Consider the following 57,671-nt stretch of genomic DNA (forward strand, 5'->3'; position numbering starts at 1 on the left):
GGGAGGTAATCGTGGCGGATCGCCGGAACAGTTCGATGACGTTTTTGTATCTGCCAAAGATTTGTATAAACAGGGGTACGTTGTTGATGCGAGCAAAACGATTTCGGGAATGATAACGCCAACACAGACAGAAGTTATCAAAGAGACGAAAACCTACGCATGCGCTGTTTCGGCAATGCTTGCAGTTGGCAGTCACTATGTGACTTTGAACCGCCTTAAATTGCCTGATTTATACTCGGAGCTTTGGAAGCTGTCGGGGACATCGGATAAAGGAACGAAATACGATCAAGCGACTGGTCTGTACTTTACTCAAGGCGGGACTTTGCCTGACAGACCCGCTCCGGCTATAAAGGAGTTTTGTGCAAGACGAGGCAAGGAGCTTGAGACGTCATTCGTTTGGTATCCGTCATGGGATTCCTTTAGGATGAATACCGACTCGGGGAATCTGAGTATTTTCTCTGGAAGGCTCCGGTCAAATGGCAGCGGGCACGCAATGGCAGTTGTGGGCTATGTGGCAATGCATAACACATACTCAAATGCCAAGAAGTACCTGCTTGTGGTTTGGAACGGATGGACAAACCAACTGCAGTTTCTTCCATATGACGTATCAATTTACAATGCTCACGACGGAACATATTGCAAGGGGTGATTATGCTCGTGAACGGTGACAAGTTCATTCGAAGGGCAATACTCCTATTGGTTCTTTCCCTTGCCTTGGTCACTGCGGTGAGTTTGCCCCTGTTGGGGGCGATTAATGGGGGAGAAAACGACACGGTTGTTGCGATCGAAGTTCGCACTCTATCGGATGTTCATAACGGGCAATTTGAGGCGTTGATGCCAAGTGGTTGCCGCAAAAAGATCGATATGCGTCGCAAGTCAAGTTCCGGATATGTTGCAGGGTTGAAGGCAGGTGAAAAATGGATGCTAGTTTTTGTGGAAGATAAGGAACTTGATGGGACTGTTCTGTATCCCCATTCAGCCGAGAAAGCCAAATCAAGTAGACAAGGGGAATGAAGAATGATTGATAGGAAGCAGTTCTTAGGTCTGATAGCAGGAGCCCCCATTTTGATGCGAGCTGGGATGGCGGAAGCCGTGGAGCTGCCGGACGCTCGGAAGCGATTGACGCTCGTGGTTGACACGGTGGTCAGAGATGAAAATGGCAATGAAAAAACGCGAACAAGAAGCAGAGAGAGTATTTTCACGCCAGAGAGCGAAGCCGTGTCTGCTGGCGCTATGGCCGGTAATGTGATAACAATCCAGAGGGAATCAGATGAAACGTTACCGCTGCTGGCTAAGATTGAGCTTACGGTCGCTTTTTATAGCGATAAAACAGAAATTGAGATTCGTTCAGGAAAGTACTCGATAGTTCAAACCGATCCGCTCGTAATGTATGCAAACGCTTGGTATGCGCTCATGCAGAAAGATAAATATGTGATGAACTACTTCACAGAAAGCGAAGCATCATATGAAACGGGGTGGGGGCCAACGCCATATGACGCGGAGAAGGATAAGTGGACGTGCGGATCAGGCATGGGCGCGACGATTACGGACTTCATTAACGATTCAACATATAGCTTTGCTATCGACTGTTATATCGAATAGACATAACGGCATAAAACGAATTGGCCTAGAAGCATGCCATTACTTAAGCAAAGCTGAAATCTTGGCATCTAGTGCTCGGGACCGCCCAGCTTGGGGTACAACTCAACATGAACAATGATGGCCCGCCACATGTTTGGCGGGCCTTTGGTTATTTGACGAAAGGATCGCAGCTATGAGCGAGAACGATTCCCAGCGTCCCCAGGATGTTGGCAATGCCGGCGAGACTCAGCAGCAGCCGCGCGTGCAGGTGGAGTCGACGCCTGCCGACAGCAACATTCCCTATGTGCAGGCCTACGACACGCAGACCGGCCAGCCGCTGGACGGTCAGCAGGTTGTAAACAAGCACACGGTGGTCAAGACCAAGACCAAAAAGCTGCCGATCTTTATTACGGCGCTTGCCGGTTGTGCCTGCGGTGCCCTGCTGGTCATCGCGCTCATTATGAGCGGCACGCTCAACATTGGCGGCGGCAGGAACGCCGTGACGGCGGGTGCTTCGGGTTCGTCGACGCAAAAGATTTCGATCGACTCCGAGGACACCACGCTGGCCGAGGCCGTTTCTGCCAAGGCGCTGCCCTCCGTCGTTTCCATCACCGCCACTTCGAGCGGCAACCAGAATGGCTCGCTTTCTCAGTCTGCTGATGAGTCGAATAGCTCGGGCAGCGTCGGTTCGGGCGTGGTGCTCGATACCGCAGGCCACATCCTCACCAACAACCACGTGGTCGATGGTTACGATCAGTACGTGGTGACCATGGACGACGGCACCACCTACGAGGCCGAGTTCGTGGGCAACGATGCTTCGAGCGACCTAGCCGTCATCAAGCTCAAGGATGCAGACGCCTCCAAGCTCACGCCGATCGAGATCGGTGATTCCTCCAAGCTCAACGTGGGCGAGTGGGTTATGGCCATTGGTTCGCCGTTCGGCAACGAGCAGTCTGTCTCCACGGGTATTGTGTCAGCGCTCTATCGCTCCACGGCCATGAGCTCTACCAGCGGCAATACCATCTATGCCAACATGATCCAGACCGATGCCGCCATCAACCCGGGCAACTCCGGTGGTGCGCTCGTTAACGACAATGGTGAGCTGGTGGGCATCAACTCGCTCATCGAGAGCTATTCGGGCTCCAGCTCGGGCGTGGGCTTTGCTATTCCCGTTAACTACGCCAAGAACATTGCCGACCAGATCATCGACGGCAAGACGCCGGTGCATCCGTACCTGGGCGCCACGCTTTCGAGCGTCAACGCGCTCAACGCCCGCACCAACAAGCTGAGCACCGATAGTGGCGCGTATGTGGCGAGCGTCGTCGAGGATGGCCCCGCCGCCAAGGCCGGTATCCAGGAGGGCGACGTCATCACCAAGCTGGGCGATGACGAGATTACGAGCGCCGATGGCCTGATCATCGCGCTGCGCAGCCACGAGGTGGGTGAGAAGGTCGAGATCACGCTTGTGCGCGGCAAGGAAGAGAAAAAGGTCACCGTCGAGCTGGGTTCCGATGAGAAGCTGCAGAACCAGCAGCAGGACGACAGCGCGACCGACACCGGCAACGGCGGCATCACCGATGAGCAGCTGCGCCAGTACCTGGAGGAACTGCTGGGCAAGCAGGGGCAGGGCCAGAATCAAGGCTACGGCCAGGGTTACTAACGAGCCACTCCACACATATCGAAGCCAGAGGGGGCTGTCCCGCCAATGCGGGACAGCCCCCTCTTTTCTTATTGATCCGTTGGGAACGGAGGAAAACGGATCACATGGAGCTGACAAGAGGCCTGGTTCGGAATGGTCTGGACAGTTAGTTCAGATACGTATAAACCCGAGGCGGTTCAGCATGCGTTTTGAGCTGTTTGGGATGGGGGAGGGGTTCGGATGGGAGTTTAGAAAGGGGACGAGCCGGTCGTGCAGCCCCCGGGGCGGCCAAATTGGCTGGAATGGCGACGTCTGAACACGACCAGGCTCGCAGAATTATACGTATCTGAACTAACTGTCCAGTCCGGTCCGGCGGCTGCCGATTCGGTGCGGTTTGAGACCGCTATTCGGCCCCGTTGCGACCGGTGGTACTCTTGTATCCGTTTGAAATCGAGCGAAGGAGTGCCGCTATGGAGCAATCGAGCCTGTTTGGTGACGGCGTGGACATCGATACCGAAACGCCCGCGAGCGCGGATGCCGCCGCACCGGCCGATGCCCGTGCCCAGGCGGCAGCACGCGCGGCCGAGCTGCGCCACGAGCTCGATTACCACGCGTACCGTTACTACATGCTCGATGCGCCCGAGATCACGGACGCCGCCTTCGACAAAATGCTCGTTGAGCTGCAGGAAATCGAGGCGGCCTATCCCGACCTGGTGACGCCCGACAGCTATACCCAGCGTGTGGGCGGCTACGTGAGCGAGCAGTTTACGCCGGTAACGCACATGGCACGCATGTATTCCATGGACGATGCCATGGACCTGGACGAACTCGACGCGTGGCTCCAGCGCACAGAGGATGCCCTCGGTGCCGGTAGCGTTGCCTATACCTGCGAGCTTAAGATCGATGGTCTGGGCGTGGCGCTTACCTACCAAAACGGCACCTTCGTACGTGCGGCCACGCGCGGCGACGGCACCACGGGCGAGGATGTGTCGCTCAACGTGCGCACCATCAAGGATGTGCCCATGCATCTGTCCGAGGCAGCACTCGCCCACATGGGCGCCGACCGCGAGCGTACCATCGAAGTGCGCGGCGAGGTCTATATGCCCAAGGGCAGCTTTGTGCGCCTCAACGACGAGGCCGATGCCGAGGGCCGCGACCCCTTCGCCAACCCGCGCAACGCTGCCGCCGGTAGCCTGCGTCAGAAGGATCCCAAGGTCACGGCGCGGCGCGACCTGGCCACCTTTATCTACGCCATCGCCGATACCGATCCGCTGCACGTCCACAGCCAGCGCGAATTTCTCGACTGGCTGCGCAACGCCGGCTTTAGCGTCAACCCCAACGTGGCACGCTGCGCCACGCCGGCCGAGGTCCACGAGTTCTGTGCCCAGGCGCTCGAGCACCGCGGCGACCTGGACTACGACATCGACGGCGTGGTCGTAAAGGTTGACAGCTTCCAGCAGCAGCTCGACCTAGGTTTTACCGCCCGCGCACCGCGCTGGGCCATTGCCTTTAAGTTCCCGCCCGAGGAAAAGCAGACCATCCTGCGCGAGATTCGCATCCAGGTGGGCCGCACCGGTGTGCTCACGCCGGTCGCCGAGTTCGACCCGGTGACGGTCGCCGGTTCCACCATCGCGCGCGCCACGCTGCACAACATCGACGAGATCCGTCGCAAAAACGTGCGCGAAGGCGATACCATCATCGTGCACAAGGCGGGCGACGTGATCCCCGAGGTCGTGGGTCCGGTGCTCGATAAGCGTCCGGCAGACAGCGTTGACTGGCGCATGCCCGAGGTCTGCCCTGTGTGCGGCAGCCCCGTGGTCCACGAGGACGGTGAGGTGGCCTATCGCTGCGTGTCCATCGACTGCCCCGCGCAGCTCAAGGAGCGCTTGCTCCACTGGGTGAGCCGCGGCTGCATGGACGTCGACGGCCTGGGCGACGAGATCGTCGACAAGATGATCGCCGCCGGTCTGATTCACGATGTCGCGGACTTCTACCAGCTCACGGTCGACGACATCGCAGGCCTGGACACAGGCCGCATCTATGCCAGCTCCAACAGCAAAAAGGGCGTCAAGAAGGGCGACCCCATTCCGGTTGGCCTTAAGACGGCCGAGAAAATCATCGCCGAGCTCAACAAGTCCAAGAGCCAGCCGCTCGGTCGCGTGCTGTTTGCCCTGGGCATCCGCCACGTGGGCAAGAGCGTGGGCGAGGTCATCGCCGAGCGATTCCTGTCGATTGATAAGCTCATCTTGGCGAGCGAAGAGGACATCGCCGAGTGCGAGGGCATCGGTCCCAAGATTGCGGCGAGCGTTAAGCAGTTCCTGGCCGTGCCCGAAAACCTTGCCGTGCTGGAGCGCCTGCGTCAGGCGGGTCTGTCGCTCGAGGTCGACTTGGGCGCCGCGCACGCGCAAGCCGCAGCCGACGCCGGCGTAGCGGGCGAGCTCGCCGACGCGCAGCCGCTTGCAGGTCTGACCTTCGTGCTCACCGGCACGCTCGTCAACCGCACCCGCGACGAGGCAGGCGCGGCGCTCAAGGTGCTCGGCGCCAAGGTTTCGGGCAGCGTGTCAAAGAAGACGAGCTACCTGGTTGCCGGTCCCAAAGCGGGTTCCAAGCTTACCAAGGCCGAGCAGCTGGGCGTACCCGTGCTGGATGAGGACGCGCTTGAGCAGATTCTTGCGACCGGTGAGGTGCCCCAGGCTTAGTGCATCGATAAGCAGATTGAAAAACCGCCCGGAAGCACGATGCCTTCCGGGCGGTTCTTACTTTGCTGGGGAAACCGGCACCGTGATCTGCGTCACGTAGGTCGCGGGGCCGTCGCTGATGATGTCGTCAATGAGGGCTATCCTGCGGACTGGTGCCGTCCCGGAGCGATGAGAGATTCATGCAGAGTGGGGGACCTCACAATGGTGGTTGTCTCCATTGTGGCGGTCTTTATATATTAACATTAACATTAACGTGTATACTCAACAGTAAAGATATATGTTGAGAGGAGCCGCTATGGTTACCGTCGCGTTTTCGGAGCTGCGCCAGAACCTTACGCAGGTGGCCGAAAAGGTTGCCAATGAGGGCGAGGAGGTTGTGGTCTTCAAGCGGAGCAAGCCGTTGTTCAAGATTGTGCCACTCGACTATCAAGGCCCAGTTGCGGTGGAATATGACGCTGCTCAGGAGTGTGGGGGCGCAAAGCCGGCGTGCGGCACGGACAAGCCCAAGCGCGACGTGGGTACGATGTGGCATCCCAAGATCACCTGGAAGGAGATTCGTGAGATGCTCGCGGAGGATGAGGACTATCAGGAGTATCTCGAACTCGTAGCCAAAATGCCCAAGGGAACGCCGCTCGATACGATGACGGTTGAAGATGAAAAGCGCATCGCGAGGGAGCGCTACCTATGAGGGCATTTCTCGATACTAATTTTCTGCTCGATTGCGTGCTTCCGGGTCGGCCGGAGCATGGTGCGGCGCAAACCATCAAGGGGCTTGTTGACGTGGGGCTTATCGAGGGCGTTGTTTCGGCCTGCTCTCTCAAGGACGCGTACTACATTCTCACCAAACAGGCCGGCGAGGCGCGCGCCCGCGAGGTAGTGCGCGACTGCCTTAAGAGCTACTCGGCAGAGCCTCTCGACCAAGAAGCTTGTTTTACCTCCGCCTATTCCGATGAGCCGGACTTCGAGGACGGCTGTATCCGCGCGATGGCCGAGCGTGCCGGCGTGGACTTTATCATCACGCGCGATCGCGCCGCTTTTGTGCGCTCGACCATCAAGACCTTCTCGCCCGCAGAGTTCATCCGTGCGTTTCCGATCCCGGAGGAGTAAAACCGCCACACCGGGGACTGTCTGCGGCGCGGTAGTCCTCCTGTAGCTGACGCTCGTTAGTTGAGCCGCACTTCATAGCTTTCCGGGAGGTTCTTAATCGAGCACAGTAACCGGCACCGTGATCTGCGTCACGTAGGTTGCGGGGTCGTTGCTGATGATGCCATCGATCAGGGCGATTTCGCGCGAGGGCCCGGCAGGCGGCAGGTTGTGCTCGCGCATATAGCCGAGCAGCTGCTCGTAGCGTGGGGCTGCTTGCCCGTGCGTGCCGCGGAAGCTTATGGTCAGACAATGCGCGGCAGGCCGTGTTTCGACGTCGCCCTGGTAGTCATCGGTATCGTCGAGCAGCAGGAAGACCTTGTCGTAGCCATCAAAGTCGCCAGCGGCGAGGCGCTCGGCGCTAACCCCAATGCCCAGATTGCCCAGGAAGACAAAGGTCTCGTGCTGGCCCTTCTGCAGTTGACGAATTTGCCACTCCAACGCATAGGCGTCGGTAGGGTTGACGCGTTCGTGCAACACGGCGCAGCGAAGCTCGGGGGCAAGAGCGTGATGGTGTTGCCGATGGCCGCCTCGGCGCGGTCGAAGCGGCGCGAGCCCACAGCGTGGCCGACGATGACCGTCGTTCCCATGGCCAGGTCCACGAGCGTCACGGTAATGATATAGAGCGTCTGTGCGCCGTTGCCCACGGCGGTGATGCCGGCGGCACCGCTAAACTGTCCCATCATGTACAGGTCGGCCATGCCGTAGAGCATCTGCAAAAAGTACGAGAGCATATAGGGCAGGGCAAAGACCGGGATGGTCTTAAGGATATTGCCGCGTGCGAGGTCGTGTTCCATGGGTGGGGCTTTCTGGCTTGGTTCGCTTAGCTACCAGTGTAGTGAAGACCCTACAACGATTGTTGAGTCAAGGTTTGTGTTGGCGGCGGGGCGAAAAAGTCACGCACGCGTCATTTCCAATTGAATACAGGGGCGCGCCCTGCGAGCATGAAGCCTACGCTAACCTTGCAGAAATCGATTTTGTAACACTTGACACCGCCGCACGGCGCGCCATAATACGTGGGTTTGCGAACAACGTTTGATGGGGGATGAACCTGCGTGCACAATCTCAAGATTCTGTTTTCCTATCTGGGGGCATACCGCCGCGATGCCATGCTCGGCATGCTCTTTGTGACGGCCGAGACGGCGCTCGAGCTGTTTATTCCGGTCATCATGGCAAATATCATCGACGTGGGCGTGCCTGCGGGCGACATCACCTACATGCTTTTGCAGGGTGCGTATATGCTGGTGTGCGCCGCATGTTCGCTGGCACTTGGCTTGGGCTATGCGCGCACGTCCGCCCGCGTTGCCTCGGGGCTGGGCGCCAACCTGCGCGCCGCGGAGTATCGCAAGATCCAGACCCTCGCCTTCGGCAATCTCGATGAATACGAGACGAGCTCGCTCGTCACTCGCATGACCACCGACATCACCGTGATTCAAAACGCCGTGGGCAACGGCTTCCGCCCCATGGTGCGCGGGCCGGTAAATCTGGTCATGGGCCTCGTCTACGCTTTCGCGCTCTCGCGCGAGCTCGCGGCGGTCTTTGCCGTAATTCTGCCGATGCTCGCCCTCTTGCTCGGTATCATTACCGTGCGCGTGAGCCCGCTCTACCGCCAACTCCAGACCTCGATGGACCACCTCAACGGCGTGGTGCAAGAGGACCTTACCGCCGTGCGCGCCGTGAAGGCTTACGTGCGCGCCGAGCACGAGTGCGACAAGTTCGACACCGTCAATACCGAGCTCGCCGGCACGGCGACCAAGACCTTCGGCACCGCCGTGCTCAACCTGCCGGTGTTCCAACTCTCGATGTATGTTGCCGCGATCTCGATCCTGTGGATTGGCGGCCGCATGATCATCGAAGGCCGCTTGGGCGTGGGCGCGCTCGCGGGCTTTATGAGCTACGTGCTGCTGATCATGAACTCGCTCATGATGATTTCCAGCGTGTTTTTGCTGCTCACACGCGCTCTCACGAGTGTGGGCCGTATCGCAGAGGTGCTCGATGAGGTGCCCTTTATCGCCAACCCTGCGGGAGATCTCGCGGCTGCGGCGCCAGCGGACGGCAGTATCGAGTTTCGCGACGTTTCCTTTAAATACCGCGCGGATGCAGCCGAGGATGTGCTCGAGCATATCGACCTTCGCATCGAGAGCGGCTCGACGGTGGGCATCCTCGGCGGCACGGGCTCGGGCAAGAGCTCGCTTGTGCAGCTGATTGCGCGCCTGTACGACGCCACCGAGGGCGCCGTGCTTGTGGGCGGACACGACGTGCGCGACTACGACCTCGCGACCCTACGTGACGCCGTGGGCATTGTGCTGCAAAAGAATGTGCTGTTCACGGGCACCGTGCGCGAGAACCTGCAGTGGGGCAATCCGCAGGCGTCGGACGATGAACTTCTCGCTGCTTGCCGCGCGGTGTGCGTGGACGAGTTCCTTGATCGCATCGGCGGGCTGGACGGCGAGCTGGGCCAAGGCGGCGCCGGTGTTTCGGGTGGCCAGAAGCAACGTCTGTGCATCGCGCGCACGTTGCTCAAGCATCCGCGCGTGCTCATTTTTGATGACTCCACCAGCGCGGTCGATATGGCGACCGACGCTAAGATTCGCGAGCACATCGCTCGGATTCCCGATACGACCGTGCTCATCATCGCCCAGCGCATCGCGAGCGTCATGGATGCCGATCGCATTGTGGTGTTGGACGACGGCCGTGTCCACGGCGTGGGCACGCACGAGGAACTGCTGGCGGGCGACAACATATACCAGGAGATTTACGTCTCGCAGATGGAGTTTGCGGGGAACGCGGACGCCGGCGACGGCGGCGACGATGGCTGCGCTAATGATCCGTTTTCCTCCGTCCCCAGCGGATCGACCTTGGAAGGGGGTGAGCGCCATGCCTAAGATCGCAGCCCAAGCACGCCCGGCCGACCTCAAGCGCACTGTGCGCCGCCTGCTCTCCTACATGGGGCATGCCAAGTTCTCATTGCTCGCGGTTGGCGTGCTCGCCTCCGTCGCCGCCATCGCGAGCCTCGCCGGCACCTACATGGTGCGCCCCATCGTTAACGGTTTGGCCATGGGCGGGGAGGAACTGCTCGCCAAGCAGGTCATCCTGACGGCGATCATCTACGCCGCGGGCGTGCTTTCGGCCCTGGGCTACTCACAGATCATGGTGCGCGCGGCCCAACGCGTGGTATCCGATATTCGCCGCGACCTGTTCGCGCACATCCAGACGCTGCCGCTCAGTTATTTTGACAGCACGCGCTCGGGCGACATCATGAGCTTTTTCACCAACGATGTCGACACCGTCTCCGAGGCGCTCAACAACAGCTTTGCCAACGTGATTCAGGCCGCTATTCAGGTTGTGGGCACCACGGCCATGCTCATCATCCTTAACTGGCAGCTCACGATTATCACGCTCGTGTGCGATGCGGCCATTGTGCTGTATGCGCGCTACTCGGGTGCGCGCTCTAAGCGCTTCTTTGCCGCCCAGCAGGCATCGCTTGGCGACCTGGACGGATATATCGAAGAGATGGTCTCGGGCCAAAAGGTCATCAAGGTCTTTAACCGCGAGGCAGCGAATGTCGCCGGCTTCACCTGCCGCAACGACGAGCTTCGCCGCACCGGCACCGCCGCCGTGAGCTATGCCAACTCCATGGTGCCCATGACCGTCGTGATTGGCTACGTCAATTATGCCATCGTCGCCGTGGCGGGCGGCATGCTCTGCATCAAGGGACTCGCCGACGTAGGTGCGCTCGCGAGCTACCTGGTCTTTGTGCGCCAGGCCGCCATGCCCATCAACCAGTTTACGCAGCTGGGCAACTTCTTGCTCAATGCGTTGGCCGGTGCCGAGCGCTTGTTTGCCGCCATGGATCTTGAGTCCGAGGTGGACGAGGGCCGCGTGGAGCTGGTGCAGACGGGCGACGCTGCGTGGGCGTGGAAGATTCCCGAGGGCCAAGGCGTGGGCGCGTACGGGCACTTGCATGATGTGGCTGCTGTTAATGAGTCGGGCCGTGCTGTGGCTGCCGATGGTACCGAGCTCACGTGCGGCCTGGTCCCGCTTGCCGGCGATGTGCGCTTCCATGCCGTGGACTTTTCCTACGTGCCGGGCACCCGCGTGCTCGCGGACCTCAACCTGTTTGCCAAGCCGGGGCAAAAGATTGCGTTTGTGGGCTCCACAGGCGCCGGTAAGACGACCATCACCAACCTCATCAACCGCTTCTACGAGGTCGATGAGGGCGAGATCACGTACGACGGCATCGACGTCAAGCATATCGCCAAGGCCAGCCTGCGCGGGTCGCTTGGCATTGTGCTGCAGGACACGCACCTGTTTAGCGGCACCATTGCGCAGAACATCCGCTTTGGCAAGCTCGACGCGACCGACGAGGAGGTGCGCGCCGCTGCCGAGGCAGCCTGCGCGGATTCGTTTATCCGCCGCCTGCCTAGAGGGTACGATACACCGGTCACGGCCGACGGCGCCAACCTGTCGCAGGGTCAGCGCCAGCTGCTCGCCATCGCGCGCGTGGCCGTTGCCGATCCGCCGGTGCTCATCCTGGACGAGGCCACTTCGAGCATCGACACGCGCACCGAAAAGCTCATCGAGCGCGGTATGGACCGCATCATGCGCGGACGCACCACCTTTATGATCGCGCACCGCCTGTCCACCGTCCGCGACGCCGATGCCATCATGGTCCTCGAACACGGCCGCATCATCGAGCGCGGCACGCACGAAGAGCTGCTCGCTCAGCACGGCGAGTACTGGCAGCTGGCGCATGGCTTAAAAGAGTTGGATTAACCCGTTCGAGCACGATGCTTTGACCCCTCCGTGTCCCTCACCTCGCCTCAAACCATCACAACATTCGACGTTTTTTGCCAAAATCGGGAAAAGCATCGAATGTTGTGATGGTTTTTCTGCCGCGCGACCGGGCGGAAACGCTTTCTTGCGCACGAAAGTGTGCGGACCCGTGAGCAGGGGAATAAGGTTGGTTATCTGACTCCATTGGAGGGCTCATGGACCTGCCGATTGTCCTGTCCCATAAGACTGCCTGGCTGTACCACAACGTGGTGCGCCCGTCCGAGCCTCTCTCGCGAGCAAGCAGCTTATACGATGAGGACTCGCTTGCTAACGAGGCGGAGCCGACCGCGAGCCTGCCCAAATTGGGACTCGATGCCAAGGGACTGAGGGCTTCAACGGCAGTCGGGATCGTTACCGACTATCTGGTTTCGCTTGGTATTCCACGAGAAGAGCTCGATTATATCGACACACTCGTCAACTTCGATTTTGAGCGCTCGACGCCGGCGGGATTTAGGTGCCACGTGTTTGGGGCGCCGGTACCTCCAGGCCATCTTATCGAGGTGGCAGAGGACCTTCTAGTGGTTGATGAGGTCATGTGCTTTGTCCAAGCGGGTTCGTGGATGAGTGAGCCCGAACAGCTGGAATATGGCTACGAAATCTGTGCCCGATACCATTTGAATCATCTGTCGCCAGGCGATTATATCGAGATGGGGCAGAGGTATACCGTTGCCGACTTGATTGCTTATTGCAATGAGAACCGATCTCGTCAGGGGGCTGTACGCGCGGCCGCCGTGCTCAAGCGCGTGCACGATGGCGCGCGGTCGCCCATGGAGACGGCCACCGCAATCATGGTCGTAGCAAAACGTTCCCAGGGAGGGCTGGGATACGCCAAGATCGCGCTCAACCATAGGGTCGATGTTCCCAACGAGTTCAAGTATCTCGCAAAGGCCGGGTATTTCGAGATCGACGTATATGCGCCTGCGAGCGGTACGGGGATTGAATACAATGGCTCGGACCATCTTGATAAACAGCGCAGCGCGTCGGATGCGGAGCGTATGACTGTGCTGAGCACGCTGGACTTTAGGATGATTGTCCTCACCGGGACTCAGTTTGCCCACCAGCTGCAATTGTACCGGGCGATGAACGCCATCGCGCTCGCTATGGGCCTCAAGTGCGACCGAAGCGAAGCGTTCCAAAAGCGGCAGAACGACCTGCGAGAATTCGTGATTCGGCACTGGGACGGCGGCCTTTAGGGACGTTCCGGTCCTTCTACGGGGTGCTGCGGGCAGGCAAACCATCACAACATTCGACGGTTTTTGCCGAAAACGGGAAAAGCATCGAATGTTGTGATGGTTTGTATGCTGAGGATGGGCTTGGAAAGTCCGTTTTGCTCGAAGCGACCTGTCCTGTCGTACGGGTGTCGGCATGATTCTCGCGTGGGGTATTATGTTTTCCGAAGAATAAAACGCCGCGTGAGGGGAGGGCTGCGTGGACGGGCACGTGCAACATGACGGCTTTGGCCGCGATATCAACTACCTGCGCATTGCCGTTACCGACAAGTGCAATTTCCGCTGCATTTACTGCATGCCGGCCGATGGCGTGGCACCCCGCGCGCACGACGAGCTGCTCAGCGCCGAGGAAATCGCCCGCTTTGTGCGCTTGGTAGCGGGGGAGGGCATTCGCCGCGTGCGTCTGACGGGTGGCGAGCCGCTGGTCAGCCGCCGCATCATTCCGCTCATTCGCGACATCCGCGCGATTCCGCAGATCGAGGACATCTCGCTCACCACCAATGGCGCCCTGCTGCCCAAGCTGGCGCCGCAGCTCAAAGACGCGGGGCTTAACCGCGTTAACATTTCGCTCGACACGCTCGATTCTGCGCTCTTTGGAAAGATCACGCGCCTGGGTCGGCTCGAACAGACCATGGCTGGCATCGACGCAGCGCTGGCTTGGGGCTTTGAGCCCGTTAAGGTCAACTGCGTTGTTGTGCGCCGACTCAACCAAGACGTGGCGGCCCTCGCACGACTGACCGTCGACCGCCCCATCCACCTGCGCTTTATCGAATACATGCCCATCGGCGACGAGCGCACGAGCTCGCATTGCGCTGTGGACCCGCATGCACCCGCGCTCAATCCCGAGCTGTGGGACGCGAGCGATACCGTGCCGAGCGACGAGCTACGGGCGCGCATCAATGCCGGGGCCGCCGCGGTGGGTCTGGGCGAGCTCGAGCCACTCGACATCAACGACGCTCCTGCCGGCGCGGGTCCTGCGCGCTATTGGCGCTTTCCGGGCGCGGCGGGAACGGTCGGCTTTATCAGCGCCATGTCCAATCATTTTTGTGCGAATTGCAACCGTCTGCGCCTGACGGCCGATGGCAACGTGCGTCCGTGCCTGTTCAGCGATGCCGAGTATTCGGTGCGCGACGCCCTGCGCCGTGGTGATGATATGCAGGTACTTTCGATTTGGCGCGATGCCGTCGCCCACAAACCGCAGGAACACGCGATAATTGAGGGCACGCAACGATTTATGTCCCAAATCGGAGGATGATCATATGGCCAAGAGCAGGTACGCCGATGCCACCAAGGCCGCTCGCAGGGCCGCGATGTCTGCCCATAAAGCCCCGGCTGCGGCGAATGCTGGCAACACCGACGCGTCCGCGCAGCCAACTGTCAGCGCTGTCTCCGAGCCCGCCCGCGATGCCCGTCGCGACGAGCTGACGCACGTGGACGCCAAGGGCGAGGTGCGTATGGTCGACGTGTCCGACAAGGCCGAGACCCATCGCATTGCCATCGCCGAGGGCACCATCCTCATGCACCCCGAGACGCAGGCTATGGTGCTGCAGGACCGCGCCAAAAAGGGCGACGTGCTTGCCTGCGCGCGCGTGGCGGGCATCATGGCCATCAAACGCACGAGCGATATCATTCCCATGTGCCATCCGCTGCTCATTACCAAGAGCAAGTGCGACATCGCGCCCATCGCTGCGGCGCGGACGCCGGCCGAGGGCGTGCCCGAGGGCTGGGCGCCGGCGCGCGCGGACGGACAGGTTGGCTTTCACGTGCTGGTCACGGCTGGTGTGACGGGCAAAACCGGCATTGAGATGGAGGCATTGACCGGCGCGAGCGCCGCGTGCCTAACGATCTATGACATGTGCAAGGCCGTCGACCGCGGCATGGAGATCGTCGACGTGCGCCTGCTGCACAAGGAGGGCGGCCGCTCGGGCGTGTGGGATCGCGCAGAGCGTCAGGCCGCTGCTGTTGAGGCTGCGGGCGTCGACGGCAGCGCGCCCTCAAGCGCGCCTGCTTCGGTCGCACCCATAGCTCCCGCCCCGGCCGTCCCCGCGATCGCGTTTATCGGCTACCAAAACTCGGGCAAGACCACGCTCGTCGAGAAGGTTATCGCCGAGCTCACCCGTCGCGGCCTGCGCGTGGGTTCGCTCAAGCATCACGGGCACCACGGCTTTGATATCGACGTGCCCGCTAAGGACACCTGGCGCCATCACCAGGCCGGATCCAAACACGTGGGCCTCATCTGCGCCACGCGCTGGGCGGAGTACGCCGACACGCGCGAGGAGGACGAGATGCCCGCGCGCGAGCTGCTGTCGCGTTACAACGATGTCGACGTGGTGATCATCGAGGGCTACAAGACCGAGGGCTTCGACAACATCGTGGTCGCGCGCTCCGGTGTCGACCGTCTGCGCGGCAAGAGCTCGCTCGACCTGGTCGACGGCCGCACGCTAGCCCTTGCCTGCAACGAGGCCCTGGCACGCCAGGCATTCGATGCCGGCTTTGCGACCCGAGCCATCAACATCAACGACGCCCGAGCCATCTGCGACCTTATCCAAGATCATCTGGCCTAAAACCTGCCAAAAAGGGACAGGTTTATTTTGGCAGGTTTTATCTGGGCAAACGTCATTTCCGCCACAAAGGGGCCAGGCACCTTTGTGGCGGTTTTGGCCAAAGAGGCTTTGACTTAAACCTACCTCAAGGTGTAATAATCGCTGACAAACGATTGCGATTACGGAGGTCTCATGCCAAAACTGTACTTTATGCGTCACGGCCAAACGCTCTTTAACTTGCTTCGTCGCAAGCAGGGCTGGTGTGACTCGCCGCTCACTGAGCTGGGAATCGAGCAGGCTAAAACTGTCGGCGCGACCCTGCGAGAGCGTGGCCTTGCGTTCGACCATGCGTACAGTTCCACGTCCGAGCGTGCGTGCGACACGCTTGAGCTTGCGTTTCCTGATCAGCCTTACGAGCGCGTCAAGGGCCTTAAGGAGTGGAACTTTGGCAAGTTTGAGGGTGCGAGCGAGGATTTGAATCCGCGCCTGCCGTACGGCGATTTTTACAAGCAGTATGACGGCGAGGGCGAAGACGAGTTTCGCGAGCGCATCATGGCGACCATCACCGAGCTCGTGCAGCGCCCTGGACATGAGAGCGTGTTGTGCTTGAGTCATGGCGCCGCAGCGGCTCAGGTTATGCGCGGCGTGGGCGTGGAGCCGCTCAAGATGAAGAACCGCATTGGCAACTGCTGTGTGCTCGAACTCGACTTTAATCCCGCCACCAGCACATTCGCTTTCGCAGATCTGTACAACCCCTACGGCACCCCGCGCGAGTAGCATCAGGACATCAGCCAAAACCATCACAAAGGGGCCAGGCCCCTTTGTGATGGTTTTGCCGTTTACAGGCGATTTCCTACCGTTCGGAGGACTTTCGCGCCAATGGGGCTTACGCCGCATGCAAGTTTCATCCTACAATCGCCCACGTGTTCACAAGTTTGTTACTCCTCGGGAGGCATCACTTGCGCATAATAGAAGACGAGGAATATCGCCCCGTCGTCTAGCGCCGATGTCCGAGGAGTTTTTTCATGCTCATTTTAAAGAAGATCAACAATAACGTTGCTCTTGCCGCCAGCGATGACGGTCGAGAGGTTGTTGTCTTTGGCAAGGGCATCGGTTTTCACGAGATGCCGTACAAACTTGCCGATGAGTCCCTCATCCAGCGCAAATTCTATAACGTTCCCGAAAGCCTGCAGGATATGGTGGGCACCCTTCCCGACGACGTCCTGCTCGCCGCGAGCGACATTGCCTGCTTCGCGTCGCAGCAGCTTGGCTGTAAGCTTTCCGGTGGCCTGCCCTTTATTCTGGCAGATTACCTGCAGTTTGCCGTCCAGCGCGACGACGACCAGCTCAGCGCTCCCAACCCGCTCGAGCACGAGGTGGCCTTCATCTACCCGCGCGAACTCGAGATCGGCCAGGCCGCGCTCGCTATCGTGCAAAAGCACACCGGCGTCAAGCTGGGTCAGAACGAGGCCACGAGCATCGCGCTCCATATCGTTAACGCCGAGGTCGACGGCATGGGCCGCGCCAAGGACATGGACTTCATCATGAAGAGCACCCGCGTGCTCGACGAGGTGACTCATTCCGTGGAAAAGCAGCTTGGCTGCTCGCTCGACACGGCGTCGTATAGCTATATTCGCTTTCTTGCGCACCTGCGTTTTTTGGTTCGTCGCCTCTGCAAGGGCAAGTGCACGCAGACCGAGAACTCCTCGCTGTTTATGCAGGCCGCCCGCGATTTTCCCGAGGCCTACCAGTGCGCATACGCCATCAACCGCGTGTTCGAGAAAGAGTTCAGGCAGAGCTGCTCGGACGAGGAGCTTCTGTATCTGATGATGCATATCGACCGTCTGCGATCGGCTTCGCAGACCGAGTGAGTAAAGCCGCCAGTCTGGCGGCAATCGCAACAATTCTTTTTGGTTTCTAACTGCGGGCAAGGTACCGGCTCGCGGTAGGGGATATTTTTGTCGAAATTTGGAAAAGAGAGGACAGATCATGGCGGGTAAATACGACGATCTTGCTGCCCAGATCGTAGAGCTGGTTGGCGGTAAGTCCAACGTCAAATGCGTCGCACACTGCATTACCCGTGTCCGTTTTAAGCTCAAGGACGAGTCGAAGGCCAATGACGAGGCAATCTCCGAGCTGCCCAACGTCATCAAGGTCATGCACGCCAACGGCCAGTACCAGGTTGTTGTGGGCAACATCGTCGAGGACGTCTTCGACGCCGTTCTCAAGGCCGGCGGTTTTAGCGACGGCGGCGCCGTCAACGCCGATGACGACGATGCCGCTCCCAAGGGCGTAACCGATGTGATCATCGACCTTATCTCGGGCATCTTCGCCCCCATGCTCGGCACCTTCGCCGCTGCCGGTATCATGAAGGGCCTGCTGGCGCTCGCTACCTTCCTGGTCCCGAGCTTTGCCAACGACGGCGCCTACACGCTGCTCTATACCGTCGCTGACGGCATGTTCTACTTCCTGCCCGTGGTGCTTGGCTTTACTGCGGCCAAGAAGTTCAAGATGAGCGAGTTCAACGGCATGGCCATCGCCTTTGCCCTGGTCTATCCCACCATGGTTGCCCTGACCTCGGGCGAGGTTGTCGGTTCCGTGCAGCTCGGCTTTGCCGGCACCTTCTCTTGGTACACCACGTTCCTGGGCCTGCCGCTCATCATGCCTACCTCGGGTTACACCAGCTCCGTTATCCCCATCCTTCTCATGATCTGGTTCGGTTCTACCCTCGAGCACTGGGTTAAGAAGTGGATGCCCGCTTCTATGAAGATGTTCTTCACCCCGCTGATCGTCGTCACCGTCACCGTCACCCTTGGCTACCTGGTCATTGGCCCCATCGCCACGCTCATCACCAACCTGCTCGGTGAGTTCTTCGCACTGCTGTTTGGCCTGCCCGTGATCGGCTCCCTCCTGGGCTGCACCCTCGTCGGTGCCTTCTGGATGTGCCTGGTCATCTTTGGCTTCCACTGGTCGCTCGTGCCTATCGCGCTGGTCAACCTGTCCACTCTGGGCCACGACTACATCCTGGGCTCCGTTATCGCCCACTCCTTCTCGCTGGGCGCCGTGCTCTTTGCCATGTATCTCAAGAACAAGGACGAGAAGTTCCGCGGCATCGCGCTGCCGGCCATAATCTCCGCCTTCTTCTTTGGTGTCACTGAGCCCGCTATCTACGGTGTCGCCCTGCCCGATAAGAAGGCCTTCATCAACGCCAGCATCGGTTCTGCCGTGGGCGGCCTCATCATCGGTATCTCCGGCGCCGTGGTGTACATGTCCGGTGGTCTGGGCGTCTTCAACTGGCTGTCCTTCATCGACCCCTCCGGTGTTAACGGCATCAACCACATGATCTGGGCTATCGTTGCTTCGCTCGTGGGTGCCGTCGTGGGCTTCGCAATCGAGTTTGTCACCTACAAGCCCGAGGCTGCCAAGTAGCCCAAACGACAAAGACTCGGTACCAAGCCGGCGGGGGGGAGCGCCCCGCCGGCTTTTTCCAAATGGGCGAGACGGTCTGCGCATGCGCCCGTTTGGGCAACTGCCCAAATCAAGACTATGCCGGTTTACTACGATGAATCTACAGGGGCCGACCGCACTGTGATTTTTCGGAAATGGTCAAGCCTCCTACCTGCGGTTTTAGTTTTGCAATTTCCGGTGTGCTCGAAAGCTATCGATCCATCGTAGTAAACCGACATGGTTTTGATCGAACGGGCCTCGCGCGGGGCATTCAGTACATGCCTCGCCACGAAACCGGCCCATCTACTACGTTTATGCGGCAAGGGCCAACCACACGGTGGTTTTCCGAGAACCGTCAAGCCATCTACCTGCGGTTTTATTTTTGCCAATTGCGGCGTGGTCGGGGGTTCGCGGCAAAACGTAGTAGATAGGCAGGTTTCGTGGCGGCGGTCCTTGTGCGGACCCCAGGCGGGGCGCAAATTACCCCGCGGACGCCGCCCCAGCGTCCGTGGAACCCTCCCAACATGTACGAAAGGAGCCAACATGGCTTTTCCCGATGGATTTCTGTGGGGCGGCGCCACTGCCGCCAATCAGTGCGAAGGCGGATACAACGAGGACGGCAAGGGCCTCAGTGTTCCCGACATCATGACCGGCGGCACGGTCTCCGAGCCGCGCCACATTACCGACGGCATTCTGCCCCAGTACCACTATCCCAGCCACGAGGCCGTGGACATGTACCATCACTACCTCGACGATATCAAGCTTTTTGGCGAGATGGGCTTTAAGTGCTACCGCATGTCCATCAACTGGAGCCGCATCTTCCCCAACGGCGATGAGGCCGAGCCCAACCAGGCCGGCATCGAGTTCTACCGTCGCGTGTTCCAGGCCTGTCAGGAGCAGGGCATCGAGCCCATGGTCACCCTCAGCCACTACGAGCTGCCCTATGGCCTGTCCAAAAACTACGGCGGCTGGAAGAACCCCAAGCTCATCGATTTCTATCTCAACTACGCCCGCACTGTCATGATCGAGTACAAGGGCCTGGTGCTCTACTGGCTCACCTTTAACGAGATCAATTGCCTGCTCATGGGCGGCTTTGGCGGCGTGATGGGCGGCGGTATGGTGCCCGAGGCAACTGACACGCCCATGGCCTTTGGCAACTGCGACTGGGACGATCCGCAGGCGCGCTTCGACGCTCTGCACCATCAGTTCCTGGCAAGCGCCAAGTGCGTCACCATGGGTCATCAGATCGATCCCCAGAACAAGATCGGCTGCATGATCGCCGGCAACGCCTGCTACCCGCATACGTGCAATCCAGCTGACGTCCTGGCGGCGCAAAAGCAGCAGCGCGAGATGAACTTCTACTGCGGCGACGTGCAGGTGCGCGGTGCGTATCCCTCATGGGCGCCCAGCGTGTGGCGCCGCGAAGGCGTGCACGTGGAGGTTTCACCCGAGGATGCCGCCACGCTGGCCGGCGGCAAGGTCGACTTCTACAGCTTTAGCTACTACATGAGCGCCACCGCCACGGCCGACCCGGTGCTGCTGGAGCAGGGCAACATCTTTGGTGGCGCCGGCAACGAGTATCTCAAGAAGAGCGATTGGGGTTGGGCAATCGACCCCGAGGGCCTGCGTTACTACCTGGAGGAGGTCTACGACCGCTACCAGGTGCCGCTGATGATTGTCGAGAACGGCCTGGGCGCGGTGGACGAGGTCGAGGCGGACGGTTCGATTCACGACGGCTACCGTATCGATTACCTGCGCGAGCATATCAAGCAGATGGAGATTGCCATCGAGGACGGCGTGGACCTGATGGGCTACACCATGTGGGGCTGCATCGATTTGGTGAGTGCCTCGACCGGCGAGATGAAGAAGCGCTACGGCTTTATCTACGTCGACAAGGACAACGACGGTAACGGTACACTCGCCCGCAGCCGCAAGGACAGCTTCTTCTGGTACAAGAAGGTCATCGAGTCCAACGGCGCCGACCTGGTATAGCCAAGCCTCAACCAGCGTAAACGTCGCAACCACCACAGAGGGGCCAGGGACCTTTGTGGTGGTCTTTGCTTTGGTAGATTCTTGTGACATGCCTTACAATCTACCAAGTAGTTCATACTGAGCGAAAAACGGAGAGAAGGGTCCTGATGCGTCCTTAATTTTTCATGCGGATAGATTGATTTGACAGACGGTGGCGAATGCCCACCGCCCGTATTCGTATGAAACAAGGAGTCTCCATGCTCGCATCTCTTTTTTCAAAGCCTCAATCATCACTGTCCGTGCAGGCCAAGCGCCTGGTGGCGATGCGCTTTCTCATCTACACCGGTTTTCAGACCAGCTACTTTATCGGCGTCATCGGAACGCTCACCTATGCGGACGATGCCTCGGTCGGCGCGACATCGCTGGCCGTCCTGTTTATGAACGTCTTCGTGATCCTGGGGTCCTTTGCGGGTGGAGCGGCGCTTGACGCTTGGGGTCCGTGCCGGCATTTCCGGGCGAGTATCGTCGGCACGTTGGCAACCGGCGCGGCAATCCTCGCCTTTGGAAGCGCGACCGGAACAGTCCTTGCCGGCGCGGTGCTCCTGGGCTTTGTGATGGGGTTTGCCCAGCCCATCGCCACGTCCTATCCGGCGTATATCACCGACGATCCTGTCGAGCTCAAAGACATCAACTCTGCCATCGCCATGTTCTCAAACGTGAGTATCGTCGTTGGCCCCACGCTGGGCGGCTTTGTCGCGGCGGCTGCGTCGTCGCGTGCGGTGTTTTTGCTCATGATGCTCTTTACCGTACTGGCGCTCGCCGCCGGTTGGGGCTTTAGGCCGCGGACGGGTCTGGCCACCGCGCACGAAGGCAAACCCGCGATCGGTGACACCACATCGGACAATACCAGCCAATGTCCCGACCTCAACACATCCACCCGTGCAACCTTCTCGACCAGCATCAAGACGGTCTTTACCAACAGCGTCCTCGCCCTGCTGTTCTGCATTATTTTCCTTTCGAACTTTGGCTATGGCGCCTTCGATCCACTGGAGTCATTCTTCTACCGTGATGTTCTGCATGTCGGTGTCGAGTGGATGGGCTGGCTCTCGTCTGCCTGCGGCGTGGGCGCGGTGCTGGGCGCCGTGGTCGCGCTCCGCTTGCCGCCGCACCTGGTCAACCTTAAGACGCTGCTTGTGGCGCTTCTGTCCGTGGGCCTGGGAAGCTTGCTCTATGTGGGGACACCGTACGTGGGCGTAGCCCTTGTCGGCCAGATTGTACTGGGCGTAGCTTGGGGCGTCGTCAACCCGCTCCACAACACCATTGTGCAAACGACGGCACCGCTCGAACAGCTTGGTCGCGTGAACTCGGTCATGGGCTTCGGCAACATGTTCGCCGGCGTGGCCCCGCTGGCGATTGCCCCGTGGCTGGCGGCGACGTTTGGCGTGCAGCAGACGCTCGTAGGGGCGGGCGTGGTTGTGACAGCTGTTCCCGCGGCGTTACTGCTGTTTGGCCGCCGACATTTTGATCGTTCCTCACGGCAGTAAAAACCATCACAACATTCGATGAAAATCTCGATTTTGGCGAAAAACATCGAATGTTGTGATGGTCTTCGTTGTGGGCGGCGCGGTTTGCGTTGTGGACGGGACGGTTTTCGCTATGGACGGTGCGGTTTCGCTGTATAACCGTCAGCCCGTTGCCTGCCAGCCCGCCGCCCTCGTTACGTTTTCGCTGCATTTGGGTAAAGCGCCTGCTCCAAGCCGGCGTTGCCCTGTATACTAGAGCGGTTTAACTGTTATGCGGAAGGGAGCGCCTATGGCACTCAGCGAGAAAGACGTGCGCGGCATCGCCGAGTACGCAAAGATCGCACTGACCGATGACGAGCTCGCCCAGATGACGTCCTACATGAACGATGCCGTCCAGATGCTCGAGCCCGTCTTGCAATATGACTTGCCCGACGTGGAGCCCACGTTCCATCCCATCGGAAGCCTGTCCAACGTGATGGGCGATGACCTGCGCGAGCCCGAGCGCGATCTGCCGCTCGACGTCGCGCTTAAAAACGCTGGCAGCGCGCGCGACCGCTACTTCCGCGTGCCGTCCATTTTGGGAGAGGGGGAGAGCGAGTAATGGCGCTAAGCTTCGATTCCCTTACTGCCGCCCAGATCGCCGCGGGCGTTGCCGCCGGCGGCTTTTCCGCTACTGAGGTGGCCCAGGCCTCCCTTGCCGCCATCGAGGCGCGCGAGGGCGGGGTCCAGGCATTCCTGCAGGTGGCGCCCGAGCTCGCGCTCGAGGCCGCTGCGCGTGTGGATGCCGACCATGCCGCAGGTAAGCCGCTGCCCCCGCTCGCGGGCGTGCCGCTGGCCATCAAGGACAACATGAACCTCGTGGGCACGCGCACCACCTGCGCTTCCCGCATGCTCGAGAACTACCAGAGCGTCTACACCGCCACCTGCGTCCAGCGCATGCTCGACGCCGGCTGCCTGCCCATGGGCAAGGCCAACATGGACGAGTTTGCCTTTGGCAGCTCCACCGAGAGCTCGGCGTTCCACCGCACCAACAACCCCTGGGATACCGGGCGCGTGCCCGGCGGCTCCTCGGGCGGCTCCGCTGCCGCCGTCGCCGCGGGCGAGGTCGCGCTCTCGCTGGGCTCGGACACCGGCGGCTCCATTCGCCAGCCGGCGAGCCTCTGCGGCGTGGTGGGCTTTAAGCCCACGTATGGCGCCGTGAGCCGCTACGGCGTGGTGGCCTTTGGCTCGTCGCTCGACCAGGTGGGCCCCTTTGGCCGCACGGTCGAGGATGTCGCGCTGGCCATGAACGCGCTCACCGGTGCGGGCCACGATCCGTACGACTGCACCAGCCAGGATTGCGCCGTCGACTTTACCGAGCATCTCAACGACAGCATCGAGGGCAAACGCGTGGGCATCATCCCCGCGTTTATGGAGGCCGAGGGCCTGACGCCCGAGGTCAAGGCCGCTGTTCAGCGCGCCGCCCAGGAGCTGCAGAACCAGGGCGCCGAGCTGGTCGAGGTCGACCTGCCGCACCTGGATGCCGCCATCGCCGCCTACTACGTCATCGGTCCGTCCGAGGCATTCTCCAACTTGGCCCGTTTCGACGGCATTCGCTACGGCTATCAGGAGGAGGGCTGCGCCAACCTGTCCGACCAGAGCTCGCTGTCGCGCGCCCACGGCTTTGGCGCCGAGGCCAAGCGCCGTCAGATGCTCGGCGCCTACCTGCTGAGCTCGGGCGTGTACGACAAGTACTACTACGCCGCGCAAAAGGCCCGCACGCTCATCACGCAGGACTACGACGCCGCGTATGCCAAGGTGGACACCATCCTCATGCCCACCTCGCCTCGCACGGCCTTTAAGTTTGGCGAGATTAGCGACCCCACGCAGATGTACCTCTCCGACCTGTACACCATCTCGCTCAACATTTGCGGCAACGGCGGTATCTCGGTGCCGCTGGGCCTGGGCGAGGACAGCAAGCTGCCCGTTTCTGCCCAGCTGGTTGGTCCGGCCTTTAAGGACCGTCAGCTGCTCACGTTTGCCCGCGCCCTGGAGTGCGGCTTTGCCGATACCGCCACGGGTGCGCCTGCGCTTTCCGTCGCGCCCGATTTTGCCGGGAAGGGAGGCGAGCTGTAATGAAGGAGCTTTCCGAGGTCCTGCAGGATTGGGAGGCCGTGATCGGCCTGGAGATCCATACCGAGCTCACCGCACTCGATACCAAGATGTTCTGCAACTGCAAGCTCAGTCATGATGACGAGCCCAACGCCAACGTGTGCCCGGTGTGCCTGGGCCTGCCCGGCGCCCTACCGGTGCCCAACAAGCGCGCCATCGAGAGCATCGTCAAGGCCGGTCTCGCCACCAACTGCGAGATTCAGCGCCACTCGATGTTCTACCGCAAGCACTACTTCTATCCCGATATGGCCAAGAACTTCCAGACCACGCAGGGTCCGGTCGCCTTTGCCATGTACGGTCACCTGGACCTGGACGTGACCGGTCGCGGTGCCGCCGAGCGCCCCGATTGCGCGTTTGGCGAGGCCGAGGCCCAGAGCCTGGCAAGCGCCTCGGCCAACGCCGAGGGCCTGTCCACGTCCATGACGTCGACCATGCGCGAGGGCAATCAGCGTGCCGGCCATCTGGCCAGCTATGACGCGTCCAACCTGCAGATGCCCGAGCGTCGCAAGGACGGTTCCTACACGGTGCCCATCCGCATCCTGCGTATCCACATGGAGGAGGATGCCGCCAAGATGGTCCACGTGGGCGGCGCCGAGGGCCGCATTACCGCCGCGGCAGAGTCGCTTGTCGACTACAACCGCTGCGGCACGCCGCTCATCGAGCTCGTCACCGAGCCCGACCTGCGCACGCCCGAGGAGGCTCGCCTGTTTATGGAGAAGCTCCGTCGTATTTTTGTGACGCTGGGCATTTCGGACTGCTCCATGGAGAAGGGCTCCATGCGCTGCGACGGCAATGTGTCGCTGCGCCGCCGCGGCGAGACCAAGTTGGGCACCAAGACCGAGCTCAAGAACCTCAACTCGTTTAAGAGCCTGCATGACGGCCTTGCCTACGAGATCTGCCGCCAGGCCGAGGTGCTCGAGGAGGGCGGCATCATCTATCAGGAGACCCGCCACTGGGAGCCCAGCCGCAAGCGCACCGTGGTCATGCGTGTGAAGGAGACGGCCGACGACTATCGCCTGTTCCCCGATCCCGACCTGGCGCCGTTCGATCTGGACGACGAGTTCATCGACCGCTGCCGAGGCGAGATCCCCGAGCTGCCCGATGCCAAGCGCGCTCGTTTTGAGACTGACTTTGGCATTAAGGCGGCCGATGCCGAGCAGATTGCCGGCGACCCGGAGTTTGCCGAGTTCTTTGAGGCCGCCGCTGCCGGTATGGCCGGCAAGGAGGCCCAGACGGTTGCAAACCTGCTGGTGAACGAGATGATCGCCTACCTTAAGGGCGCGGGCGTCTCGCTGGCTGAGTCCGGCATCGCGCCGGCTCAGGTGGCGGCACTCGGCAAGCTGCTGGCGACCGATGCCATCAGCTCCAACCAGGCTCACGAGGTCTTTGAGGCCATGGCCCAGACCGGCGACGACCCCAACAAGATCGTCGACGAGCGCGGTATGCGTCAGGTGAGCGATGCCGGCGCGCTGCAGCCGATCGTGGACGAGGTACTGGCTAACTGTGCCGATCAGGCACAGCAGTATCGTGACGGCAACCAGAAGGTCATCGGCTTTTTGGTGGGCCAGTGCATGAAGGCGAGCCGCGGCAAGGGCAACCCGAAGCTCTTCAACGAGTTGCTGAGAACGTCGCTCTCGTAAACGGGAACCCGGGAGCCCCGGCAGGGCGGGTGCTTCCTCAAAATTTCAAACAGTCCTGCGCAAGACGAAGGCCACATTAAGTGGCCTTCTTTGCGTGCGGAACTCATTTTGAGCAAGCACCCGCCCTGCCGGGGCTCCCGGGTTCTGCGACGACTCGGCCGTTCGGGTCAGGTGGGCTGAATGGAATAGAGTGAATGGGCGTGCCGTCGGCACGCCCATTGTTTTGAAGGGAACTCATTGAGAAGCAAGGCCCTGCGCCCGGCCCCTCGGTTCCGTGACGACTCGGCCGTTCGGGTCAGGCGGGGCTGAATGGAATTTGGTGAATGAGGGCGCCGATGGCGCCCTCATTCTTTATATATGTTGGGAGCGCCAGGTGGTGGGGGTGGTGCCGGTGTGTTGCTTGAAGGCTTGGGCGAAGGCGGCCTGCTGAGGGTAGCCTAGACGCTCTGCCACCTGCGCTATCGTGTGCGAGCTATCGGCCAAAAGGTCCTGTGCTCGCTCCATACGGCGTCTGCGAATGTAGGCGCCCAGGGATTCGCCAGTTTGGGCCTTAAAGGTGGCGCATAGTTTGGAGCGGCTTGTGTAGAGCCTCTCGGCCACCTCGTTGATACCCACACGCCTGCCTTTGTCGAGCGCGCGCTCAATCATTGCCGTCGCTTCTTCGGCAATGGTTATGCTGACGCGTGTGTTCGCCGCCTGCCGTGCCTGCTTGTGGGCCGCGCGCGAACAGGCGAGCTCCGCGACCATGGTCTCCACGATGCCCTGCATATAGACGTGTCCGCCTACGGTGCGGGCGCGTTCCTCGTTAATCCGGCGCAGCGTGTGGCAGATGGCAGACGTCGCTTCCTCGTGCCATGACTCGGCAAACGCCTCAAAGATTCCCGCGAACTCGGTGGGATAGCGGTGCTCCAGTTCGTCAAAATATCCAGGCAAAAAGAGTACCGAGCGCGAGTGATAAAGCTCCCCCGCAAACAGCGGGCTTAATTCCTCGCCACAGCTATCTTGGATAAAGCTGCAAACGGCATTGTTTGGCCACGGTCCATGCAATGGTTTGAGGTTCGCGGGCGTTATGCCAGCCTCGGGCATGCATGTAAGTGTGGGCGCGCTGACTTCGCTCACGCAAGCGTATGGCTCGGGTGTGTATTCGGCCAGGTACATATCGTGCGTCGGGGTGATGAAATGCTCCATGACGATGCAGGCAGGGGAGAGAGGCATGATCCATGCGCGTCCGTGCGCTCGATCGTTTGCCACCTCGCCGGTAAAGACGGCGCCCTTGCCAGTAAGCTCCAGGCCAAACTGCTCAAACTGTGGTGCGTAGAGCTCGGTTATGTCGGTCGCGGCCCGATGCATTTTCAAAAGCGTCCCCTTCCTTTGCGGAAACGTCCATGCCTGGCTCGATTGTGAGCCTTGTCTAACATATCAATGATAAGTTGATTGCGGTTAACTCTCAAGCCGTCAGAAGGGAACCTCATGGCAAAGGGATCAAAAAGGGAAGGCGGCGGTATCGGCGAGCTGCTTGCATATGCCGGCGACCGTAAATTCCTAACGTATTTGGGCATGGCGCTCTCGGCGCTCTCGCAGCTGCTGAGCTTTGGCCCGTACGCGTGCATTTGGCTCGTCGCGCGCGATCTGATCGCCGTGGCACCTAACTGGAGCGAAGCCTGCGACATCGCGATGTATGGCTGGTGGGCCGTGGGTTTTGCCCTGGCAAGCATCGTAGCTTATTTCGTGGGGCTCATGTGCACGCATCTGTCCGCGTTTCGCTGCGCGTCCAATATCCGCAAGACTACGAGCGAGCACCTGCTTAAGCTGCCGCTTGGCTACTTTGACACGCACGCCACCGGTGAGCTGCGTCGTGTTGTAGACGGATGCGCCGCCTCCACCGAGACTTTGCTCGCACACATGCTGCCCGATATCGCAGGCGCCGCCGCCATGGTCGTGGGCTTGCTCGTGCTGCTTTTCGCCCTCGATTGGCGCTTGGGCGCGGCATGCCTCATCTCGGTGGCCATTTCGTTTGGCGCCATGGCCACCATGATGAGCGGCAAAGGCGCCGAGTTCATGAAGGCCTACATGGGCGCGCTGGTCAAGATGAACAAGACCGGTACCGAATACGTACGCGGCATTCCCGTGGTCAAGGTGTTTCAGCAGACGGTCTATTCCTTTAAGGCGTTCCACGACGCGATCGCCGAATACGCCGACATGGCACAAAGCTATGCGGGCACGTTTTGCCGAGGTCCGCAGGTGCTCAACCTTACCGCGCTCAATGGCCTTGTGGCATTCCTTTTGCCCGTGGCGTTGCTGCTGGCGCCGGGCGAGACGGACTTTGCGCACTTTATGGCCAACTTCACGTTTTACGCGATCTTTTCGGCCGTGGTGCCGACGGCTATGACCAAGCTTATGTTTGTGGGCGAAGCATCTCAGATGAGTGCCGATTCGCTGGCACGCATCCGAAGCGTTATGGATTCCAAGCGGCTCTCCGTGCCTACCCAGCCCAAGCACCCTGTTGGCAGCGATGTGCGCTTTGAGGACGTGAGCTTTACCTACGAGGGTGCCGAAGCGCCTGCCGTCGATTATGTGAGCTTTAGCGTTCCCGCAGGCAGCACCCTTGCGCTGGTGGGCCCCTCGGGCGGCGGTAAGTCAACCTGCGCAAGCCTGATCCCGCGTTTTTGGGATGTTTGTTCGGGTCGCGTGCTTGTGGGCGGCGTAGACGTTCGCGACATGGATCCGCACGAGCTCATGGACCAGGTCGCCTTTGTGTTTCAGACCAACCAGCTGTTCCGCCAAACACTTGCCGATAGCGTGCGCGCCTCCAAGCCTGGAGCCACTGACGACGAAGTGCGCGCGGCCCTCTCCGCGGCCCAGTGCGACGATATCGTGGCCAAGCTCCCGCAGGGCATCGACACCATGCTCGGCGCCGGCGGGGCGTACCTTTCGGGCGGCGAGGTCCAGCGCGTGGCGCTCGCCCGCGCAATTCTTAAGGACGCGCCCATCATGGTGCTCGACGAGGCCACAGCCTTTGCCGACCCCGAGAACGAGGCGCTCATCCAGCGCGCCTTTAGCAAATTGGCGGCGGGCCGCACGGTCATTATGATCGCGCACCGGCTTTCGACCGTGGTGGGGGCCGACAAGATCGTGGTGCTCAACCAGGGTAGTGTGCAGGAGGCCGGCGCCCATGCCGAGCTGCTGTCCCAAAACGGTCTATACGCCAAGATGTGGGCCGAATACGAACAGGCCGCGAGCTGGAAGATCACTGCTGCCGCGGATGCCGCCGTCACGAAGGGAGGCGAGGCCTAAATGTTCGCCTCATTCCAAAAGAAGTATTTCCTATCCGATAAAGGCATCGCCGGCGTAAAGCGCGGTATCTTCTGGACCACACTCACCAATCTCATCACCATGGCCGGCATGGGCCTTTTGTTCCTGGTCATGGCCGGCTTTGTCGAGCATCTTGCACATGGGGCCGACCTGCCGGATGCGCTGCCCATCGCGGGTGGTCTCGTTATCTTTTTTGTGCTGCTCTTTGCCTCTAACTGGCAGCAGTATTACTACACGTACTGCATCTTTTACGAGGAATGCGGCAAGCAGCGCATGGAGATCGCCGAGCGCTTGCGTAAACTGCCGTTGTCGTTTTTTGGCCGCCGCGATCTGGCCGATTTGACCGAGACCATCATGGGTGACGTTCAGACCATGGAGCATGCCTACAGCCATGTGCTGGGAGAACTCTGGGGTGCCATTATTGCAAGCGCCATCGTGTTCGTGTCATCGCTGTTCTTTTGCTGGCAGCTGGCGATTGCGGCGTTTTGGAGCGTTCCCGTGGCCTTTGCCATGCTGTGTCTGACGCGCGGCCCCATGACCCCGGTGTTCGACCGTGTGCGCGCCGAGAAGGTCAAAGTCACCGAGGCAATCCAAGAGACGCTCGACTGCGTGCGCGAGATCCGCGCCACCAACCAGGAGGCCCATTATCTTGAGGGACTCAACGCCGTGATCGATGCCGAGGAGCGCGAGACCACCAGAGGCGAGCTTGCCAATGGGCTTTTGGTCAACTCGGCCTTTGCCATCCTGCGCCTGGGGATTGCCACCACGTTGGTCACGGGCGCCGCGATGGTCGCCTCCGGCCAGGTCGACTTTTTGATGATGTTTGCCTTCCTGCTCATGGTGAGCCGCATCTATGCGCCCTTTGACCAGGCGTTGATGTTGATGTCCGAGCTGTTTGCCGCCGAGTCGTCGGCCAAGCGCATGCGCTCCATCATGGAGGAGCCCGTGGCGCGGGGGAGCGAAAAGTTTGAGCCCGTGGGCCATGACGTGGTGTTCGATCACGTTGCATTTGGCTATGGTGCAGGGGAGGACGGACGCGCAGGCGAGAAGATCTTGACCGATGTAAGCTTCATGGCCAAGGAGGGCGAGGTCACGGCCCTGGTAGGTCCTTCGGGCTCCGGTAAGTCCACGGTGAGCCGCCTGGCCGCGCGCTTTTGGGACGCCACCGAAGGCACGGTCACCGTGGGCGGCGTGGATGTTGCGAGCGTAGACCCCGAGGTGCTGCTGCGCGACTACGCCATCGTGTTCCAAGACGTGCTGCTCTTTGACGACACGGTGATGGGCAACATTCGTCTTGGTCGTCGCGATGCCACCGATGAGGAAGTGCTTGCTGCCGCGCATGCCGCCAACTGCGACGGGTTTGTGAGCCACATGCCACAGGGCTATGACACCATGATTGGCGAGAACGGCTCCAAGCTGTCCGGTGGCGAGCGCCAACGAATCTCCATCGCCCGTGCGCTGCTCAAAGACGCGCCGATCGTGTTGCTGGACGAGGCGACGGCGAGTTTAGATGTGGAGAACGAGACCGTGGTGCAGCAGGCGCTTTCCCGCCTGCTCGCAGGCAAGACGGTTATCGTGATCGCCCACCGTATGCGCACGGTAGAAAATGCCGATAAGATCGTTGTGCTCAAGGATGGTGTGGTAGCCGAGCAGGGTGCTCCGGCGCAACTCAAGGCGGCAGGTGGAGAATTCGCCCGCATGGTGGCGCTGCAAAAGGAAGCAGCTACCTGGCAGTTGTAAGAAGGGGCAAAGGGACAGTCCCTTTGTCACATTGACAATCGGTTACTCCGCATCGTTAATTTTCAAAAGGTTAGCCATGGCTGACCTAGATAGTTAGATAAAATTGAGATATTTCAAAAGCGTGCTCGAGCAAACTTGTTTACTCGGGTGCTGAAGCACCATGCCGCGTCCAATGCGGCAAAAGGGAGAAGCAACATGAAGAAGTCGACGTTCAATACCCTGCTTGTCGGTGGCGGTTTTCTGCTTGGCACGGCCGGCATCAAGCTGCTTACCAGCGCTCCGGTCAAGAATGCCTGCGTGCAGGGTATTGCGTGCGGCATGCGCATCAAGAACGGCTACCAGGACATGGTCGAGCAGGCCAAGGCTAATGTCGACGACATGGTTGCCGAGGCTGCTTACATCACCCAGAGCGAGGCCGCTGCTGACGAGGCAGCCGAGTAACGCTCCCAGGCACAAACTATGAGATTCTCGATTATTAGCGAGATCCCCGGCAGGACCCGTCTTCAATTGGCGGGTCCTGTGCCAGAGAGCGATCTCGATGCACTTCTTAAGCTTGGCGGCGACATCGACGGCGTGCACAAGGTGCGCGTCTACGGCCGCATCGGTCAGATGGCGCTCGAATATGACGAGCGGTGTCGTGCGGGCGTGCTCGACGCCTTGGGCGCGCTCGATGCCCAGGCCATTGCCGACGCAAAGACGGGTTACGTGATGCAGCTTGAGCCACGCAAGCACAAGCTCGTCATGGATCTTGCCACACTTATCGGCGCCCACTACGCGCGCCGCTGGTTCTTGCCGACGCCTCTGCGTGCGGTGTTTGTCGTGGTCGGTTACATGGCCTTTTTGCGTGCCGCCCTCCACGAGCTCGCGCAGCCGCGCCTGACCGTTCCCGTGCTCGACGCTTCGGCCATCGGCATTTCGTTCGTCAAACGTGATGTCGACACCGCGGGCCAGACGATGTTCCTGCTCAACGTGGGCGAGCTGCTCGAGGACTACACCCGCGCCATGAGCGAAAACGAGCTCATCAACTCGCTGCTCGATGTGCCCGACAAGGCGCAAAAGGTCGTCGGCGACACCGAGGTAAGCGTTGCCGCGACCGAGCTTGAGCCCGGCGATCTGGTCGCCGTGCGCACTGGCATGTCCATTTGCATCGACGGTGTTGTCGAGCAGGGGAGTGCCATGGTCAACCAGGCGACCCTGACCGGCGAGCCGCTGGCCGTCGAGCGCAGCGTGGGCGACGACGTGTTCGCCGGTACCGTCGTGGAAGACGGCAGCATCTTGGTGCGCGTGCGCGCCAACACGGCTCAGACCAAGCTTCGCTCGATCGTCTCGCTCGTGCAGACGGCCGACTCGCTCAAGTCCGAGGGCCAGTCGCACATGGAAGACCTCGCCAACAAGATTGTCCCGTGGAACTTCCTGCTCGCGGGCCTGGTCGCGCTTACCACCCGCAGCCTCATCAAGACCTCAGCGGCACTGATGGTCGACTATTCGTGCGCGCTCAAGCTCACGGGTTCCGTCGCCGTCATGACTGCCATGAGCGACGCTGCCAAGATGGGTGTTATGGTCAAGGGCGCTAAGTACTTTGAGTCGTTTGCCAAGGCCGATACCATTGTCTTTGACAAGACCGGTACGCTGACCGAGGCCCAGCCGCGCCTAGCTTGCGTGCTCACGACCGACGGCTGGAGCGAGGACGAGGTCCTTCGCCTTTCTGCCTGCCTGGAGGAGCATTTCCCGCATCCGGTGGCGCGTGCCGTGGTCAACGCCGCCCGCGAGCGCGGGCTCGAGCACCGCGAGCGTCACGCTGCGGTCGAGTATATTGTGGCGCACGGCATCGCTTCGTCCATCGAAGGGCGTCGCGCGATTATCGGCTCGGCACACTTTGTGTTTGAGGACGAGAGCGCGCAGCTCGATTCCGACATTAAGGAGCGCATTGAGTCCCAGATGCAGGGACTGTCGCCGCTGTATCTGGCGGTCGACGGCACCGTTGTGGGCGTGCTCGGTATCGAGGACCCGCTTAAGCCCGGGGTCCGCGAGGCCATCGCCGACCTGCACGCGTTGGGCGTCAAGCACGTGGTCATGCTCACGGGCGATTCCGAGCGCACGGCCGAGCGCATTGCGCGAGAGGCGGGGGTCGACGAGTTTAAGGCCGAGCTGCTGCCCGAGGACAAGTACGCGTATGTGGAGCGCATTAAGGGCGAGGGGCGCCATGTTGCCATGGTGGGCGACGGCGTCAACGATTCGCCGGCGCTCGGTTTGGCCGACGTGGGCCTGGCGATGGGTGGCGGAAGCGACATCGCCAAGGAGGTCGCCGACATCATCCTGACCGATACGGACCTCGCGGCGATTGTTCGCCTGCGCCGCATGAGCCAGGGCCTCATTGATCGTCTGACGAGTTCCTATTCTAAGGTGATGCTTACCAACTCAGCACTCTTGGCACTGGGCATTACCGGCACGATTACCCCGCAAGCGTCGTCGCTGCTGCACAACGGCTCGACGATTGCCTACAGCCTGAGCAACGCGAAGGCTTACCTGCGTTAGCAGACGTGTTCGCCCACGTTATCTGGCCTGCGCCCAGACGGCATTGGTGTCGTCTGGGCGCAGGCCTTTTGCGTTTGACCATGTGCTAGCTTCTCTATATAGTGTTGCTAGCAGGGCTAGCAATTGAAGGGAGCGGGATCGACGTGGGTGCTGTTAGCGGCATGGCGCAGGTGAACGTTCGCGTAGATCGCCAGGTCAAGAACCGTGCCGAGGAGGTGCTGCGGCTTTCGGGCGGGTCACTGCCCGAGCTCATCAAAAAGGTGGTGGCCAAGGTCGCGCAGGGTGGCGGGCAGTGCGAGGAAGTGCTTGCGGCCGTCGACGACCGGCAGCAGACCGTCGCGCCCGATACTCCGTTCGCCGCATCATGGGCGGCGGCAGATCAGCTTTACGCGGACCTGGGCATCGCTACGTCGCCCGTATCCGACGATCGCGGTTGGGAAACAATCTATTCCGAAGCCATGGACGAGCACTATCGCCAAAAGGGGATGATCCTGTGAGCGGGGCTCCCCTCAAAATAATGGTGGATGCCAACGTATGGGTTGATTCGTTTTGCGCCGACCATGCCGAGTCGCTTGCCGCGCGTGCGTTTATTGGGCGGGCGACGGAATCGGGCGCAACGTTGTTCTTTCCGGTGCATATCGCCAAGGACGTGCTGTACGTTGTCCAACACGAGCTGAAGCGTAGCGTTCTTGCCAGCGGGGGAGTGCTCGACGAGGCATCTGCCCGTGCAATTGGCGATGCGGCGTTGGCGTTTGTTCGGAACATGACCGAAAACGCCACGGCCGTGGGTGCAGATGCGTCGGACCTTTGGCTGGCCGACAAATACTTAGCGCTCCATCGCGATTACGAGGACAACTTGGTACTCGCCGCATGCAAACGCGCACAGGTTGATTACTTGGTAACTAACGATCGCAAACTGCTCGAACATGCCGATCTTGCAGCAAAGACCCCGCGCCAAATAATGCCGATTCTGGCTTTGGCCGAACGTGGTGGCGTGGCAATCGGTTAACGCGAACTGTTTGCGGGCCTCTTGGACGACGATGCGCCAAGGGGCCCGCGTCTGCTATTTACAAAAGCGCGGCCTAAATGGCGGGACTTTCTGCGAGCTGCTCGGCTGCCTTTTCGTCGGAGCTGTCGAGTGCTGCCAGACTGCGGTAGACCCACTCGTTGACCTGGGTGTTCTTGACGCCTGCGGTCTGCATAAGGGCGCCTACCTCGCGGATTGCTGCGAACAGATCGGCCTTGGGACCCGCGAGCTCGACCTCGATACCGTGGTAGGCGGCCACGCCGCGGTTCTCACTCACGTGGTCGATAAAGCCCTCGACGGTCTCAAGCTGCTGGGCGAGAGCTGCATCATCGTCAACGTCCAGCGCGACGAGTGCGTTCGATACCGTGAGGGCGGGATGTCCGCAGGGGACAAAGCCCTCGATGACATCCATAGCTTCGGTAATGGTTGAGCCCAGGCCTGCGAGGGCATCGACGAGTTGCTGCTTGGTATCCATAACGGTCCTTTCGACGGGTCAATTTTGCTTGGCGAAAATATACGTGACGCGATCGGTAACAAAAGTGCGAAGTGCGGCGCACATTGGGGTCTTCACAGCTCGTGCATAGAACAGCTGTCCGCTTTCAGAACGTGGTAAGATAACACTCCACAAGCGGGGCTCGCCCCGTATGTTCCTTGAAAAGTCGACGGTTATCGGGTGTTTGCAGGCCCGATACCATCCAGACTTTCCCGACATTCGGGGGCGACTGGTTTCGACACGATAGCTCTGAGAGAGGAAGCAAGCCGAGGTCTCCTCGCCTCGTTAAACAGGGGTACCGTCAAATTGAATTGACAACAACTCTTCTTTTGAGCCTATGGCTCTCGCTGCTTAATTTATGGCGGCGCGTCAACCCGGTGATTTCCCCGACACCGGCGCGACGTCATCTTAGGGGAATCCTCCTGCGCACGTAATCGGTATGGCGCGGGCTAAGACCGAACCGGTTAGGACGTCGCGAGCGTGTCGCTGCGCGCAAGGCGTCCGAGACTAAACCAGCGACTGAGCTTGGAGATGCCAATCAGGGGGCTTTCGTGGACCGGAGTTCGATTCTCCGCGCCTCCACCATAAGTAACAGGCAGGTAGATATTCGTATCTGCCTGTCTTTTTATTTCTAGTCCGTACCGCGGAGAATCGAACTCTGTGCAGGGCGCGGGCGTTAAGCAAACGCGAAGCGTTTGTAGCCCGCGGGCGAGGGCGGCGGCAGCCGGCCGAAGCCGGTGCAGCAAATACGCGGATTCTTCGCGCAAAGCTTCAGCCCAATATAGATGCGATGTTTATCGAATTTCAGCTGGCCTCGCCCAGCATCAACGGATCCCCCGTACCGCGGAGAATCGAACTCTATGCAGGGCGCGGGCGTAAAGAAAACGCCTCAGTGACGCAGAGTGGGACGCGTTTTCCCAATGACTGCCCAGGCGGAAACCGCATCCCGGAATCTAAGCTCGGAATGGGATACATTTTCCGGATGACGCCTCAAGTGGAAGCTGCGACCCGGAATCGAGCCGTAGAGTGGGACATGCTTTCCCCATGGCAACCCAGGCGGAAAGCGCATCCCGGAATCGCCCCTCAGAACGGGACGTGCTTTCCGCCAGCCGCCCCCTCAACTCCAAAACCCATGCGCCCTCCATTCCAAAACTGGGTAGAAGAAAGCCAAAACGCAATCGCAGGAGGTCAACATGACTGCAGAAGATAAAGCAAAGAACGCCGGCAGGGTCGCGCTCGTCCTGGAGGGCGGCAGTTTTCGCGGGCAGTTTACCGCGGGCGTGCTCGACGTTCTCATGGAGGCCGGCGTCGAGATTCCGGCGGTATATGGCGTATCGGCCGGCGCCCTCAACGGCGTGAACTACAAGTCGCACCAGATCGGCCGTGCCAACCGCATCAACCTGGCTTTCTGCAGCGACAGCCGCTTCATGGGTGCCGCATCGTTTGCGTCCACGGGTTCTATTGTGGGTTACGACTTTATCTTCAACGATGTTCAGGACCGTCTGGATCCCTTTGACAACGAGACGTTCGACGCGAGCCCCATCGAGATGTACGCCGTCGCGACGGATATGCTCTTTGGAACCGCCGCGTACCTGCCGGTCAAAAGCGCCGTACTTGACCTCGATGCCGCGCGCGCCTCGACGTCGCTGCCGCTGGTGACGCCGCCGGTCGAGATTGACGGGCACAAATACGTCGACGGCGGCGTAGCCGATTCGGTCCCCATCGAGCACGTGCTGGAGGAGGCGGGCTTCGATCGCGCGGTTGTCATTGTCACGCAGGACCGCTCGTACGAGAAAAAGCCCTACGAGTTTATGCCTGCCGCGCGCGCCCGCTATGTCGACTACCCCTATCTGCTCGAGGCTATCGAGACGCGCCACGACCGCTATAACCTCCAGCGCATGCACCTGTGGAAGTATGAGCGCGAGGGCCGCGCGCTGGTCATTGCTCCGCAAAAGCCGGTCGAGGTCGGCCATGTCGAGCACGATCCGGCAAAGCTTTTGGACCTGTATATCCAGGGCCGTCAGGAGGCAAAGCGCTTGCTGGGAGATATCGAGGCGTTTGTCGAGCGTCAACGCTGCGACATCACGGCTCGTGGATGACATGTGCAGAAACTCTGGTCGGAGCCAAAATACCTGTTGACTCGTACGGCGAGCGGGGTAATATGGACGGGTTACTTGCAGAGCCCCGTGAATCTCTGTAACAACACGTACTGTACATGGAGGAGTCTAAGTGATTTCGAAATCGACTCACTACGCCAAGCAGGGCGAGGTCCAGCGCAACTGGGTTCTCGTCGACGCCGATGGTGCTGTCCTGGGCCGTCTTGCCACCCAGATCGCAATGATCCTGCGCGGTAAGAACAAGCCCCAGTTCACGCCCAACAGCGACTGCGGCGACTTCGTTGTCGTCATCAACGCCGATAAGGTCCAGCTTACCGGTAACAAGGCCGACACGAAGACCTATTATCGCCACAGCGGCTACAACGGCGGCCTCAAGGCTGAGAGCTTCCGCCAGGCTATGGAGAAGCACCCGGAGAAGGTCATCGAGCGCGCCGTTCGCGGTATGCTGCCCAAGACCACCCTCGGCCGTGCCCAGATGACCAAGCTTAAGGTCTACGCTGGTGCCGAGCATCCGCACGCTGCCCAGAACCCCACGAAGATTGAGCTGGAGGCTTAAAGATGGCTGAGAACACCGTTGTCTACCAGGGTACCGGCCGTCGTAAGAACGCCGTCGCCCGCGTCCGTCTCGTCCCCGGCACCGGCAAGGTGACCATCAACAAGCGTGACGCCGAGCAGTATTTCGGCCGTCATCAGCTCGTTGAGAACGCCCTTGCTCCCTTCAAGGTGACCGACACCGCCGGTCAGTTCGACGTTATCGCTCTGTGCGATGGCGGCGGCATCTCCGGTCAGTCTGGCGCTCTGCGCCTGGGCATCGCTCGCGCTCTTCTGAACGCTGGCGACTACCGTGCTGACCTTAAGAAGGCCGGTTTCCTTACGCGCGATGCTCGCGTGGTCGAGCGCAAGAAGTACGGCCTCAAGAAGGCCCGCCGCGCTCCCCAGTTCTCCAAGCGCTAAGGTTTTATCTCCTTTCGAGATACAATGTACAAGCGGGGCCTGCCGATTCCTCGGCGGGTCCCGCTTTTCTTTTTCGACTAGGGTGGGCGGTGCATATCGCCTGCTAGGGAAGGAGCAATCCTATGCCCCAGAACATCTTCGGTACCGACGGCGTCCGTGGCGTCGCCAACGCCGACCTCTCGTGTGACCTCGCGTTTCGCCTTGGCCGTGCGGCGACCAAGTTCCTTGGTCCGGACATTTGCATCGGTCGCGACACGCGTCTTTCGGGCACTATGCTCGAGAGTGCTCTGACCGCCGGCATCATGGCCGAGGGCGGCCGCCCGCATTGCTGCGGCGTTATCCCTACGCCGGCCGTGGCGCTGCTCACTGTCCAAAATGAGCTCGACGGCGGCATCGTCATCTCTGCTTCGCACAATCCTCCGGAGTTCAACGGCATCAAGTTCTTTAGCCGCAAGGGCATGAAGCTTCCCGATGCGGTCGAGGAAGAGATCAGCGCCTGGGTCATGTCCGAGGAAGCTATGGCTGCCGACACGCTGCCGACCGGTGCCGGCGTGGGCCACATCATCAAGATGAAGGACGCTCGCAAGGCGTACGTCGACCACGCCATCGATACGCTTGATGGCCTGAGGCTCGACGGCCTGGTCGTTGCCGTCGACTGCGGCCATGGTGCTTCTTGCCAGACTACGCCCGCCGCGCTGCAGCGCCTGGGTGCCACGGTCCATGCCATCAACACCGATTACTGCGGCACCGACATTAACGTTGAGTGCGGCTCCACTCACCTTGAGCCCCTGCGCGAGCTCGTGCTGCGCACCCATGCTGACATCGGCCTGGCCCACGACGGCGACGCCGACCGCGTACTGTTCGTGGACAGCGAGGGCAATGAGATCGATGGTGACTACATCCTTGCTATCTGCGGTTCTGACCTTGCCGCTCGCGGCAAGCTCGCCAACTCCGAGATCGTCTCGACCGTCATGTGCAACCTGGGCTTCTCCATTGCCATGAAAGAGCAGGGCTTCGAGATGGTTCAGACCGCCGTGGGCGACCGCTACGTTCTGGAGCGCATGCTCGCGGACGGCGCCGTCATCGGCGGCGAGCAGTCCGGCCACATCATCTTCCTGGAGCACAACACCACCGGTGACGGCCTGGTGACGGCTCTGCAGCTGCTGGCCGTGCTCAAGCGCACCGGTCGTACCCTCACCGATCTTGCCGGCATCATGAAGAAGTACCCGCAGGTACTCGTCAACGTGCATTCCGACAACAAGGCCGGCCTGGACGATTGCCAGCCCATTTGGGACGCCGTCGCTGCCGCCGAGAAGGAGCTTGACGGCCGCGGCCGCATTCTGGTGCGCCCGAGCGGTACCGAGCCGCTGGTCCGTGTTATGGCCGAGGCGGAGACGCACGAGCTCACTCAGCGTGTTGTCGACGACATCGTCGAGGTTGTCAAGCGCGAACTTCCCTAATGGTCAAAAACGGGTGCCAAGTGGTAAACTGTTAAAGCTATTTTGATTGATTGGTATGTCCGAGGGGGAGCATGTTCACTAAAGTCCTAAGGTCTTTTGGTATGCGTGGACGAGTTCTTACGCTGGATGCTCCCATCTCGGGCGACGTCATTCCGTTGTCCGAGGTCAATGACCAGACATTTGCCACCGGCCTTTTGGGCCAGGGCGTGGCGATTCAGCCTACCGGCACGCGTGTGATTGCGCCGGCAGACGCCAAGGTCGAGGCCATTTTTCCCACGGGTCACGCCGTTGCGCTCAACACGGTCGATGGCCTAGACGTGCTCATCCACGTTGGCTTGGACACTGTTCAGCTTGAGGGCAAGCATTTTAGCGTGCATGCACAGGTGGGCGATGTCGTCCATAAGGGTGACGTGCTCATCGAGTTCGATCGCGAGGCAATTGCTGCCGAGGGCTACGATGTGACGGTTCCCATCTTGGTGTGCAACTCCGTTGAGTTCTCGAGTATCAAGGGCTCCGTTGGTGCGCATGTCGAAGAGATGGACCAGCTCATCGTTGCTCGCGAGCGCTAGTAAGTGCACGTGGCCATTAGCCTACAATTCAAACACGTTTATGGAGGGCGCCCTTGAAAGAGGGCGCCCTCCGTGGCAAGATGGGATTTGTCCGAAGCTAAACGGCTTTGGGTCACCGTGGACGGGCAGGGGCCTCGACGCGGCTAGACACGAGACACATACATTACGCGACCTCGCCCTGGTGGCCGCACACGTTGGTTGCGGCCGACGCGGGCCGCGGGCAAGTGCTTGTAAGGGGAGCCTTGCCTCTCTTGTACGAGAAAGGACGCGTAATGAAGATCATTAAAGCTAAAGACTACGAGGATATGAGCCGCAAGGCCGCCAATATCATCTCGGCGCAGGTTATCCTCAAGCCCGATTGCGTGCTGGGTCTTGCCACCGGCTCCACCCCGATCGGTGCCTACAAGCAGCTCGCTGCTTGGTACGAGAAGGGTGACGTCGACTTTGCCGAGGTCAGCACTTACAACCTGGACGAGTATCGCGGCCTTTCGCACGACGATCCCCAGAGCTATCACTACTTCATGCGTGAGAACTTCTTCGATCACATCAACATCGACCTGAACAACACGCATGTGCCCGACGGTTCCAACCCCGACGCCGCCGCTGCCTGCTCTGAGTACGACAAGATCGTCGCCGCCGCCGGTTACCCGGATCTGCAGCTGCTCGGCATTGGCAACAACGGCCACATTGGTTTCAACGAGCCCGATGACCACTTCTCCAAGGGCACGCACTGCGTCGACCTCACCGAGAGCACCATTCAGGCCAACAGCCGCCTGTTCGACAGCATCGACGATGTTCCCCGTCAGGCCTACACCATGGGTACCCAGACCATCATGTATGCCCGCATGATCCTAGTCGTCGCCAACGGCGAGGCCAAGGCTCAGGCCGTGCATGACATGTGCTATGGTCCGGTTACGCCCGCGTGCCCGGCTTCGATCCTGCAGCTGCACACCAACTGCGTTGTCGTTGCCGACGAGGCCGCCCTTTCGCTCTGCGAGTAGCGCGAATCCTGCATCTCGACATAGCCTTGCCTAAGGCCTCCGCTTTGCGGGGGCCTTTTTGTTATCCCTCTCCGCCCGCTTGACCAAAATCTTGCCGCAAGCTTGACGAATGCCGGATGCCCAACAGCTTGATTCATTCCATACCAGATTCTATGCAAAAATGCCACTAAAAGGTCGTAGACGGTAGCGGGTGCTAGGCGAGTTGAATGACATAGCTGAACCTTGTTCATCTGCGTTACACTGCCGCTTAGATGGGACAAGCTGACAAGCTCATTTACCTGCTTAAAGACCGATTAGTCGGGGGATTAATAACAATCGGCCCTCGCTGTACAAAAACTTGCCGCTTGCGTACCAAAAGACAACCTAGAACACAAGGTCGCTCTATTCATAGCGCGGCTTGTATGGTCTTGCGGTTACAGTGTCCATACGGTCGAGTTGAGGAGCGGGCATGGTAAACGATTTGGGCAGTATGGACGACCTCGAGCTGATGCCGCTGGGCGGTGGCTATATGGTGCGACGCGAACGCTTGATGAATGAGCTTCTCGCCAAGGGCCGAAAGGCCGGCATCGTGGTTCTTTATGCGCCCGACGGGTTTGGGAAGACCTCGGTGCTGCTGCAGTACACCCATGAGGTTAAATGCGACCCGACGCGAGGCCCCGTGCGGATTATCGAGGCCGATCGCGCCACTGGGCGCGAGGTGTTTATGCAGCTCGAGGTGGTTACCGAAGAACTCAAAGACAAACCGCACTCCCTTATCGCGATTGATAATGTGCCAAACCTCGATCAGCACGATACCGAAGACCTCATCGACAGGATTCGCGGCCTGCGCGCTATGGGGGTGGGGGTCTTTATCTCCTGCCGTCCTTCAAATCGTCAACTGATTCATGGGCTGGGCGATTCGGTTAAGATCAATGCGCAGATGCTCAAGGTGCATGCCTATGAGTATTCGGCGTGGGCATCGGCGTTTTCAATCAGCACATCGCTCGACTTTTATCAGCTCACGCAGGGCGTGCCCGAGCTCGTTTCGGCATTGCAGACGGGTCTGTATGGCCAAGGCGACGTAGCCGGTCTGCTCGAAAACGAGATTGTCAACGTATATGGCGCGGCACTTGTCGACTTGGCTTCGCTCGACAATAATGCACTGTTTTGCGTGGCATGTCTCATGATTTTGATGGGCGAGGGCAATATCGCAGAACTCGAGGCTTGCGGGGTGAGGCTATCGATGGTCGACCAGTCCTACTTCGTACGCGACTACCCGATCTTTGGCTTGGACCCCGCCGAGCGGAGTTTTACGTGTCTGGGCACGGAGGATAACGGACGCTTGCGCTTGCGTAAGTTGGTGGCCGAGGTTCGCCCCGAACTTGTTCCGAGGGCGGCCCGGATTTTGCTTAAGGCGGGCCGATGCGATGCGGCGATGGGCCTGGCGGACGCCTTTTTGGACCGTGATGCGGTCCTTGAACTTGCTGGGCAGTATGGGGTCGATCTGGCTCTGACGGGGCACGGGGCCGATATCTGCCGAGCAGCGCTGGGCACGATCGATGCCGAGGATCCGGCTCCAGAGCCAACGCCTGCCGAGGCGCTTGGCGTATATCTGGCAGCGGTCAGCGTGTCCAATACAAAGCTCGCTCGCTATATGGCATCGGTCATCGAGCGCGGGGGCGAACGGGCGGCCTGCGAAATAGACCCTGTTTCATGGAGGGTGGCCCAGACACTGACGGCTGTTTGCTATGGGGACAACGGGCTTGGGCTTCCTACGAACCTGACCGTGCCAGAAATCGAGACATCCCATACCGCACTCGATATGTTGTCCGCGCATATCGAGGTCAAGCGCTGCCTGACCGAGCGGGGAGATGACGGCGGCGTTCTACAGCAGCTCAAAACGAGCAAGGCCTACGACTGCGAGCTCGACATCGCGGGGATTGTTATACGGGCCGACAGCATGCTGGTGGAGCTTTTTGACGGGTCGTTTGCGGGAACCGACGAGCGCGACGACGAGATGACGGTGGTGCGGGAGGCGCTCGACGTACGTGGGCTTAAGGCGATGGCTATCTGGGTGCGCATGGTGTTGGCGGCACGGCGGCTCCTTTCCGGCTTGCCGGTAACCGACGACGCGGCATTCAACGAGCTCGATCGTTTTGCCGTGCGCATGCGCGACAACCAGATTCAGCTGTTTGGCCTGTTGCTAGAAGGCTGGCAGTCGCTGGCAGAGGGACGGCCGGTTAATGCAAAGTTCCGTGCGGTCCAAGTGCTCAAACTTGCCGAGGAGTCGATTGCGTACATGCGCGATAACGCATTGCTGTTGGAGCGCGCGGCGTATCTGCGTAACACCTCGATGGTTTCGGTGCGCGAGGAAGCGGAGTTGCTCGATATAAGCCAGACGCAGGTTGGTGGAGCGGAGGCCTGGATGGTGGCGCTGCATTTGGCCTGTGCGGGCCGAGACAGCGATCTTGCGGCCTGGATGTCCATGAATCGTGCGGGGATTCTAGAGCCATCGTATCGGCTCTTTGCGCGCCTTGCCATGCATTGTCTGGGCGAGCCGGCGACCAGGATTCGCAAGAAGCTTCCCGTGCGCGAGTTATCGCGGTATTCGCTGCGCGACGATCTGGAAGGGGAGGGCGAGCGCCTGTTCCAGGCCGGCGAGGTTGAAGCCGTTGATACCATCGACCATATCGAGATTCGCATGTTTGGTGCGTTTCGCGCCGAGCGCGATGGGTTTCCCATCACGGACAAAATGTGGCGGCGCAAGAAGGCGGCGACACTTGCCGAGCGGCTTGCGCTGGGCATGGATGCGCTCGTCGATCGTGAGACGCTGGCCATGGAGCTGTGGCCCCATGCCGAGTTCAATAGCGCCCGCAACAACCTGTACTCGACGATATCGCGCTTGCGGTCGGCTTTGGGACCGACGCCGGATGGCAAGTCGTGTGTGCTCATCCAAAATGAATGCATCGGACTCAACGGCGACTACGTCAAGACCGATGTACGGCTGTTTGACCAGATAAGCCGCGAGGTTTTGGGAAATCGCACGGGTGCGCGCGGGCCCCATTTAGTTGAACTGTGCCTTAAGATTGAGCAGCTTTATGCCGGACCGCTGTATGTTCCCAATGGCTGTAACCCCACCTACTTTTTGCGTATGCGACGCATTATGCAGTCAAAGTACATCGATTGCATGATTAAGGGAGCAAATGCCGCTCTAGAAGAAAACGATCTGCAGTCGGCGATTTGGCTGGCGGAGTCGGGGCTTCGGCAGGAAACAGCGCGTGAGGATATGGTGCGCTGCGCCATGCGCGTCTACAGTGCGGCGGGGCGGCGGCGCGATATCGTCGAGCTGTACAGCGGGCATATGCACCATCTAAGGGAGCAGGTCAATGGCGTGCCCGAGCCCGAGACGCGGCGTCTATACGAGCGCTTGGTGGAGGGGCGGCTCAATCGCGTGCTGGTCGAGCGATAAAAAACGGGCGCCCGAAGTACTTGGGCACCCGTAAGCTTGCTATGTGTTGACTCGCCGGATCATTGGCTCTTAGACGAGCTTGATCTTCTCGATGTCCTTGCGCGAGGACTCGCGATACAGCGAGAACTTGCGGCCGATGACCTGGACGACCTCGGCGTGGCAACGCTCGGAGAGCTCTTCGGCGGCCTCGCGGGCGGAAAGACTGGAGCCATCGAGCACGGAGCACTTAACGAGCTCATGCTTCTCCAGGTAGGCGACCGTCTGCTCGACGGTGCCCTCGTTGACATCGGACTTACCGATGATGATGGCGGGGTTGAGGTGATGGGCCATGCTGCGAAGCTGCTTGACCTGGGCTCCTGTCAGTGCCATGGGTTCTCGCTTTCTATGTATGGGGCGCCCCGCGACGGGGCCTTAATCTACGTGAGCTGTCCCACGATAGCGCAGGAACGGCACGGTGTGGAGCGCGTTTGCCCAGTTCGCAAAGAATGCGGATGCCGAGGTGATGGGCAGCTCGGGCTGTGAACGGGCTACGAGCGGGATTCAGAGACCGGTTCCCATGCAATAAACGCCCAGCGAACCTTACGGACATGATCGAGCATATAGCGCCCCTGCGGCACGCCCTTGGATCCCGGCTCACCGGCATGGGGGTTCTCAATCATGTGCTGGGCGATGTAGTCGCGCAGACGGTCGATCTTATCCTCGTTGCCATGCTCGAGCATACGGGAAAAATCCGCCACACCTGCCTCAAGGCTATCGAAGGTATCGCGACGAGGCGATTCAAAGTATGTAACCTGCGGCAACACACCCATCTGAATGAGGATGTTGAAGGCGTACACAAAGCCATTGCTGCAGGTAACCGAGGCGCCGATAGCGTTCATCAAGTGCAGATCATAGCGCGGGCTGGAGTTAGCGACCATCGTGACAGCACAACGCCGACGAGCCGTTCGATCAAGCTTGGCAAGCGCATCTTTTAGATTGGTCGTCGTAACCGACCGACTGGCAAAGGCAACATCCACCGCTTTCGCGACCGGTCCAACCAAATCCCAATCATCATCCCAAGCAAGCTCAAGCGGCGTAATGCGATCCTCGAGCCCATAGTACTCAATGCCAGCATCAAGCGTGCCCAACATAGCAGGAGAGAAATCTGCCGCAATTATAGGATGCCCAGCCTGAGCAAGCGGAATAGCAATCGACCCAGCTCCACACCCCATATCCAGCACGGATTCCCCAGGCTTTAACGCCAACAGCTTCATAAAGTCCCGGGCATACGGGGCAGTCTCCAACGGCCGAAAATGCCGAGCCCGCTTATCCCATTCAAAAGAATCGTCAGCCCGCCGCCGATCAGCTTGCAGACGCATCCATTCGCCATTCCAATCCGCAGAAAGCAGATCAGAACGAATCTCCCCATCAACCACGGGCCAACCTCCTAGCAACAAAAAAGCGACTCCTCCCAAAAGAAGAGCCGCAACCAGCATATATCAGAAAAAGAACCGTCCAACGCCAAACCGCCGCACCAGCCAAGTGGTGCAGGAGCGAAGCGGCTGCAACCGGGATAGAACCCAACTGAGGTTCCGTTGTGCGAGGAGCCCCGGGGAGGGCAAATATATAAGGTCGATCGCGAGTTCCGCACGAGCCGGAGAGCACTTAATGTGCTCTCCGTGCGAGTCAGGACTGTCCGAGCAGGCGACCTTATATATTTGCCCTCCCCGGGGCTCCTCGCCAGTCCCCCTCAGCTAGTTCTTCAGCGAGTTCAGTGGTGCCGGGAAGCGTCCACCGCGGTGGGCAAGCACAGTGCCGGCGTTGGGGTTCACCGGCATGATGGGTGCACGGCCAAACAGGCCGCCGTACTCGACGCAGTCGCCCACGCCCTTGCCGATAGCAGGAATCACGCGGACGGCCGTGGTCTTGTTGTTGATGACGCCGATGGCCATCTCGTCGGCGATGATGCCGGCGATGGTCTCGACCGGGGTGTCGCCGGGGATGGCGATCATGTCCAGGCCAACGGAGCACACGCAGGTCATGGCCTCGAGCTTCTCGAGCGAAAGCGCGCCGGCTTCGACGGCGGCGATCATGCCGGCGTCCTCTGACACGGGGATGAAAGCGCCCGAGAGACCGCCCACGCTGGAGCTGGCCATGACGCCGCCCTTCTTGACGGCATCGTTGAGCATGGCGAGCGCGCAGGTCGTGCCGGGGCCACCGCAGGTGCCCACGCCGATGATTTCGAGGATGCGCGCGACGGAGTCGCCAATGGCAGGCGTGGGAGCCAGCGACAGGTCGACAATGCCTTTCTCGACACCCAGACGATGGGCGGCCTCGCGGCTCATGAGCTCGCCGGCACGGGTGATCTTAAAGGCGGTCTGCTTAATCTTTTCGGCGACTTCCATCATCGATGCGGAATCGGGCAGCGTCTCCAGGGCTGCGGCCATAACGCCGGGGCCCGAGACGCCTACGTTGATGACGGCGTCGGCCTCGCCACCGCCGTGGACGGCGCCCGCCATAAACGGGGAGTCCTCGACCATGTTAGCAAAGCAGACAAACTTGGAAGCGCCGACGGAATCCTGGTCGGCCGTGAGTTTAGCGGCATCGATGATGGTCTGGGCGGCCATAAGCACGGCGTCCATATTGATGCCGGCGCGCAGGCTGGCGACGTTGACGCTGGAGCAGACGCGGCTCGTGGTGGCGAGCGCCTGGGGGATGGACTGGATGACGCGGCGGTCGGCGTCGCCGATGCCCTTCTGGACGAGTGCGGAGAAGCCGCCCAGGTAATCGATGCCGAGCGTCTCGGCCGCGCGGTCGAGGGCATGCGCGATGGGGGTGAGGTCCTCATCCTTGCAGCACGCGGCGATCTGCGCCACCGGGGTGACGGAAACGCGCTTGTTGACGATGGGGATACCGTACTCGCGCTCGAGGTTCTCGGCGGTCTCGACCAGATGCTCAGCCGTGTGCGTCACGTGGTCGTAGATCTTCGTGCACATGCGGTCGAGGTTCTCGTCACCGCAACCCATGAGCGAAACACCCATGGTGATGGTCCTGATGTCGAGGTTCTGTTCCTCAACCATGCCGCGGGTTTCCGCGATTTCTGCGGGCGTGATCGCCATCCTTGCGCTCCTATCTGCCAAAACGAGCATAGTCTTATCTATTCTAACGTGCCGCACGTGCCAAGTGGCGCGTGCGGCACGTTTTGGTGCTCGGTTGTTTCCGTTGTGTTACTTCCCAAAGACCTCTTCGGCGATACGAGCGCTCTCGGCGGCGTCCTTGGCGTAGTAGTCCGCACCGATCTGCTCGGCGTATTCGGGGGTGAGTACGGCGCCGCCCACGATGATCTTGACGCCCGGAACCTCGGCATGGAGCAACTTGATGGTCTCTTCCATGGCGACGACGGTGGTAGTCATAAGCGCCGAGAGGCCAACGAGCTTGATGTCGCGCTCCTGTACAGTCTTGAGCACCTCTTGCGGGTCGACGTCGCGGCCTAGGTCAAAGACGGTATAGCCGTAGTTATCGAGCAGCATCTTGACGATGTTCTTACCGATGTCGTGGATGTCGCCCTTGACGGTGGCCACGCAGATTTTGCCCTTGTCGGCAATCTCGCCGGCGGGCATCAGGCGCTTGATGGTGTCGAAGCCCACGCGCGCGGCCTCGGCCGAGGCCATGAGCTGCGGCAAGAAGAACTTACCCTGGTCAAAGAGGACGCCAACCTCGTCGAGGGCGGGGATAAAGTGATTGTTGATGAGGTCCATGGCGTCGTGGTCTGCCAACAGGCGCTCGGTCTCGGCAGCGATCTCGCCTTTGCGGCCCGAGACGACCATGCGACGAATCGGGTCGTCGTTGCCGTCGGTGCCGGCGGTGCCAGCAGCGGGCACGGTGTCGGTCGATGCGGCCTGAGCTGCTGCCGGGTTTGCGGCAATCTTGTACGGATCGGTCCAGCCGGCGTAGCGCTCGATGTATCCGGTCGAGCCCTCGTCCTCAACGCTCAGGACGCGATAGCTGTAGACGGTATCCATAAAGCGCTTGGAGCCCGGGTTCATGATGGGGGCGTCCAGGCCCGCGCCAAAAGCGGCAGCCAAAAAGACTGAGCCCAGCAGCGGGCGGGCAGGCAGGCCAAAGCTGATGTTCGATACGCCGAGCGCGCATTTGACGCCCAGACGCTCCTTGCACAGGGACATGGCGCGTAGGATCTGCTCGGCCTGGCGTTGATTGGTCGAGGCGGTCATGACCAGGCAGTCGATGAGGATACGGTCCGGGCCGATGCCGTAGCGGGCGGCCTCGGCCACGATGCGTTCGGCGATGGCAAAGCGGGCCTCGGCGGTATCGGGGATGCCGCCTTCGTCGAGCGTAAGGCCGACAACGTTGGTGCCGTAGTGGGCGACCAGCGGAAAGATCTCATCCATGATCTTTTGCTTGCCATTGACCGAGTTGATGATGGGCTTGCCAGCGTAGCGGCGCACGGCGGCCTCGACGGCTGCGGGGTCGGTGGAGTCAATCTGCAACGGCAACAGCGTGGAGCCCTGGAGCTGTTCGGTCGCCTGTTGGATGATCTTGACCTCGTCGATCTCGGGCAGGCCCACGTTGACGTCCAGGATGTCGGCGCCCTGTTCCTGCTGGCTGATGCCCTGGCTCACGACGTAGTCCAGGTCGCCGTCGCGCAGGGCCTGCTGCAGGCGCTTTTTGCCGGTGGGGTTGATGCGCTCGCCGATGACGGCAATCTTATGGCCGTCGCAGGGAAGGTCCACGACCGTCTGGGCGCTCGTGACCGACATACTGGGCTTGCGATGGCGTGGGCTGGGCGTGTGGTTGTCAATAAGCGTGCGTAGGGCCGCCATGTGCGCCGGCGTGGTGCCGCAGCAGCCGCCCACGACGCTTACGCCGTCCTCAATCATACCGGCGACGGCCACGGCGTACTCGGGCGCCTGGATATCAAAGACGGTGTTGCCGTCGTCGTCCACGTGGGGCAGTCCTGCGTTGGCCTGCACCATAACGGGCTTGTCCGTAACGGTGAGCATGCGAGCGGCGAGTCCTCGGAGCTCGGCCGGTCCCTGGCTGCAGTTGATGCCCAAAACGTCGGCGCCGATGGCATCGAGCGTGATGGCGGCAACCTCGGGACTCGTGCCCAGGAAGGTGCGACCGTCTTCCTCAAAGGTCATGGTGGCAAAGACGGGCAGATCGGAGTTCTCGCGGCAGGCGAGGACGGCCGCCTTGATCTCGGCCAGGTCGGTCATGGTTTCGATAATAAAGAGGTCCACGCCCGCATTGACGCCGGCGCGCACTTCCTCGGCAAAGAGGTCATAGGCCTCGTCGAAGCTGAGGGTGCCCAGGGGGCGAAGCAGCGCACCGATGGGGCCGATGTCGCCGGCGACGTAATGGGCACCGGCCGCGCGGGCACAGGCGGCAGCGGCGGCAAAGACATCTGCCACGGTAGCGGCGCCATCGAGCTTGTGGGCGTTGGCGCCAAAGGTGTTGGCGGTGATCACGTCGCAGCCGGCCTCGACGTACTGTCGCTGAATGTCGGTAATGACCTGGGGCTCCTCAAAGTTGAGCAGCTCGGGCAGAGCGCCGGCCTTCATGCCGGCCGCCTGCAGCATGGTGCCCATGCCGCCGTCGAACAGCAGGTGTCCCGTGCCCTCGATGGCGGCGCGCAGGCGATCGTCCTTAACGCGAAGGTCGTCGATCGTGCGCGTCTTGTATGCAGCGTCATTGCGGCGTGCGGCATCAACGGGCGCCGCCAGCGCGGCGCCGTCCAGATCGTGAGTGATAAGCGGAGTAAACATCGATGAGCTCCTAATGGCTGGAATAGCAGGTGGTGTGGGCGGCGCGGAAGCGACAGTGCTCGCGCATGCGGCAGATATTGCAGGTGGGGCGGCTCTGGGCGTCGTGGACCTCGCCGTCGAACAGACCGATCACCGCGGTCACGCTCTTGGTGGGCATGAGCAGGCTGGTGGGTGTGACGGTAAGCCCGATGAGTCGCGTGGCGTTGAGTGCAGCCACGATTGAGCGCTGGGCCGTAAGCGGACAGTCGCCGTAGCCGGGACTGAAGCGCCAGTTACCGGCGAGTCCGTGTGCGGCGGCCGCAGCCTTGACCTGCTGGTCCATCTGCTCGACGGCGGCTTCTACATAGGCGGAGCATGCGGCGTCGAGCACGGCTCCCTCCAGGGGCTGCTGGGCTCCTGTGGTGCGCAGACGACGCTCTGCGCCCATGCCGAGTGTGCATGCCATGAGCGCGGCAAAGCGGGCGTCTTTGAGATGGCGATAGATATCGCGACCACGCAGCTCAACGTTGGTGCCGACCAAGCGAATGCAAGGCTCTCCCTGCTCGTCCACGCCCATGGCATCGATGGCAAATGCGCGGCGCACGCCACGGGGCTCAATGTCCAGTTCCAGACGCTCAACGACAAGCTCAATACGCTGCGACAGCTCGGGCTCAATCTGCTGACCGCCGTAGCCCAGATAGCGCAACATTTCGGCACGGTCGACGCGGGGATGGTGGGCATCATCGATACGGTAGAGCGCCGGCGACGCAAGGTCAGCCGGCACTTCGACAGCGGTTGTATCGATGTGCGGTTTTTCCATTACCCCAGGCGCTCCATAATGGTCGCGGCGATTGCAGGACGATTCATAGTGTACAGGTGCAGACCGTCGGCGCCGTGCTCCTTGAGGTCGCAAAGCTGACGGGCGGCATAATCTACACCGGCTGCCTGCAGGCTCTCGGGGTCGTTCTCGTACTTGGCGAGAATCTTGATGACGGGGGAGGGCAGTGACGCGCCGCACATAAAGACCATGCGGCTGATCTGCGACTTGCCCATAAACGGCATGATACCTGCGGTAATGGGCACGGTGATGCCGGCCTTGTCGGCAAGCTCGCGAAAACGATAGAAGCACTCGTTATCAAAGAAGAGCTGCGTCACAAAGAAGCTCGCGCCGGCGTCCTGTTTTTGCTTGAGGTATTCGACCGAAGCGTTGAGGTCCTCACAGGCAATGTGGCCCTCGGGGTAGGCCGCGGCGCCCACACAAAAGCCGGCGTCGACAAGCTCGGGGATGAGGTCACGGGCGTAGGCGTAGTCCGAGGCGGGCTTGTCATCCTCGGTCGCGCCAGTGGGCAGATCACCGCGCAGGGCCAGGATGTTTTCTACGCCGGCGGAGCGGTATTCGTCGATCTTGGCGGCGATATCGGCGTGCGAGCGGCCCACGCAGGTAAGGTGCGCCACCGAGGGCGTATTGAATTCGCTCGTAATCATATGCGCGATGGGGGCGGTGGTGGCGCCGTTGCCCGAGCCGCCGGCAGAGCAGGTGACCGAGACAAAGCTCGGCGAAAGCTTGCACAGATTGCCTGCCACCTCGCGAGCCGTGTTGAGGGTAAGCTCGCCCTTGGGCGGGAACATCTCAAACGAAACGGGTGCGGTGCCCTGGGATGCTGCCTGCTTAAAAACCTCGTCGACGCGCATATCGTGCTCCTTTAGATACGTAATAGTGTGATGTGTTGTAAGGATTCTACAGCACCACTGTGTCACGGTGGAGTTTCACTCGCTATTCGGGGATACCAATCAAAGATGCCTTGCTATCGACATTCCCTATAGCAGAGCGGTCAATCTAGGATGGGGCTATAAAGACTGGTATCTGATGCGAAATACCAGTTAATAGAGCCCCATCCCAAATTGACTACCCTTAAACCATGGGGAGAGGTCTGCAATTTATACAGTTGATTGGCTGTTGAGGGCGGCAACGCCGCCGCGATGCGGTAACCTCATTGATTGGTTTCGTGACAGCAACATAACGGTAATGTTGCGGAAACACGACGAGCCTAATCTATGACTCGTTCGTTAGTAATCAACACCGCTTCTCACGCGGTGCCGATACGAAGGGAGTTCCGTATGGCCGAACTTACTGACCGCTTCGGGACCATGGTGTTCTCTGAGGAAGTCATGAAGGACTACCTCCCCAAGGACATTTGGAAGCGCCTTGCTGCAACCCTCGAGGACGGTGAGCCGCTCGACCTGGATGTGGCCAACGCCGTTGCCCATGCCATGAAGGTCTGGGCCATCTCCAAGGGCGCGACACACTACGCGCACTGGTTCCAGCCGCTTTCGGGCATTACTTCCGAGAAGCACGACAGCTTCCTCGAGCCCAACCACGACGGCACCGCCATTACCAAGTTTACGGGCAAGAACCTCATCCAGGGCGAGCCCGATGCTTCCAGCTTCCCCAACGGCGGCCTGCGCGCCACCTTCGAGGCCCGTGGCTACACCGCTTGGGATCCCACCAGCCCCGCCTTTATCAAGGACGATGTCCTGTGCATCCCCACGGCTTTCTGCTCCTACACGGGCGAGGCCCTGGACAAGAAGACCCCGCTGCTGCGTTCCATGACTGCGCTCTCGCGTGAGTCCAAGCGCGTTTTGGCGCTGTTTGGCAAGACCCCCAAGAAGGTCGTTCCTTCCGTGGGCGATGAGCAGGAGTACTTCCTGATCAAGAAGGACGCTTACCGCAAGCGCAGGGACCTGGTCATCACCGGTCGCACCCTCTTTGGCGCTGCCCCCTGCAAGGGCCAGGAGCTCGAGGAGCACTACTTTGGCGCTATCCGCCCCACCGTCTCGGCCTATATGAAGGACCTGGACGATGAACTGTGGGCGCTTGGCATTCCTGCCAAGACCAAGCACAACGAGGTCGCTCCCTGCCAGCATGAGCTCGCCCCTGTCTACGGCGAGGTCAACGAGGCCATCGACCAGAATCTGGTCATGATGGAGAAGATGAAGCTCATCGCCTCCCGCCACGACTTGGTCTGCCTGCTGCACGAGAAGCCCTTCGAGGGCATCAACGGTTCGGGCAAGCACAACAACTGGTCGCTTGGCACCGAGTCCGAGAACCTGCTCGACCCGGGCGACACCCCGCTCGACAACCTGCAGTTCATCGTCTTCCTCACCGCGGTGATCGAGGCCGTCGATAACTATCAGGAACTCCTGCGTGCCTCCGTTGCCTCGGCCGGCAACGATCATCGTCTGGGCGCCAACGAGGCTCCTCCGGCGATTATGTCCATCTTCCTGGGCGACCAGCTTACCGAGGTCGTCGAGAAGATCATCGATGGCAAGGCTTCCGTCCACGCCACGCGCGGCGTGCTCGATCTGGGCGCTGATACCCTGCCCAAGCTGATGCAGGACAACACCGACCGCAACCGCACCTCCCCGTTCGCCTTCACCGGCAACAAGTTTGAGTTCCGTGCCTGCGGCTCCGAGCAGAATGTCTCTGACTCTAACCTGGTGCTCGACGCTGCCGTAGCCAAGTCGCTCAAGTCCTTCGCCGACGCACTCGAGGGTACGCCCGAGGACAAGTTCCAGGATGCCGCGCTCGAGTACTGCAAGAAGGTCCTGACCGATCATCAGCGCATCCTGTTCTCCGGCGACGGTTACTCTGACGAGTGGCCCGTCGAGGCCGAGAAGCGCGGCCTCGCCAACAACAAGACCACGGCCGACGCTCTGCCCGCCTTTGTTTCCGATAAGGCCATCGCGCTCTTTGAGGAGACGGGCGTTCTGACCCGCGCCGAGGCCCAGTGCCGCTACGACTGCAAGCTCGAGAAGTACAACAAGCTCATGAACATCGAGGCCACCACGATGGTTCGCGAGGCGCGTCGTACCTATCGCCCGGTCATTACCGCCTATGCCACCAAGGTCGCTAAGGGCCTTGAGACTATTCGTGCCGCCGGTGCTGAGGCCGCTATGCAGTGCGAGCAGAACACGCTCAACAAGCTCTGCAACGGCATCACCACCATCAACGACTCCATCAAGGCGCTCGACGCCGTGCATCAGAAGGCCGAGGCTCTCGATGGCCAGGAGCAGGCCAACGTATACGCGCACGAGGTCGTTCCCGCTATGGATACGCTGCGTGCCGCCGTGGACGCAATGGAGGAGATCGTGGCCGCCGACTACTGGCCGGTTCCGACCTACGACGACATTCTGTTCTACGTGTAGAACGTAACCGACATATCGTCACGGTATTGAGCCGGGGTCCGCATCGCGTGGGCCCCGGCTTTTTGTTTGCGAAGGACGCTTTGGATCCCGCTTTGCAACTGATTCGCCCACGCAATAAGGGGCCGTGGGCAAAAAACGTCAAATATGAGTACTGTCACAAGCCCTGTAGCATTATCTTTTTGCAAAATATGCAGTGTTACGCAACATATGTCCAAGTACTTAGCTGATAAACGCCTGCAATTCCTCCGCCGTAGGACGCCTTGTGTCCAAATCGCCTTCTGATGGCATGAAATCGCTGTTACTAAATTGGTAACAGTACTCATATTTGCTGTTTTTTGCCCACAGACTTTGCGATATGCCGGGATCCGCACCCTGTCGGATTCGAATCCCGGCATATCGGCAGCAAAAAAAGCCCGTCACCGCGAGGGCAAGGGGCTTCTCGATTTAAATGGTGCCCCCAGCGGGATATCCGCGTGCGGCTGGCGCCGCCCGCCTTCGCTGCGTCGCTTCGCTCCTTGCGTGCTGCGCTGGGAAACGCTTGCGCGTTTCCTCAGCTTCGCACCCTGTCGGGTTCGAATCCCGGCGCATGTGCAGCAAAAAGCCCGCCACCGCGAGGGCAACGGGCTTCTCGATTTAAATGGTGCCCCCAGCGGGATTCGAACCCGCGATATCCACCTTGAAAGGGTGGCGTCCTTGGCCGCTAGACGATGGGGACAGCGGGAAAGAGTATAGCAGACTTTTTTATCTGTTCGCATATCGTTGGCAGATTGAAAAACCACCACACAGGAGGTGGCTTCTACTCCGATTTTTAAATATCTCAATCTGTAACATCTGGGCGGGCAAATCGGCTCTATCTGTTACAGATCGAGACAGACAGCGGGCGTCGGGACGAACATCTCGATCTGTAACAGTACGACAACTTTTAACGGTCTACCTGTTACAGATCGAGACAAACTACCGTGGCGGGTCAAAACCACCACAAAGGCGCCTGTCCCTTTGTGGTGGCGGGTCGTTAGGGGAGGAGCTTCATCGCGGCGTCGTGGGCGGCGCGCTCGTAGGTGTCGTCGAGGGATTTGAGCGGCAGCAGGGCTGTGGCCTGCGCATCGCCGCGGCGATCGAGGGCATGGGCAATCAGCCAGTCAGCGAGCTCGGGGTTTTTAGGCAGTGCCGGCCCGTGCAGGTAGGTGCCGATGACGCCCTTGTAGATCAGACCCTCAAAACCGTCTTCACCGTTATTACCGGTGCCCGTGACGACGGACGTTCCGAGTGGCGTGGCGTCTGCGTCGAGCAGAGTGCGGCCGCCGTGGTTCTCGAATCCGACAAAGGGCTCGGGTGCCAGGTCGGTCTTGACGGCGACGTTGCCGATCAGGCGGTCGGAGCCGCGTACGGTTTCGGCGGCAATGACCCCCAGACCCTCGATGCGATCATCGCCCATATAGTACGAACGGCCGAGCAGCTGATAGCCGCCACAGATGGCAAGCAGCGAGCCGCCATCCTCAACATAGGCCGCGACCTTGTCTTTTTGAGCGAGCAGTTCATGTGCAACCGCCAACTGGTCGCGATCGGAGCCACCGCCCATCATAACGATGTCGGCGTCGGTCAGGTCGAGCGTCTCGCCCATGTGGACTTCGTCCACACACACGGGAATGCCGCGCCAGGCGCAGCGGCGTTCGAGCGCGATAACGTTGCCGCCGTCGGCGTAGAGGTTGAGCGCATCGGGATACAGGTAGACGATGCGCAACGGGCGCGAAAGCTCGACCGGCGCAATATCGGTGGGGACAGCGCTACCATCGGCGCGCGTTACGGCGTGGGAGACAATCGAGCTTGCATCGTCGTCTTTAAGCCCGTCGAGCTCCTTGACTAACGGCGGGAAGGCCGTGTAGTTGGCGACGGCGTAGAAGGTGTCATCGGCGGCCTCGTCTGCCACGGCGCCAATCGCCTGCGCGACGTCCGAGATAATCGCGGCATCGATGCCGGCGTACTTGAGGCGTACCTGCATGTCGTGCGCACGCGTGCCTCCGGCAAAGGCGACAAGACCCGGCGTGTCGGCGATGCGCTCGAAGTCGACATCGTAGATCCACGAGACATCGTGGCCGTCGGCATCGTTATCGTTCAGGAAGAAGGCGCAGAGCCTGCCACCTGCCGTTTTAATGGACTGGATCTGGCGATCGAAGCCCACGGGATTCTTGGCTAGGTTTGCCTCGACGGTGCGGCCGGCAATATCCCAGCGGCCCATGCGTCCGCCGGCAGGCACATAGGCATCGAGCGTAGGCTGTAGAAGCGCCGTGTTCACGCCCAACTCGTGTGTGGCAAAGAAGGCGGCGGCAACGTTATAGACCATGTACAGACCGTTGTAGCGCGTGGCGATATGCGTTGCGGGTGCGTCGGTATCGGGTCCAAAGACAAGGTCAAAGCCGTAGCCGTCGCAGCCGAGTTCCACGCCCGTCACGCGACGGACAAGCGCAGGGCGGGCCCAGCCGCACGAGGGGCAATGGTAGGCGCCGAGTTGACCATACTGTACGTAGTCGTACTCCAACGGGGCGTTGCACTGCGAGCAAAAGCGCGAGTCGCTAATGCGGTCGGACTCGGTGCCCGTGGCGCCATCGATGCCAAAGGCAATACTCGCGTTGGGAACGCGTGCGGCGATCGCGGCACACAGCGGG

At 60.5% G+C, this 57,671-nt stretch carries 46 protein-coding genes, 1 tRNA gene and 1 other RNA gene (2 of these 48 running past the window's edge); 36 read left to right on the forward strand and 12 right to left on the reverse strand.

Translation table 11 applies throughout. The features are described 5' to 3' along the window. The 7 genes from DXD39_RS07535 to DXD39_RS07565 form a co-directional block, all read left to right on the forward strand. Nucleotides 1-649: the 3' portion of a hypothetical protein gene (locus DXD39_RS07535; RefSeq protein WP_117803663.1), read on the forward strand. 476 nt of this gene lie to the left of the window's left edge; only the last 649 of its 1,125 coding nucleotides appear in the window; its start codon lies beyond the left edge, outside the window; the stop codon is at nt 647-649. A 2-nt stretch (nt 650-651) separates the two neighbouring features. Further along, nucleotides 652-1,014, forward strand: a complete 363-nt coding sequence (locus tag DXD39_RS07540) for a hypothetical protein (protein ID WP_117803664.1) — start codon at nt 652-654, stop codon at nt 1,012-1,014. A gap of 3 nt (nt 1,015-1,017) precedes the next feature. Continuing rightward, on the forward strand, nt 1,018-1,602 hold the full coding sequence (locus tag DXD39_RS07545; protein ID WP_117803665.1) for a hypothetical protein: 585 nt from the start codon (nt 1,018-1,020) through the stop codon (nt 1,600-1,602). A gap of 172 nt (nt 1,603-1,774) precedes the next feature. Then, the gene (locus DXD39_RS07550) at nt 1,775-3,241 is read left to right on the forward strand and encodes a S1C family serine protease (protein ID WP_117803666.1); all 1,467 of its coding nucleotides are present in this window, start codon (nt 1,775-1,777) and stop codon (nt 3,239-3,241) included. 449 nt (nt 3,242-3,690) lie between these two features. Then, nucleotides 3,691-5,919: an NAD-dependent DNA ligase LigA gene (ligA, locus tag DXD39_RS07555; protein WP_117803667.1), complete on the forward strand. Its 2,229-nt coding sequence runs from the start codon at nt 3,691-3,693 to the stop codon at nt 5,917-5,919. Between the two features lie 295 nt (nt 5,920-6,214). Next, nucleotides 6,215-6,607 (forward strand): type II toxin-antitoxin system Phd/YefM family antitoxin, encoded by a 393-nt coding sequence (locus DXD39_RS07560; RefSeq protein WP_158565480.1) that lies wholly within the window; start codon nt 6,215-6,217, stop codon nt 6,605-6,607. Continuing rightward, on the forward strand, nt 6,604-7,026 hold the full coding sequence (locus tag DXD39_RS07565; protein WP_117803669.1) for a PIN domain-containing protein: 423 nt from the start codon (nt 6,604-6,606) through the stop codon (nt 7,024-7,026). Before DXD39_RS07560 ends, DXD39_RS07565 begins: the two co-directional genes overlap by 4 nt. A 93-nt stretch (nt 7,027-7,119) precedes the next feature. Here DXD39_RS07565 and DXD39_RS10430 read toward each other — a convergent pair whose 3' ends face one another. Continuing rightward, a complete protein-coding gene (locus tag DXD39_RS10430; RefSeq protein ID WP_369832141.1) occupies nt 7,120-7,245 on the reverse strand; it encodes a hypothetical protein in 126 nt (41 codons plus the stop codon). A gap of 62 nt (nt 7,246-7,307) precedes the next feature. Next, nucleotides 7,308-7,745: an MATE family efflux transporter gene (locus DXD39_RS10435; RefSeq protein ID WP_369832143.1), complete on the reverse strand. Its 438-nt coding sequence runs from the start codon at nt 7,743-7,745 to the stop codon at nt 7,308-7,310. On the opposite strand from DXD39_RS10435, the gene DXD39_RS10440 reads away from it, so the two are divergent. The 14 genes from DXD39_RS10440 to gatB all read left to right on the forward strand — a co-directional run bounded on the left by DXD39_RS10440 (nt 7,626) and on the right by gatB (nt 26,402). Next, nucleotides 7,626-7,889, forward strand: a complete 264-nt coding sequence (locus tag DXD39_RS10440; RefSeq protein WP_369832144.1) for a hypothetical protein — start codon at nt 7,626-7,628, stop codon at nt 7,887-7,889. The genes DXD39_RS10435 and DXD39_RS10440 overlap by 120 nt on opposite strands. Nucleotides 7,890-8,117: 228 nt before the next feature. Then, nucleotides 8,118-9,947 carry an ABC transporter ATP-binding protein gene (locus DXD39_RS07580; RefSeq protein WP_369832142.1) on the forward strand — a complete coding sequence of 610 codons (1,830 nt, stop codon included), beginning with the start codon at nt 8,118-8,120 and terminating at the stop codon, nt 9,945-9,947. Next, on the forward strand, nt 9,940-11,838 hold the full coding sequence (locus DXD39_RS07585; RefSeq protein WP_117803671.1) for an ABC transporter ATP-binding protein: 1,899 nt from the start codon (nt 9,940-9,942) through the stop codon (nt 11,836-11,838). Before DXD39_RS07580 ends, DXD39_RS07585 begins: the two co-directional genes overlap by 8 nt. A 215-nt stretch (nt 11,839-12,053) precedes the next feature. Beyond that, nucleotides 12,054-13,091, forward strand: coding sequence for a hypothetical protein (locus tag DXD39_RS07590; protein ID WP_117803672.1), 1,038 nt, complete (start codon nt 12,054-12,056; stop codon nt 13,089-13,091). A gap of 235 nt (nt 13,092-13,326) precedes the next feature. Further along, complete coding sequence (gene moaA, locus DXD39_RS07595; RefSeq protein WP_233541143.1) at nt 13,327-14,382, forward strand: GTP 3',8-cyclase MoaA; 1,056 nt, start codon at nt 13,327-13,329, stop codon at nt 14,380-14,382. Nucleotides 14,383-14,386: 4 nt separating this feature from the next. Continuing rightward, nucleotides 14,387-15,691 (forward strand): molybdopterin-guanine dinucleotide biosynthesis protein B, encoded by a 1,305-nt coding sequence (mobB, locus tag DXD39_RS10385; protein WP_117803673.1) that lies wholly within the window; start codon nt 14,387-14,389, stop codon nt 15,689-15,691. A gap of 171 nt (nt 15,692-15,862) precedes the next feature. Beyond that, nucleotides 15,863-16,447, forward strand: a complete 585-nt coding sequence (locus DXD39_RS07605) for a histidine phosphatase family protein (RefSeq protein WP_117803674.1) — start codon at nt 15,863-15,865, stop codon at nt 16,445-16,447. A 248-nt stretch (nt 16,448-16,695) separates the two neighbouring features. Then, a complete protein-coding gene (locus DXD39_RS07610) occupies nt 16,696-17,541 on the forward strand; it encodes a PRD domain-containing protein (RefSeq protein WP_117803675.1) in 846 nt (281 codons plus the stop codon). Nucleotides 17,542-17,659: 118 nt separating this feature from the next. Continuing rightward, nucleotides 17,660-19,099 (forward strand): PTS transporter subunit EIIC, encoded by a 1,440-nt coding sequence (locus tag DXD39_RS07615; protein WP_117803676.1) that lies wholly within the window; start codon nt 17,660-17,662, stop codon nt 19,097-19,099. A gap of 561 nt (nt 19,100-19,660) precedes the next feature. Then, nucleotides 19,661-21,109: a glycoside hydrolase family 1 protein gene (locus DXD39_RS07620; RefSeq protein ID WP_117803677.1), complete on the forward strand. Its 1,449-nt coding sequence runs from the start codon at nt 19,661-19,663 to the stop codon at nt 21,107-21,109. A gap of 236 nt (nt 21,110-21,345) precedes the next feature. Next, on the forward strand, nt 21,346-22,632 hold the full coding sequence (locus tag DXD39_RS07625) for an MFS transporter (protein ID WP_158565482.1): 1,287 nt from the start codon (nt 21,346-21,348) through the stop codon (nt 22,630-22,632). A gap of 268 nt (nt 22,633-22,900) precedes the next feature. After that, on the forward strand, nt 22,901-23,212 hold the full coding sequence (gene gatC, locus DXD39_RS07630; protein WP_117803679.1) for an Asp-tRNA(Asn)/Glu-tRNA(Gln) amidotransferase subunit GatC: 312 nt from the start codon (nt 22,901-22,903) through the stop codon (nt 23,210-23,212). After that, nucleotides 23,212-24,726: an Asp-tRNA(Asn)/Glu-tRNA(Gln) amidotransferase subunit GatA gene (gene gatA, locus DXD39_RS07635; protein WP_117803680.1), complete on the forward strand. Its 1,515-nt coding sequence runs from the start codon at nt 23,212-23,214 to the stop codon at nt 24,724-24,726. Before gatC ends, gatA begins: the two co-directional genes overlap by 1 nt. After that, entirely contained in the window at nt 24,726-26,402 is a 1,677-nt protein-coding gene (gene gatB, locus DXD39_RS07640) for an Asp-tRNA(Asn)/Glu-tRNA(Gln) amidotransferase subunit GatB (RefSeq protein WP_117803681.1), read from the forward strand. The genes gatA and gatB overlap by 1 nt, the downstream gene beginning before the upstream one ends. Nucleotides 26,403-26,753: 351 nt before the next feature. Here the strand turns inward: gatB and DXD39_RS07645 are convergent, their stop codons facing one another. Next, complete coding sequence (locus tag DXD39_RS07645; RefSeq protein ID WP_117803682.1) at nt 26,754-27,752, reverse strand: helix-turn-helix transcriptional regulator; 999 nt, start codon at nt 27,750-27,752, stop codon at nt 26,754-26,756. A gap of 120 nt (nt 27,753-27,872) precedes the next feature. Here DXD39_RS07645 and DXD39_RS07650 point away from each other — a divergent pair, with 120 nt between their 5' ends. The 6 genes from DXD39_RS07650 (at nt 27,873) to DXD39_RS07670 (ending at nt 34,998) form a co-directional block, all read left to right on the forward strand. Further along, nucleotides 27,873-29,696, forward strand: coding sequence for an ABC transporter ATP-binding protein (locus DXD39_RS07650; protein ID WP_117803683.1), 1,824 nt, complete (start codon nt 27,873-27,875; stop codon nt 29,694-29,696). Next, nucleotides 29,697-31,454 (forward strand): ABC transporter ATP-binding protein, encoded by a 1,758-nt coding sequence (locus DXD39_RS07655; RefSeq protein ID WP_117803684.1) that lies wholly within the window; start codon nt 29,697-29,699, stop codon nt 31,452-31,454. It abuts the gene before it with no gap. A 195-nt stretch (nt 31,455-31,649) separates the two neighbouring features. After that, nucleotides 31,650-31,895 (forward strand): DUF6110 family protein, encoded by a 246-nt coding sequence (locus tag DXD39_RS07660; RefSeq protein ID WP_055250999.1) that lies wholly within the window; start codon nt 31,650-31,652, stop codon nt 31,893-31,895. Nucleotides 31,896-31,973: 78 nt separating this feature from the next. Then, nucleotides 31,974-33,989 carry a heavy metal translocating P-type ATPase gene (locus DXD39_RS07665; RefSeq protein ID WP_233541144.1) on the forward strand — a complete coding sequence of 672 codons (2,016 nt, stop codon included), beginning with the start codon at nt 31,974-31,976 and terminating at the stop codon, nt 33,987-33,989. 143 nt (nt 33,990-34,132) lie between these two features. Further along, nucleotides 34,133-34,486, forward strand: a complete 354-nt coding sequence (locus DXD39_RS10180; RefSeq protein ID WP_158551554.1) for a hypothetical protein — start codon at nt 34,133-34,135, stop codon at nt 34,484-34,486. After that, on the forward strand, nt 34,483-34,998 hold the full coding sequence (locus DXD39_RS07670; RefSeq protein ID WP_158565484.1) for a type II toxin-antitoxin system VapC family toxin: 516 nt from the start codon (nt 34,483-34,485) through the stop codon (nt 34,996-34,998). Before DXD39_RS10180 ends, DXD39_RS07670 begins: the two co-directional genes overlap by 4 nt. Before the next feature lie 73 nt (nt 34,999-35,071). Here the strand turns inward: DXD39_RS07670 and DXD39_RS07675 are convergent, their stop codons facing one another. Next, nucleotides 35,072-35,491 carry a hypothetical protein gene (locus tag DXD39_RS07675; RefSeq protein ID WP_117803687.1) on the reverse strand — a complete coding sequence of 140 codons (420 nt, stop codon included), beginning with the start codon at nt 35,489-35,491 and terminating at the stop codon, nt 35,072-35,074. Between the two features lie 239 nt (nt 35,492-35,730). Here DXD39_RS07675 and ssrA point away from each other — a divergent pair. The 8 genes from ssrA to DXD39_RS07715 all read left to right on the forward strand — a co-directional run bounded on the left by ssrA (nt 35,731) and on the right by DXD39_RS07715 (nt 45,058). Further along, nucleotides 35,731-36,094, forward strand: a transfer-messenger RNA (tmRNA) gene (gene ssrA / locus DXD39_RS07680). A gap of 608 nt (nt 36,095-36,702) precedes the next feature. Beyond that, entirely contained in the window at nt 36,703-37,608 is a 906-nt protein-coding gene (locus tag DXD39_RS07685; RefSeq protein ID WP_117803688.1) for a patatin family protein, read from the forward strand. Between the two features lie 130 nt (nt 37,609-37,738). Continuing rightward, nucleotides 37,739-38,182: a 50S ribosomal protein L13 gene (rplM, locus tag DXD39_RS07690; protein ID WP_022094635.1), complete on the forward strand. Its 444-nt coding sequence runs from the start codon at nt 37,739-37,741 to the stop codon at nt 38,180-38,182. A gap of 2 nt (nt 38,183-38,184) precedes the next feature. After that, nucleotides 38,185-38,580, forward strand: a complete 396-nt coding sequence (rpsI, locus tag DXD39_RS07695; protein WP_022094634.1) for a 30S ribosomal protein S9 — start codon at nt 38,185-38,187, stop codon at nt 38,578-38,580. Nucleotides 38,581-38,702: 122 nt separating this feature from the next. Further along, on the forward strand, nt 38,703-40,040 hold the full coding sequence (glmM, locus tag DXD39_RS07700; protein ID WP_006234694.1) for a phosphoglucosamine mutase: 1,338 nt from the start codon (nt 38,703-38,705) through the stop codon (nt 40,038-40,040). Nucleotides 40,041-40,141: 101 nt separating this feature from the next. Further along, on the forward strand, nt 40,142-40,609 hold the full coding sequence (locus DXD39_RS07705) for a PTS glucose transporter subunit IIA (RefSeq protein WP_316242586.1): 468 nt from the start codon (nt 40,142-40,144) through the stop codon (nt 40,607-40,609). Between the two features lie 272 nt (nt 40,610-40,881). Further along, nucleotides 40,882-41,610 carry a glucosamine-6-phosphate deaminase gene (nagB, locus tag DXD39_RS07710; RefSeq protein ID WP_055251013.1) on the forward strand — a complete coding sequence of 243 codons (729 nt, stop codon included), beginning with the start codon at nt 40,882-40,884 and terminating at the stop codon, nt 41,608-41,610. 448 nt (nt 41,611-42,058) lie between these two features. Beyond that, nucleotides 42,059-45,058 carry a BTAD domain-containing putative transcriptional regulator gene (locus tag DXD39_RS07715; protein ID WP_117803689.1) on the forward strand — a complete coding sequence of 1,000 codons (3,000 nt, stop codon included), beginning with the start codon at nt 42,059-42,061 and terminating at the stop codon, nt 45,056-45,058. 69 nt (nt 45,059-45,127) lie between these two features. Here the strand turns inward: DXD39_RS07715 and DXD39_RS07720 are convergent, their stop codons facing one another. The 6 genes from DXD39_RS07720 to DXD39_RS07745 all read right to left on the reverse strand — a co-directional run bounded on the left by DXD39_RS07720 (nt 45,128) and on the right by DXD39_RS07745 (nt 52,494). Continuing rightward, on the reverse strand, nt 45,128-45,427 hold the full coding sequence (locus tag DXD39_RS07720; RefSeq protein ID WP_117563618.1) for a YhbY family RNA-binding protein: 300 nt from the start codon (nt 45,425-45,427) through the stop codon (nt 45,128-45,130). Nucleotides 45,428-45,585: 158 nt separating this feature from the next. Beyond that, nucleotides 45,586-46,269: a hypothetical protein gene (locus DXD39_RS07725; protein ID WP_117803711.1), complete on the reverse strand. Its 684-nt coding sequence runs from the start codon at nt 46,267-46,269 to the stop codon at nt 45,586-45,588. Nucleotides 46,270-46,791: 522 nt separating this feature from the next. Further along, complete coding sequence (locus tag DXD39_RS07730) at nt 46,792-48,156, reverse strand: PFL family protein (protein ID WP_035136908.1); 1,365 nt, start codon at nt 48,154-48,156, stop codon at nt 46,792-46,794. A 108-nt stretch (nt 48,157-48,264) separates the two neighbouring features. Further along, on the reverse strand, nt 48,265-50,823 hold the full coding sequence (locus DXD39_RS07735; protein ID WP_199572152.1) for a homocysteine S-methyltransferase family protein: 2,559 nt from the start codon (nt 50,821-50,823) through the stop codon (nt 48,265-48,267). A 10-nt stretch (nt 50,824-50,833) separates the two neighbouring features. Beyond that, nucleotides 50,834-51,622: a hypothetical protein gene (locus DXD39_RS07740; protein ID WP_117803690.1), complete on the reverse strand. Its 789-nt coding sequence runs from the start codon at nt 51,620-51,622 to the stop codon at nt 50,834-50,836. After that, a complete protein-coding gene (locus tag DXD39_RS07745; RefSeq protein WP_117803691.1) occupies nt 51,622-52,494 on the reverse strand; it encodes a methylenetetrahydrofolate reductase in 873 nt (290 codons plus the stop codon). Before DXD39_RS07745 ends, DXD39_RS07740 begins: the two co-directional genes overlap by 1 nt. Nucleotides 52,495-52,920: 426 nt before the next feature. On the opposite strand from DXD39_RS07745, the gene DXD39_RS07750 reads away from it, so the two are divergent. Next, nucleotides 52,921-55,008: a glutamine synthetase III gene (locus DXD39_RS07750; RefSeq protein ID WP_117803692.1), complete on the forward strand. Its 2,088-nt coding sequence runs from the start codon at nt 52,921-52,923 to the stop codon at nt 55,006-55,008. Nucleotides 55,009-55,646: 638 nt separating this feature from the next. On the opposite strand, the gene DXD39_RS07755 is transcribed toward DXD39_RS07750, so the two are convergent. Together DXD39_RS07755 and DXD39_RS10250 are read right to left on the reverse strand one after the other, a co-directional pair. Next, nucleotides 55,647-55,723 (reverse strand) — tRNA-Glu (locus tag DXD39_RS07755). Nucleotides 55,724-56,020: 297 nt separating this feature from the next. Further along, nucleotides 56,021-57,671 carry the 3' portion of a MurT ligase domain-containing protein gene (locus DXD39_RS10250; protein ID WP_199572154.1) on the reverse strand. It continues 527 nt past the right edge of the window, so the window shows 1,651 of its 2,178 coding nt (coding positions 528-2,178); the start codon falls outside the window, past its right edge — the gene reads right to left on this strand; it ends in the stop codon at nt 56,021-56,023.

This window comes from Collinsella sp. TM04-29, from assembly GCF_003466565.1.
GTDB lineage: Bacteria > Actinomycetota > Coriobacteriia > Coriobacteriales > Coriobacteriaceae > Collinsella.

Bases quoted from the DNA above. Each gene is read 5' to 3' on its own strand.
- DXD39_RS07730 (WP_035136908.1), bottom strand. From the start codon at position 48,156: ATGGCGATCACGCCCGCAGAAATCGCGGAAACCCGCGGCATGGTTGAG.
- DXD39_RS10430 (WP_369832141.1), bottom strand. From the start codon at position 7,245: ATGCGCGAGCACAACCTGCCGCCTGCCGGGCCCTCGCGCGAAATCGCC.
- DXD39_RS07745 (WP_117803691.1), bottom strand. From the start codon at position 52,494: ATGCGCGTCGACGAGGTTTTTAAGCAGGCAGCATCCCAGGGCACCGCA.
- DXD39_RS07565 (WP_117803669.1), top strand. From the start codon at position 6,604: ATGAGGGCATTTCTCGATACTAATTTTCTGCTCGATTGCGTGCTTCCG.
- DXD39_RS07550 (WP_117803666.1), top strand. From the start codon at position 1,775: ATGAGCGAGAACGATTCCCAGCGTCCCCAGGATGTTGGCAATGCCGGC.
- gatB (WP_117803681.1), top strand. From the start codon at position 24,726: ATGAAGGAGCTTTCCGAGGTCCTGCAGGATTGGGAGGCCGTGATCGGC.
- DXD39_RS07750 (WP_117803692.1), top strand. From the start codon at position 52,921: ATGGCCGAACTTACTGACCGCTTCGGGACCATGGTGTTCTCTGAGGAA.
- DXD39_RS07610 (WP_117803675.1), top strand. From the start codon at position 16,696: ATGCTCATTTTAAAGAAGATCAACAATAACGTTGCTCTTGCCGCCAGC.
- DXD39_RS07645 (WP_117803682.1), bottom strand. From the start codon at position 27,752: ATGCATCGGGCCGCGACCGACATAACCGAGCTCTACGCACCACAGTTT.
- DXD39_RS07585 (WP_117803671.1), top strand. From the start codon at position 9,940: ATGCCTAAGATCGCAGCCCAAGCACGCCCGGCCGACCTCAAGCGCACT.
- DXD39_RS07605 (WP_117803674.1), top strand. From the start codon at position 15,863: ATGCCAAAACTGTACTTTATGCGTCACGGCCAAACGCTCTTTAACTTG.
- DXD39_RS07540 (WP_117803664.1), top strand. From the start codon at position 652: ATGCTCGTGAACGGTGACAAGTTCATTCGAAGGGCAATACTCCTATTG.
- DXD39_RS07685 (WP_117803688.1), top strand. From the start codon at position 36,703: ATGACTGCAGAAGATAAAGCAAAGAACGCCGGCAGGGTCGCGCTCGTC.
- glmM (WP_006234694.1), top strand. From the start codon at position 38,703: ATGCCCCAGAACATCTTCGGTACCGACGGCGTCCGTGGCGTCGCCAAC.
- DXD39_RS10435 (WP_369832143.1), bottom strand. From the start codon at position 7,745: ATGGGACAGTTTAGCGGTGCCGCCGGCATCACCGCCGTGGGCAACGGC.
- DXD39_RS07615 (WP_117803676.1), top strand. From the start codon at position 17,660: ATGGCGGGTAAATACGACGATCTTGCTGCCCAGATCGTAGAGCTGGTT.
- DXD39_RS07650 (WP_117803683.1), top strand. From the start codon at position 27,873: ATGGCAAAGGGATCAAAAAGGGAAGGCGGCGGTATCGGCGAGCTGCTT.
- gatC (WP_117803679.1), top strand. From the start codon at position 22,901: ATGGCACTCAGCGAGAAAGACGTGCGCGGCATCGCCGAGTACGCAAAG.
- rpsI (WP_022094634.1), top strand. From the start codon at position 38,185: ATGGCTGAGAACACCGTTGTCTACCAGGGTACCGGCCGTCGTAAGAAC.
- DXD39_RS07560 (WP_158565480.1), top strand. From the start codon at position 6,215: ATGGTTACCGTCGCGTTTTCGGAGCTGCGCCAGAACCTTACGCAGGTG.
- ligA (WP_117803667.1), top strand. From the start codon at position 3,691: ATGGAGCAATCGAGCCTGTTTGGTGACGGCGTGGACATCGATACCGAA.
- DXD39_RS07705 (WP_316242586.1), top strand. From the start codon at position 40,142: ATGCGTGGACGAGTTCTTACGCTGGATGCTCCCATCTCGGGCGACGTC.
- DXD39_RS07620 (WP_117803677.1), top strand. From the start codon at position 19,661: ATGGCTTTTCCCGATGGATTTCTGTGGGGCGGCGCCACTGCCGCCAAT.
- DXD39_RS07625 (WP_158565482.1), top strand. From the start codon at position 21,346: ATGCTCGCATCTCTTTTTTCAAAGCCTCAATCATCACTGTCCGTGCAG.
- DXD39_RS07725 (WP_117803711.1), bottom strand. From the start codon at position 46,269: ATGGGGTGTGGAGCTGGGTCGATTGCTATTCCGCTTGCTCAGGCTGGG.
- nagB (WP_055251013.1), top strand. From the start codon at position 40,882: ATGAAGATCATTAAAGCTAAAGACTACGAGGATATGAGCCGCAAGGCC.
- DXD39_RS07590 (WP_117803672.1), top strand. From the start codon at position 12,054: ATGGACCTGCCGATTGTCCTGTCCCATAAGACTGCCTGGCTGTACCAC.
- DXD39_RS07545 (WP_117803665.1), top strand. From the start codon at position 1,018: ATGATTGATAGGAAGCAGTTCTTAGGTCTGATAGCAGGAGCCCCCATT.
- DXD39_RS07720 (WP_117563618.1), bottom strand. From the start codon at position 45,427: ATGGCACTGACAGGAGCCCAGGTCAAGCAGCTTCGCAGCATGGCCCAT.
- DXD39_RS07675 (WP_117803687.1), bottom strand. From the start codon at position 35,491: ATGGATACCAAGCAGCAACTCGTCGATGCCCTCGCAGGCCTGGGCTCA.
- DXD39_RS07740 (WP_117803690.1), bottom strand. From the start codon at position 51,622: ATGGAAAAACCGCACATCGATACAACCGCTGTCGAAGTGCCGGCTGAC.
- DXD39_RS07660 (WP_055250999.1), top strand. From the start codon at position 31,650: ATGAAGAAGTCGACGTTCAATACCCTGCTTGTCGGTGGCGGTTTTCTG.
- DXD39_RS07655 (WP_117803684.1), top strand. From the start codon at position 29,697: ATGTTCGCCTCATTCCAAAAGAAGTATTTCCTATCCGATAAAGGCATC.
- mobB (WP_117803673.1), top strand. From the start codon at position 14,387: ATGGCCAAGAGCAGGTACGCCGATGCCACCAAGGCCGCTCGCAGGGCC.
- DXD39_RS07735 (WP_199572152.1), bottom strand. From the start codon at position 50,823: ATGTTTACTCCGCTTATCACTCACGATCTGGACGGCGCCGCGCTGGCG.
- gatA (WP_117803680.1), top strand. From the start codon at position 23,212: ATGGCGCTAAGCTTCGATTCCCTTACTGCCGCCCAGATCGCCGCGGGC.
- DXD39_RS07715 (WP_117803689.1), top strand. From the start codon at position 42,059: ATGGTAAACGATTTGGGCAGTATGGACGACCTCGAGCTGATGCCGCTG.